Source organism: Streptosporangium fragile (genome assembly GCF_039534445.1).
Classification (GTDB): Bacteria; Actinomycetota; Actinomycetes; order Streptosporangiales; family Streptosporangiaceae; genus Streptosporangium; species Streptosporangium fragile.
Map to the genome: position 1 here is coordinate 1 of NZ_BAAAVI010000064.1, position 51,454 is coordinate 51,454.

A 51,454-nucleotide genomic window follows, 5' to 3' on the forward strand; every position below is an offset into this window, starting at 1 on the left:
CGGCGTCCTTGCAGGCACGGGCGACACGGACGGCGATCTCCCCGCGGTTGGCGATGAGCACCTTGCGCAGCGTGTGCGGATTGGTCACTGAAGCCCTCCAAGCTTCCACCTTGATTCACGCCAGCCGCCGGTGAGGGGCGGGCGGAGCGCGTGGCGGTACGCGCCCCAGCCACGGCGGCGGCCGGGTACGGGGGTGGGAACGGCGGCGCCCGCCGTTCGGACGGTGAGCGCCGCGACGAGCGCGGCCAGCTCCTCGGGTGAGGGAGCGCCTTTGATCACCCGGAGGGCCGGTGCCGCGCCACCCACGGCGGGTCCCACCTCTTCCGCGGCCGGTCCGGTCGCGCTCACAGCGGGATGTTCCCGTGCTTCTTGGGCGGCAGCGCCTCGCGCTTGTCGCGGAGCAGCCGCAGGGCGCGGGCGACCTCCCGCCGGGTCTCGCGCGGCGGGATCACCGCGTCGACGTAGCCGCGTTCGGCCGCCTGGTAGGGGTTGGCCAGCGTGTCCTCGTACTCCGCGACCAGCTTGGCCCGCAGGCTCTCCGGGTCGTCGGAGGCGGCCAGCTCCTTGCGGTAGAGGATGTTGACCGCCCCCTGGGCGCCCATCACCGCGATCTGCGCGGTGGGCCAGGCGATGTTGTAGTCCGCGCCGAGGTGTTTCGACCCCATGACGTCGTAGGCGCCGCCGTAGGCCTTGCGGGTGATCACGGTGATGAGCGGCACGGTGGCCTCGGCGTAGGCGTACAGGAGCTTGGCGCCGCGGCGGATGATGCCGTTCCATTCCTGGTCCGTGCCGGGCAGGAAGCCGGGGACGTCGACCAGCGTGAGCACCGGGATGTTGAAGGCGTCGCAGGTGCGCACGAACCGCGCGGCCTTCTCCGAGGCGTCGATGTCGAGGATGCCGGCGAGCTGCATCGGCTGGTTGGCGACCACGCCGACCGCGCGCCCCTCCACCCGCCCGAAGCCCACGATGACGTTGGGCGCGAACAGCGCCTGCACCTCCAGGAACTCGGCGTCGTCGAGGACGGACTCGATGACGACGCGCATGTCGTAGGGCCGGCTCGACGAGTCGGGGATGAGGGTGTCGAGCGCCCGGTCGGCGTCGCCGGGTTCGAGGTCGCCCTCCTCCCCGTCCGCCGGGGGATCCTCCAGGTTGTTCTGCGGGAGGTAGGAGAGCAGGGCCCGGACGTAGTCGAGCGCGTCGTCCTCGCTGTGCGCCAGGTAGTGGGCGTTGCCGCTCCTGGTGTTGTGGGTGCGGGCGCCGCCCAGTTCCTCGAAGGTGACGTCCTCGCCGGTGACCGTCTTGATGACCTCCGGGCCGGTGACGAACATGTGCGAGGAGCCGTCGACCATGACGGTGAAGTCCGTGAGGGCCGGCGAGTAGACGTGGCCACCCGCGCAGGCGCCCATGACCAGCGAGATCTGCGGGATCACCCCGGAGGCGTGCACGTTCCGGCGGAAGATCTCGCCGTACAGGCCCAGCGAGACCACGCCCTCCTGGATGCGGGCCCCGGCGCCCTCGTTGATGCCGATGATCGGCGATCCGGTCTTGAGGGCGAGGTCCATGACCTTGCAGATCTTCTCGCCGTAGACCTCCCCGAGGCTGCCGCCGAAGACGGTGAAGTCCTGGGCGAAGACGCACACTCTCCGGCCGTCGATCGTGCCGTGTCCGGTGATCACGCCGTCGCCGGGGACGCGGTTCCTCTCCAGGCCGAACGCCGTGCTGCGGTGCACGGCCAGCGCGTCCAGCTCGACGAACGAGCCGTCGTCCAGCAGCCGCTCGATGCGTTCGCGGGCGCTGAGCCGGCCCCTGGCGTGCTGCTTGTCGGCCGCCCGCGCCGCCGCGGCCCGTACGGCGTCGCCGATGCGATGTTCGAGCCGGGCGAGCTTGTCCGCCGTGCTGTGCGGAACCATTGACCACCGCCTTTGAGACTGGGTATCGCCTGAACGATACTCAGTATCAAAACGTCGGACAAGCCTGGAGTCTGGGAGAATGACCCGATGGCCAGACCGCCCATCAGCCAGCGCCTCGCCGCGGCGGCGATAGCGCTTTTCAACGAGAACGGCTACGACGAGACGACCGTCGACGACATCGCGGCCAGAGCGGGCACGAGCCGCAGCACCTTCTTCCGGTACTACCGGTCCAAGGAGGACGTGATCTTCCCCGACCACGACGCGCTGCTCGCGAAGGTGGAGGCACGCCTCACGGCGTCGACCGCCGACACGGCCATCGTCGCCGTGTGCGACGCGGTCCGCCTCGTGCTGACGCACTACGTGGAGGACGCCGAGGTGTCGCTGCGGCGGTACCGCCTGGTCGGGAAGGTCCCCGCGCTGCGCGACCGTGAGATCGTCAGCGTCGCCCGTTACCAGCGGCTGTTCCGGGAGTTCATCGCGGGCTGGCTCTCCGACTCGCCCGACGCGGCCCTGCGCGCCGAACTCATGGCCTCCTCGGTCGTGGCGGCGCACAACCAGGTCCTGCGGGGCTGGCTGCGGGCGGGCGGCCGGCACGACCCCTTCGGCCCCCTGGACCACGCGCTCCAGTACGTCATCACGACGTTCCGCCACCTGGAGAGGCCGCAGGACCGCGCCGAGGACGCCGGTCAGGTCGTCGTCGCGACCTTCAGCCGCGCGGCGTCGCCGGAGGCCGTCATGGACGCCGTCCGGGCGCACCTCGCCACGGCCGGCCACACCGGTCCCCGGGGGCGCCGGCACGAATGACCGGGGCCGCCCCCGGTCACGGCGGCGCCGTACGCCCGCCCGCGGAGGCGACCCCGCGGGCGCGGTACGGCTACAGGCGTTCGATGATCGTGACGTTGGCCTGACCGCCACCCTCGCACATGGTCTGCAGGCCGTACCTGCCGCCGGTGCGCTCCAGCTCGTGCAGGAGCGTCGTCATGAGCCGGGCGCCGGTGGCGCCGAGCGGGTGACCGAGCGCGATCGCGCCGCCGTTGGGGTTGACCCGCGCCGGGTCGGCTCCCGTCTCCTTCAGCCAGGCCAGCACGACCGAGGCGAACGCCTCGTTGATCTCCACCACGTCGATCTCGCCGATCGCCATGCCGGCCTTCTTCAGCGCGTAGGCGGTGGCGGGGATGGGTGCGGACAGCATCCGGATGGGGTCCTCGCCGCGCGCCGACAGGTGGTGGACGCGGGCCCGGGGCCGCAGGCCGTGCGCCCGCACCGCCGCCTCGGAGGCGACCAGGAGGGCCGCCGCGCCGTCGGAGATCTGCGACGACACCGCCGCGGTCAGCCGCCCACCGTCCTGGAGGGCCTTCAGCCCGGCCATCTTCTCCGGCGAGGTGTCGCGGCGCGGCCCCTCGTCCGCCGAGACCCCCGCCAGGGGGGCGATCTCGCGCTCGAACCGGCCCTCGTCGATCGCCCGGATCGCCCGCCGGTGGGACTCGTAGGCGAAGACCTCCATGTCCGCGCGGGAGATGTCCCACTGCTGGGCGATCATCTCCGCGCCGCGGAACTGGGACACCTCCTGCCCGCCGTAGCGGGCGTTCCAGCCGCGCGAGCCCGCGTACGGTCCCTCGGTGAGGCCGAGCGGCTCGACGGCGCCGCGCGAGGCGTAGGCGATGGGGATCTGCGACATGTTCTGCACGCCGCCCGCCACCACGAGATCGGCGGTGCCGGACAGCACCGCCTGCGCCGCGAAGTGCAGCGCCTGCTGGGAGGAGCCGCACTGCCGGTCGACGGTGACGCCCGGCACCTCCTCGGGCAGTCCGGCGGCCAGCCAGCAGGTGCGCGCGATGTCACCGGCCTGCGGGCCGACCGCGTCCACGCACCCGAAGATCACGTCTTCCACCGCCGCCGGGTCGACCCCGGAGCGCGCCATCAGCTCGGTCAGCGCGTGCGCGCCCAGGTCGGCCGGGTGCACCCCGGACAGGCCGCCGCCGCGCCTGCCCACGGGGGTGCGCACCGCCTCGACGATGTAGGCCTCGGCCATCGGAACGGCCATCGGAACTCCTTAGGTCGACAGGATCCCTTCCAGGATCATCACGAGGTACTGCCTGGCGATCTCGTCCGCGGAGAGCGGGCCGTCGCTCCGGTACCAGCTCGCGGCCACCCAGACGGTGTCGCGGATGAACCGGTAGATCAGGCCGGTGTCGAGGTCCGCGCGGAACGCGCCGTCCAGGACGCCGCGGTCCAGGACCGAGAGCCACATCTCCCGGAACCGCCGCTGGGAGTCGAGCAGGTACGAGAAACGCGGATTTGTCACGAGATGCTTTGACTCGTTCTGATAAATCACAACTGCTGGGCGATACTGATCGATTGTCCGGAACGACTCGGTGATCAGTGCCTGGAAGGTCTCCCGCGCGCCGAGGCCGGAGCCGAGCACCCGGTCGTAGGCCGCCCACATGTCAGTGAGGAACGTCGACAGGATCTCGTCGATCATCGACTCCTTGGAGTCGAAGTGGTAGTAAAGGCTGCCGCCGAGCATGCCCGCCGCGTCGGCCACCTCCCGGACCGTGGTGGCGGCGTACCCGCGTGAGGCGAAGATCTCCGCCGCGGTGGCGAGCAGCTCGGCCCGCCGCTCGGCCCGCGCGGCGGCGGTGCCTTCGGAGTCTCGGCGCCGTGGACTCATCGAACGTACGACCTCTCAGGGGTGCTGGCTGGAGACGGAGACGACCTCCCCGGTCATGTAGGAGGAGTAGTCGCTCGCGAGGAAGACGATAACGTTGGCGACCTCCCACGGCTCCGCGTACCGGCCGAGCGCCTCCTTCGCGGTGAGTTCCGCCAGCAGTTCCTCAGTGGTCACCTTGGCCAGGTGCGGGTGCATGGCCAGCGAGGGCGAGACCGCGTTGACCCGCACGCCGTACGGCGCCGCCTCGATCGCGGCGCACCGGGTCAGCGCCATGACGCCCGCCTTGGCCGCCGCGTAGTGAGCCTGGCCCTCCTGCGCCCGCCAGCCGATCACCGAGGCGTTGTTCACGATCACGCCGCGCCCCCTCGGCTGCATCCGGGCCAGCGCGGCCCGGGTGCAGCGCATGGTGCCGTTCAGCGTCACGTCCAGCACCCGGCCCCACTGCTCGTCGGTCATCTCGACGAGCCTGGCCGTACCGCCGAGGCCCGCGTTGTTGACCGCCACGTCGACCGGCCCGAAGCGCTCCTCGGCGACCGCGAACAGGTTCCGGACCTGCTCCTCCGAGGTCACGTCGCACGGCACCGCCGTCACCGCGCCGGCCCCGAACTCCTTCTCCAGCGTTGCCAGGCTCTCCGCGAGCCGCCGCCCGTGGGCATCGCTGATCACCACGCGGGCGCCCTCCTCCAGCATGCGGCGGGCGCAGGCGCCGCCGATGCCGGTGCCGGCGGCGTCGGTCACCACCGCCACCCGGTCGCATAACAGGCCGTGGCCCGGAACATAGGACGGCTTCACGCCCGTACCTCCGCTTCCTCGCGGGCCACCGGCGGGCCCGGCCCGGCGGGCCGGCCCCTCGCCGGACCCCGCATGGTTTACTCTACCAAACAGTTGTTAGAAAAAATGTGGGGACCCGATGGAGGCGGCCGCTGATGGATCTTGACCTGTCGCCCGCGGAACCGTTCCGCGCCGAGGTGCGGGAGTGGCTGCGCGCCAACGTCCCCGCCGCTCCCCTGCCCTCGCTGGAGACCGAGGAAGGCTTCGCCGCCCATCGGGCGTGGGAGCGGCGCCTGGCGGAAGCCCGGCTCTCCGTCGTCTCCTGGCCCGCCCGGTACGGCGGCCGGGACGCCACCCCGCTGGAGTGGCTGGTCTTCGAGGAGGAGTACTACGCCGCGGGGGCACCCGGCCGGGTCAGCCAGAACGGCGTCAACCTGCTGGCGCCGACCCTGTTCCGGCACGGCACCCCCGAACAGCTCGACCGCGTCCTGCCGCGGATGGCCTCCGGCGAGGTGATCTGGGCGCAGGCCTGGTCCGAGCCCGGCGCCGGCAGCGACCTGGCCGCGCTGCGCGCCACCGCCACCCGCGTCGACGGCGGCTGGCTGCTGAACGGCCAGAAGACGTGGAGCTCGCGCGCCGCCTTCGCCGACCGGGGTTTCGGCCCGTTCCGCTCCGATCTCGCGGCCGGGCGGCACCGCGGCCTGACCTACCTGATGTTCCCGCTGGACGCCGAGGGGGTCACCCGGCGCCCGATCGGCCGCATCGACGGCAAGCCCGCCTTCGCCGAGCTCTTCTTCGACGACGTGTTCGTGCCCGACCGCGACGTCATCGGCACGCCGGGCGAGGGCTGGCGGGTCGCGATGAGCACCACGGGCAACGAGCGCGGGCTCACGCTGCGCAGCCCCGGCCGTTTCCTGGCCGCCGCCGACCGGCTGGTGGCCCTCTGGCACGAGCGCGCCGACCCCGCCGACACCGCGCTGCGCGACCGGGTGGCCGACGCGTGGATCAAGGCCCGCGCCTACCGGCTGAAGGGTTTCGAGACCATCTCCCGCGCCGAGGACGTCGGCGCCGAGTCCAGCGTCAACAAGGTCTTCTGGTCCGAGCTCGATCTGGCGCTGCACGAGACCGCGCTCGACCTGCTGGGCCCGGAGGGCGAGCTCGACGGCGACTGGCTGGAGGGCTACGTCTTCTCCCTCGCCGGCCCGATCTACGCCGGCACCAACGAGATCCAGCGGAACGTGATCGCCGAACGCGTGCTCGGGCTTCCCAGAGCGGCGAGGTGACGAGTGGGCGCGGTGGACGTGACATGGTGGGGACGCCCGGGAGGCAGCGGTGAAGTTCGTCCTTGACGCCGAGCAGCGGATGTTCGGCGAGGCCCTGCACAAACTGCTGGCCGAGGCGGGCACCCCGGCCGTGGTCCGCGCCTGGGCGGCCGGGTCGCCGGCCCCCGGCCGGGCCCTGTGGCGCTCGCTCGCCGACGCCGGGGTCTTCGCGCTGGCCGTGCCCGAGTCGGCGGGCGGCGTGGGGCCGCTCCCGGTCGAGCTGGTGACCGCGTTCCACGAGATCGGCAGGCACGCGGCGCCCGGACCGATCGTCGAGACGGTCGCCGCCGCGACGTTGCTCGGCCGGCTCGGTGACGAGGCGCCCGCCGCGACGTGGCTGCCGGGGATCGCCGCGGGCGAGGCCGTCGTCTCGCTCGCACTGCCCCCGGCCGTGCCGTACGCCTTGGACGCGGACGTCGCCGACGTCGTCCTGGCGGTGGACGGCGAGGAGGTGCGCGGCGCGGCCGCGGGCCCGGTCCGGGCCTCGCTGGACCCGGCCCGCCGGCTGTTCCCGGTCGTCCCGGGCGCCGTGCTGGCCGCCGGACCGGCGGTGCGCGCGGCGGCGCTGGAGGCGTACGACATGGGTGTGCTGGTCTGCGCCGCCCAGCTGGTCGGGGTGGGACGGCGGCTCCTGGAGGTCACGGTCGAGTACGCCGTGACGCGCCGGCAGTTCGGGCGGCCGATCGGCGAGTTCCAGGCGGTCAGGCACCACCTCGCGAACGTGCTCGTCGGCCTGGAGTACGCCCGCCCGCTGGTCCACGGGGCGGCGCTGGCCGCCGGCTCTCCGGAGTTCGCGCGCGACGTGTCCGCCGCCAAGGTCGCGGCCGGGGAGGCCGCCTACGCGGCGGCCAGGGTCGCCCTGCAGGTGCACGGCGCCATCGGCTACACCGACGAGTACGACCCGAGCCTGTGGATCCGCAAGGCCCGCGCCCTGTACACGGCCTGGGGCTCGCCCGCCGAGCACCGCGCCCGCGTGATGGCCGCGCTGGCGCGGGGCTGACCCGCCGGCGGGCCACCGCCGACCGGACGGGGCCGGAGCGTGCCCGGCCGGTGTGATCGGGCCGCGCCGCTCCGGACGGGACGGCCGCGCCGGGCCGGACGAGGACGGCCGTACCCGGTCAGGCCCGGTCGCCCGGTCAGGTCGGGTCCGGCCGGGCGCGGTCGGCCAGGTTCGCCCCGAGGCCGCGCAGGACGTCGGCGGCCCGGGTGACGACGGTGTCGATCAGTTCCTCGCAGGAGGGCAGGTCGTCGATGAGCGCGACCGCCTGCCCGGAGGCCATCACCCCGAGGTCCGGCCGGCCGTCCACCATCGCCGCCTTGAGGAGCATGGGCGTGTTGGCCGCCATGAGGATCTGGGACCAGGTGAGCTCCTTGCCGTGCCGCATGGCCAGCCCGTCGCGGATCATGGCCGGCCAGGACATGCCCGAGACGCGGCGGAACCCGGCGGCGTTGCGCACGGCGCGGGCCAGCCTGGACAGGCCGCCCGTCCGCTCCAGCGCGTCGACCAGCGGGGTGCGCAGCACCCGGTGCGGCATGCCGTCCACCTGGCGGGTGACCACGGTCTCCGACATGCCGAGGTAGAGCCGTTTGACCGCGTCGGGGACCGGGCTGTCGGAGGTGAGCAGGAACCGGGTGCCCATGGCCACCCCGGCCGCGCCGTACGCCAGCGCCGCGGCCAGGCCCCGCCCGTCGAAGAACCCCCCGGCGGCGATCACCGGGATGCCGACGGCGTCGACGACCTGGGGGAGCAGCAGCGTGGTGGCGACGGCCCCGGTGTGGCCGCCGCCCTCGCCGCCCTGGACCAGCACCGCGTCGGCGCCCCACGCCGCGACCTTCTCCGCGTGGCGCCGGGCGCCGACCGACGGGATCACCACGGCTCCGGCGTCCTTCAGCCGGGCGATCAACTCCTGGCGGGGGGCCAGGGCGAACGAGGCGACCCGTACCCGGTTCCTGATCATCAGGTCGACGCGGTCGGCCGCGTCCGCGGCGTCCGCGCGCAGGTTGACCCCGAAGGGCGCGTCGGTGCGCGAGCGGACCTCCTCGAGGGCGGCGGCCAGCTGATCGAGGGTCATGGTGGCGGAGGCGAGGATGCCCAGCCCGCCGGCGTTCGCCACCGCGGCGACCAGCCGGGGGCCCGCCACCCAGCCCATGCCGGTCTGCACGACCGGGTGGCGGACCCCGGCGAGCCGGGTCAGCGGCGTGTCCAGCACCTGCTCGATCACGTCCGGACCTCCCTGTCCCGCAGGGATCCGGGGTCGAGCACCTCGCGGATCAGCCGCAGTTCCTCGTCCGACGGCGGCCGGGTCTCCGGCACGTCGCCGTCGGTCGCGAGCTCGAAACCGGTGGCGGCCACGACCTGCTCGACGTCGACGCCGGGGTGGACCGAGACCAGCCGCATCGCCCCGTCCGGCGTGCCGAAGTCGAACACGGCCAGGTCGGTCACGACCCGGCGCAGGTCGTGGAACCGGGACGCCCGCGCCCCCAGTCCCGCCGCCCGGCCGGTGCCGACGCCGCTGACCACGTCCACCTCCGGCACGAACACGCGGGTGGACTGCCGGGGGATCCAGTAGCTGGTCGGGTTGCAGACCGTGTTGCCGGGGGCGCCGCGCACGCCCAGCAGCTGCGACGCCGGCCGCGCCCAGTCGCCGATGGCGGAGATGTTGGTGTTGCCGTACCTGTCGATCTGCGAGGCGCCCATCATCACGTGCCGCCGGCCGTTCTGCACCAGCCACAGGTGGTCGCGGAACGGCAGCCAGCCTTCGACCGGGCCGGCGGGCGCGCCGAGCGGCACCGGCTCGACGGTGAGCAGCGCGCCGCCGTCGGTGGTCAGCAGGCCCGGCTCGAAGGTGAGCCGGGCCAGCCGGGCGCCCAGGACGGAGCAGGTGCCCATCGCCGCGGCCAGGATCTCGCCGTCCCCGCGCCACGCCTCGGCGCAGGCCACCACGCAGGTCTCCGCGCGGGTCGCGCTCATCGTGCCTCCTCCTCGTGCCAGCGCCGCACCGCCTCCCGGTAGGCGGCCTCGCCCCCGGCCAGGAACCGGTCCGCGAACGCCGCCCACGTCTCGGGGTGGGCCGCCGCGCTCGCGTAGTGCCGCTGGAACGCCTCGTCGCGGCCGCGGTCCGGACCGCAGTCGGTGAAGTGGCCGCCGTCCGGCGTCTCCACCACCCCGGTGACGTGCATGCGGCTGATCAGCAGGGTCTGCGGCGGGCCGTCCAGCTTGCCGGGGTCCACCAGGCGCTCACAGCTCACGTAGCAGCGGGCGGCGGCCTTGGCGAACAGGTCGTCCAGGTACGGGTCGGGGCCGAGGTACCGGCCGTTGCCCCGGGTGTCGGCCCGGTCCATGTGCACCAGCGCGGCGTCGAGCGTCAGCGCGGGCACGGCGACCAGTTCCTCCTCGTCGTCGTAGGGCGAGCGGACCGTGCGCAGTCCGGGGTTGACCCGCATGACGTCGGAGCCCAGCCCCGCCCGGGTCGGCAGGAACGGCAGCCGGTGCGCCGCGGCGAGCAGGCCGAACATGAACATGCCCTCGTCGTACTCGGTGAACTCGATCGACCCGCGCTGCCGGGCGGCCCGGAAGTGCGGTTCGAGGGGGACCGAGTCGAGCGTCACGAACGGGGCGACGACCCTGCGCACCTTCCCCGCGGCGCACAGCAGGCCCACGTCGGCCCCGCCGTACGACACGATCGTCAGATCCGTCAGGGAGGAGCGGTAGATCGCCCGGACCAGGGCCATCGGCTTGCGCCGTGAGCCCCAGCCGCCGATCCCGATCGTCATGCCGCTCTCCAGCGACCCGACGACCTCCTCGATCGACATGACCTTGTTCACGGCGCCCCCTCGGAGACGAAGGCGTCGCGGTGCCGGTCGCCGGCGCCCATGAGGTTGAGCTCGAAGGTGAAGCCCTGCTCGAAGCGGTAGCTGCGCCGGACGTCGACCGGGTCGATGCCGTTCAGCGCCTCCTTGGCCCGGCGGATGACGTAGGGGTCCTTGCCGGCGATCTGGGCGGCGACCGCGAGGGCGGCGGCGGGAAGCCGGTCGCGGGGCACCACCTCCAGCACCGAGCCGAAGGCGTGCAGTTCGGCGGCGGTGACGGTACGGCATGTGTAGACCATCGCCCGCATCAGGTGCTGCGGGACCAGCCGGGCCAGGTGCGTGGCCGCGCCGAGCGCGCCCCGGTCGACCTCGGGAAGGCCGAAGTAGGCGTCCTCGGCGGCCACCACGATGTCGGCGTTGCCCACCAGGCCGACGCCGCCGCCGAGGCAGAACCCGTGCACGGCGGCGATCACCGGCACCTCGCACTCGTACACCGCCGCGAACGCCTCGGAGCAGCCCCGGTTGGCGCCGACCAGCGCCTCGAACCCGGAGGTGGCCTGCATCTCCTTGATGTCCACCCCGGCGTTGAAGCCCCGGCCCTCCGCGCGCAGCACCACGGCGCGGGTCTCCCGGTCGCGCCCGGCCGCTCGCACGGCGTCGGCCAGGTCGAACCAGCCCTGCACGGGCAGCGCGTTGACCGGGGGGACGTCCATGACGATCTCGGCGACGCCGTCCCCGTGGTTCCTGGTGGAGATTCCCATGAGTCACCTTTCCACCAAACATTTGTTAGAAAGTACGGTAGCAGAGGGAGCCGAACCACCAGCGAGGAGAGCCGAGAATGAACATGACGGCGGACTTCCACGGCCGGGCGGTGCTGGTCACCGGGGGGACCAAGGGCATCGGGTTCGTGATCGCGGAGAGGTTCCTGGCCGCGGGTGCCGAGGTGGTCGTCGGCGGGCGTGCCGAACCCCGCGTCCTGCCGAGCGCCGGCGGCAGGACGGCCCGCTTCGTCCCGGCGGACATCCGGGACGCCGCGGCCGCGGCCGGGCTGGTGGAGAGCGCGGCCGGCCATCTCGGCCGGCTCGACGTGCTCGTCAACAACGCCGGCGGATCACCGGCGGCGGACGCGGCGACCGTCTCCCCGCGGTTCGTGGAGAAGGTCGTCGGCCTGAACCTGCTCGCGCCGTTCTACGTGGCGCAGCCGGCCAACCAGGTCATGCAGGGGCAGGAGACCGGCGGCTCGATCATCAACATCGGCAGCGTCTCCGCCCACGACCCGCAGCCCGGGACCGCGGCCTACTCCGCCGCCAAGGCGGGGCTGCTGGTGCTCACCCGGGCGCTGGCGCTCGAATGGTCTCCCAGGGTGCGGGTCAACCACATCACCACCGGCCTTGTCCGGACCGAGGCTGCGTCCTCCGTGTACGGCGAGGACGGGGGCGCCGCGGTGGCCGGGCTGATCCCGATGGGACGGATGGCGGTGCCCGCCGACGTGGCGAACGCCTGCCTCTACCTGGCCGGCGACCTCGCCTCCTACGTCACCGGCGCGGACATCGCCGTCCACGGCGGGGGGGAGATCCCGGCCCGCTACGTCGTGACGCGGAGGTGAGCCCGCTCCCCCGGCCCGCGGCACCGGCCGGGACGGGAGGGGGGTGCGCGGCGCGCGGATCGGGCGGGGGCGTCACGCGAAGGGGACGATGTGGTCGCCGGCGTCCACGTTGTGGCCGTCGAACTCGGCGAGCGCCTCCGGCAGGGTGTCGCGCACCTGCAGCACCGCGCCCAGGCCCGTGATCGCCAGGGTGCGGCGCAGCGACGGCGGCGGGGCGACCAGCACCAGGCGCACGCCCCGGCTCAGGCACCCCCGGGAAACAGCGATCATCGTGCCCAGGCCCATCGAGTCGCAGAACGTCATCGGGGCCAGGTCCAGCAGCAGGCACCCGCCGGACAGGAAGTCCCACAGGTGCTCGACCATGGTGGTCAGCACCGGCGCGCTGTTCCAGTCGAGCTCGCCGCGCACGTGCACCACCGCCCACCTGCCGGGCTCGCCCAGGTCGACGGTGAAGGCCAGATCGTCGGACCGCGCAGCCATCCATTCCTCCTCCGGCACGGCCTGCCCCGCCGGCCTGCACGCTCCATTATGAGAACGTTCCATGGGGGGAACAACGTGGAAGGCCGGCGTGCCATGGCGAAGACGCCGGCCGTCAGCGGCGTTCCCTGCGGCGCAGGCCGTGGATCCGTTCACAGAACGGACGCGAAAGGCTGGAATCTTCTTCATCTTTTATGGCAATAAATCCCGCCCCATCCACTACTTTGTGATCACCGATTGACGCACCGAGGGTGGGATGGACATGAAAGACGTGCCGCTGGGGATCGATCCGGCGATTCCGAGCGTCGCCCGGATCTACGACTATCTTCTCGGCGGCAAGGACAACTTCGCCTCCGACCGGGCGGCGGCGGAGAAACTCATCGAGCTCACGCCCAACGTCAAGGACGGGGTCAGGGCCAACCGGCGCTTCCTCCGCCGGGCCGTGCGCTTCCTGGCCTCCACGGGGATCCGCCAGTTCCTCGACATCGGCGCGGGACTGCCCACGCAGGAGAACGTGCACCAGGTGGCGTTGGGGGTGGCTCCCGAGTCCCGCGTCGTCTACGTCGACAACGACCCCATCGTGCTCGCCCACGGGCGCGCGCTGCTGGCGGACAACGGGCAGACCATCGTGGTCAACGGCGACCTGCGGGAGCCCGAGGCCATCCTCGACGACCCGGAGGTCAGCGGGCACATCGACTTCAAGCAGCCGGTGGGCCTGCTCCTGCTGGCCGTCCTGCACTTCATCCCCGAGGACGACACCGCCGAGCGGATCGTCACGACCCTGCGCGACCGGCTCGCCCCGGGCAGCGGCCTGGTGATCAGCCACCTCTCCTTCGGCGACCTGGACGAGGAGAAGATACGCGAGGGCCGGGAGCTCTACACCCGGACCTCCGCGGGCTCGGCGACCCCCCGGTCCCACGCGCAGATCCTGCGTTTCTTCGACGGGTTCGAGATCGTGGAGCCCGGTCTGGTGTCCACCGAGGACTGGCGCCCGGAACCGGACCAGCCCCGGCTCCCCGAGCTGCCCGGTGTGGAGGGTTACAGCGGGGTCGGGCTGCTGCGCTGACGGCGGCGGCCCGGCCGGGCCGCCGGTCCCGTCCGGGAGGCGGCCCGCCGGGGACGCCCGCACGGCCCCGGCCCTCATCGGCCGGGGGCCGGGCCGCCCGGAGGGTCGCGCCCGGCCGGGCAGCCCGGTCGGCGGTCCCCGGTCAGCGGTGTCCGGCCGCACCCTCCGGAGGGGCCACGACCAGGGGGCAGGCGGCGTGGTGGAGCAGGGAGTGACTCACCGACCCCAGGATCAGCCCGGACAGCTCACCGCGCCCGCGCGAGCCCACGACCAGCAGCTCGGCCTGGGCCGAGGCGTCCTTCAGCACCTGGACCGGGTGCCCGCGCTCGACCTGCTCGGTGACCTTGACGTCCGGGTGGCGCTCGCCCCAGCCGGCCAGGGCCTCGGCCAGCAGGCGCCGCTCCGTCTCGGCCTTCTCCCGCGCGGCCTGCTCGGGGAAGGGCTCGCCCCCCATGACGGGTCCGTCCCAGGTGTGGATCGCCCGCAGGCCGGTGCCGCGCAGCGACGCCTCGGCGAAGGCGAATCCGACGGCGGCCGCGCCGGCCGGGGAGCCGTCGACCCCGACGACCACCTCGCCGCCCGGCCGGACGGGCAGGTCGCGGATCACGGCCACCGGGCAGGCAGCGTGCCCGGACACGCCCAGCGCGACCGAGCCGACCAGCATGCCCCGGAAACCGCCCGTCCCATGGCTCCCGACCACCAGCAGCTCGGCCTCCCGGGCGGCCCCGATCAGGGTGTCACGGGGATCACCGGGCAGCAGCCGCGTCTCCACGTCGACCCGGGGGCCCTCCCGGCGGGCCCGCTCCAGCGCGTCCGCCAGCATGGACTCCGCTCCCTCGCGCATCCACCGGGCCACGTAGGCGTAGCGGGCGTCCTCGGGCGTCTCCAGGGGCCAGGCCGGCATGGCGTGCACCACGCGCAGCGCGGTGCCGCGCAGCCCCGCCTCCCGCACCGCCCAGCTCACGGCCGCCAGACCGGCCTGCGAACCGTCAACTCCGACTACGATCATGCTGTCCTCCAGGTGTTCATGTCTTCATCAGATCGTCCGGCGGGCCGGTGGGCACACCGATAAAGGTCCCATACCCGCGGGACTTCCGGTCATCGTGGCGCGGGGACCTTCCCGGGGGCGGGGCCGCGGTCGCCGGGGCGGCGGGCGAGGTCGCAGAGGAACGGCGTGAGCACGGCCGCGGTCAGGGCCATCGCCCATCCGGCCGCGGGCAGCGGCACCAGGGCCAGCGGGGCGCCGAGCGGCGGCACGAGGGTGACGAGCGTCTGGAGCAGGGCGGTGGCGGCGACCGCGACGAGGAGCGTGCGACCGTGCCACCAGCCCCGTTCGAAGGTCCACCGGCGGGCCCGCACGACGTAGGCGAGCGTCAGCCGGGCCAGGACCAGCGCGAGAACCGCCTGGGTGCGGACCTGCTCCTCGCTCCAGCCCATCCTCCGGGCGGCCTCCACGGCGGCGATCACGAGCAGGCCGACGATCAGCGACCGCACCGCGACCCGGCCGAGCACGGCGCCCGAGAGCAGGCCGTCCCGCCGCGGCCGGAGCGCCAGCGGATCTCCCGCGGGCCGGTCGACGCCGAGCGCGATGGCGGGGATGCCATCGAGCACCAGGTTGATCCAGAGCAGGTGGACGGGGAGCAGCGGGATGATCATATCCGGCCAGAGGACGAGGCCGGCGAGGACCAGGAAGATCTCCGCCAGGTTCCCGGTCAGCAGATAGCCGATCATCGAGGCGACGTTGTGGTGGAGGCGCCGTCCCTCACGGATCCCGGTGACGATGGTGCCGAGCTCGCCGTTGGTGACGACGACGGCGGCCGCCTCGCGGGCGACGTCGGTCCCCTCCTCGCCTGCCATCGCCACGCCGACGTCCGCGTGGCGGAGCGCGGGCGCGTCGTTGACGCCGTCACCGGTCATGGTGACCACCTCGCCGTGCTCGCGCAGCGTGCGGACCAGGTCGAGCTTGGTGGCCGGGTCCACGCGGGCCAGCACGCTCGCCTCGCGCAACTGCACCGCCCTGCCGTCCCCGTCGCCGTCGAGGGACGCGCCGGTGACCACGGGGCCGGGCTCGATGCCGACCTCCTCGGCCACGGCCCGGGCGGTGTCGCCGTGGTCTCCGGTGACCATCATGACCCGGATGCCGGCCGCCCGGCAGTCGGCGACCGCCTGCAGCGCCGACGGCCTGACCTCGTCGCGGAGCCCCACCAGGCCGAGCGGGCGCAGGCTCCCGGCGTCCAGGTCCGCGGTGTCCTTCTCGGCCAGCGCGAGCACGCGCAGCCCCCGCCGGGCGAGGTCGCCCACGGCGTCGGCCAGCCGTCGCCTCTCCGCGTCGGCCTCGCACCGGGCCAGCACGACCTCCGGCGCCCCCTTCACGGTGAGGAGCGGCCCCTCCGTCACCACGGCCATGGACCGGGTCTCGGCGTCGAAGGGCCTGCCGGCCAGGCGCGCCTCGCCGGCGCCGAGCCGTACGCCGTTCCGCTCGGCCGCCGCGCGTAACGCCACGTCCACGGCGTCGCCGAGCCCGTCGCGGGCGTCGTTGCAGCGCAACGCCGCCCGCCACAGGTCCGCGCCGGGGACCGCGACCTGGTCGACGACGGTGAGCCGCCCGGTGGTCAGCGTCCCGGTCTTGTCGGAGGCGATGACGGTGGTGGCGCCGAGGGCCTCGATCGCCGAGAGCCGGCGGACGATCACGCCCAGCTTGGCCATCCGCTGGGAGCCCAGGGCCAGGGCGGTGGTGACCGCGGCGGCGAGGCTCTCCGGGACGGCGGCGATGGCCAGCGCGACCCCGGCCAGCACGATGTCGAGCAGCGCGACCTCTCCCCGGGCGACCCGGGTCAGGCCCATCAGGACCATGACGGCCCCGGCGACCAGCGCGAGCAGGCCGATCCGCCGGGACGCCTGGGCCAGGTCCGCCTCCAGCGGCCCCTTCGTCCGTCCTTCCAGGGCGCCGGCGATGCGGCCCATCTCGGTCGCGGCACCGGTCCGCTCCACCCGGGCCGTCCCCGAACCGCGGACGACGAGGGTGCCGGAGAACAGCTCCCCGTCGCGGTCACCGAGCGGCGTACCGGGTCCGGCCGCGCCGCCGGCCCGCTTCTCGGCCGACTGCGACTCCCCCGTCAGCACGGCCTCGTCGACGGCCAGGGCGCTCGCCTGGAGCAGGCGGGCGTCGGCGGGCACCCGGTCACCGGCCGCGACCTCGATCACGTCGCCGGGGACGATTTCGGCGGCCGGGACGCGCCGGGTGACGCCGTCGCGCCGGACCTTGGCCATGGGCGCGGTGAGCGAGCGCAGCGCGCGGACCGCCTGGTCGGCCTTGACCTCCTGGCTGACGCCGATGACGACGTTCACCAGCAGGATGGCCAGGATCGCCACGCCCTCGGGCACCTCGGCCAGGATCACCAGCGTCACGAACCCGGCGATCAGCAACAGGATCGAGAGCGGGTCGGCCAGCTGCCGCGCCGCGCGGGCGAGCAGGGTGGGCGGCCTGGACCGCGGCAGTTCGTTGGGCCCGTGCCCCTCCAGCAGCCGGGCGGCCTCGACCTCACTCAGCCCCGGCATGACGTGCGCGTCGGTGTGCATACGCCCAGCAGATCATCGTGACGGCGGCCGGATCGCGAGGCGAAGGCCATCGGGATCAGGGACCTTCGGCCCGCGCGGCCCGCGCCCGGCCCGGACGGCCTTGCCCAGCGTGTCGGCGACGACGGCGGGAACGGCCAGGGCGGCCGGCAGCCACCCGGCGGGCGGGGAAGGGTACCGGCCCGGCGGCCGCCCAGAGCATCAGCGCGAAAAGTCGCCGCCGGGAGGGACGTCCGGCTCCTCCGTCCCCCCGGGCCCGGAGACGTGTGGCGAGCTCACGGGCCGGCTCCGTCAGCGTTCCTCCAGCATCTCGTCGACCGGCCGCCGGACCCCCTCGCTCCGGTCGAACGTCACGCCCAAGCGCATGATCATCTGGGGGTACTCCTCGGAGCACACCTCCTGCCGCAGGAACTCCCGCAGGTGGAACATCTCCAGCGCCTGGGTGTGGAAGGCCGCGCTGACGCCGTACGCGGAGGCGTGCAGCAGGACGCGCTGCAGCGCCTGACCGGCCGTGATCCAGTCCCGGCGGGAGTCCGTCACCGTGGTCAGGACCGTCACGAGGCCGGTGGAGGCGGAGAAGAACTGGTCGGCGCCGCTGCCCCACGGGTGGCCGTGCGCGTAGTCGCGCTGGGCGAAGTGCGGGTGGGTGCGCCGGGGCTCGCGCGGGTAGCCCTGCGCCGGGACCCCGTCCCCGCGGTGGCTCCCCGGCGGCTGGGCCCAGCGGACCACCTCCAGGGTGAGCAGCCGGTCCTGGGACTGCACGTCCTGGGCGGCGCAGGTGAGCGCGGCGAGCACCCGGACGGCGGCCGCGGAGCGGACGGGCGTCAGCCGCGCCCCCTCGGCGCTCGCCTGCGCGACGAGTTCCTCGACGAGGCGGTCGGGCACCGGCAGGTCGGTGAACCCGGCCCGGTGGGTGCGGCGGTGCTCGATCTCCGCGTACAGCAGCCCGGTGTGCTCGTCGGCGACGATGGCGGGCCCCATCCGCACCGTCGCCAGCAGGGCGGCGCGGTCGGGGTCGGGCAGGACACGCACCTGCGGTTCGTAGCCCAGTTTGCGCAACGCGAGCCGCAGGTTGAACAGGGCCGCGCCGCAGCTGATCAGGAGCTCCCGGCCCGCCGCGTCGCCGATCCGCAGCTTCCGCTCACTGTCGGCGCGCAGCGCGATCTCGTCGCCGTCGACGACGAAGGACCAGGGCTGGGTGTTGTGCACCGACGGTGCCCATCTGGCGGCCTGCACCGCCGTGCGGATCGCCGCGGCGATCTCCGGGGTCGTGCGGGCGCTCATGGCTCCACCTCCGTCACGGACGTCACAGATAGAGGGGCGGGATATGGACAAGGTCGTCGGACCGGTACGTCAGGTGGTTCTCGACGCCGAGGACGCCGTCGACCCCGCGGACCGCCGCGGCCAGGTGCAGGCTCTGCGAGTGGAGACCCACCCGGCCGGTCAGGGTGAGCATGCCCGCCTCGATGCCGATGGTCACCTCTCCCCGCTCGATGTGGAGGCGGTCGCAGATCTCGGCGATCTCGCGGTCGATCTCCTCGGCGGGACGGGTGAAGACCTTGAGCAGGTCGCTCTGGTGGACGGTTCCGGTGATGCGTCCGGTGATCGCGTCGACCACGGGCAGTTGCTTGACCCGGTGCCGGTGCATCAGCCGGGCCGCGTCCCGGACGGAGGTGTCCTTCGTGACGGTGATCGCCGGGGCGGTCATGATCTCCCCCGCGGTGATGCCCGAGGCCCTCCTGTGGTCCTCCCGCTTCCTGCGGCCGGCGAAGACGACGCCCGCGTGCTCGTGGAGGCCGGCCTCCTTGAGCAGCAGGTCGTCCTCGGAGACCACCCCGATGGGGCGGTTCTCGACGTCGATGACGGTGACCGCGCCGACCTTGAAGCGTCGCAGGGCGTCGACGACCTCGGTGAACGACGTCTCCGGCCGGACCGCGACCGCCGTGGCGCCCATGACATCCTTGACCTTCATGATGGACCTCCTCATTACGAGGATCCCCGGGCGGTGCCGAGGACGTCAGCGGCGAAAGTCCCGGATGGGGAGGGCCCATGGTCTGCTCCGCGCGAGCACTCCGGCGGGGCCCCGGTCACGACCGGACCACCGCCGCGCGGCGGTGGTCCGGCGTCGCCTCTCCTACGTCCGGTACGTCTGGGGGAGCACCGGGACCAGGCGGAACATCCCCGTCATCAGCTCCGGTGGTTTCTCCTGCCCGGCGACCTGGCCCGCCACCGCGCGGATCACGTCGGTGGCGGTGACCATCCCCACCAGCCTGCCCGACTCCCCCAGCACCGGGATCGCGTCCACTCCGGCGCCGAGCATGGCGGCCGCGGCCTCGGCGAGGGACGCGTCGAGCCCGGTGTGCGGGCAGCGGTGGTCGCCCAGCAGCGCGTCGACCCGCACACGCGCCTGGTCGAACGGGCCCCCGGCCCAGCGGGCGGTGACGTCCTCGCGGGTGAGGACGCCCCGCAGGCGGCCGTGGCCGTCCACGACCGGCAGGTGGTGGACGTCCGCGCGGCGCATGATCTCCCAGGCCAGCAGCGGGGACTCGTCCGGCGCGACGGCGACGAGCGTCCGGCTCATCACCTGCGCCACGGTGAGTTCGCGCACGTCCGTCATGTCTTTCTCTCCGGCACGCGCGTCCATCACGCCTCCTCCCCGGCCCGCACCACGGCGACGGGGCAGTGGGCGTGGTGCAGGACCCCGTGGCTGGTCGAGCCCAGCACGGCCGAGCCGAGCCGGCCCAGCCCCCGGGAGCCGACGACGACCAGGTCGGCGTCGGCCGAGGCCTCGCAGATGACCGCGGCGGGATGCCCGCAGACCACGGTCTCCTCGACCTTGACCGCGGGGAATCTCTCCCGCCAGGGGGCGAGCGCCTCGACGGCGACGTGCCGCTCCGCCTCGAAGACGTCCTCGGTGAGCGGCGGGTAGGCGGGGGCGTACGGGCCCATGACGGGCATCTGCCAGGTGTGGACGGCGTGCAGCCGGGCGCCGCGCCGGGCGGCCTCCCCGAAGGCGTACGCCAGCGCCGCCGTCGAATGGGCCGAGCCGTCGAACCCGACGACGACCTCGCCGCGCACCCCCTCCCGCGCACCGCGCACCACCACCACCGGCACGGCCACATGCCCGGCCAGCGCCAGCGACACCGACCCGAGCAGCAGCCCGGTGAACCCGCCCAGCCCCCGGCTGCCCACCACGACCTGCACGGCGTCCGCGGCCTCCCGGCGCAGGACCTCGGCCGGGCGGCCCTCCTCCAGCGCGCTCTCCACCGCCACGCCCGGGGCCCGCCCGCGCGCCAGCTCGACCGCGCCGTCCAGCACCTCCCGGCAGTGCTCCGACAGCGAGTCGCGAAACCCCGGCGGGGTCTGCAGCGGAATGTCATAGGCCCCCGCCTCACACGCGTGGACGATCCGCAGCGCGCACCCGCGCCGCGCGGCGTCCTCGGCGGCCCACTCGACCGCCTGCCGCGCCGACGGCGAGCCGTCCGCCCCCACCACCACATGCGCTGTCATCTCGACCTCCTCGGTTTCTCCCTCCATCCGACCGCGCGCCGGCGTGCTTCGCAGCGGCCGAAAGACCCGATCGCCGGGGACTTCGGGCCCTCGGCCACGCCTGCCCCGGAGAAACACCGGCAGACGCGGTGAATACCGGCAGACGACGGGAACACGGACAGGCCTGGGGAACGCCGGCGGAAAGGAGGCCCGCGCCGGGGACCAGGAAACGTGGCGTGGGTCTTTGGCCCGCCGTCATGGGACCAAAGACCCTGCTGCCGGCGGGTGCCGCCGCAAAAAGCTGGGGACTCCGCGGCGAACGCGTTCCACAGGAGGGATCAGCACACGATGACCGTTGGACAGGCCATTCCGACAACGGCCCGAGGCGGCCGGACGACCGCGCTGGTGCTCGCGACGACGGCGTTCGCGGTGAACTTCTGGGCCTGGGCGCTGCTGAGCCCGCTGGGCCCGGTCTACAAGGAGCTGCTCGGGCTGAGCCCGCTGGAGGTGTCGATCCTGGTGGCCGTGCCGGTCATCGTCGGGTCTCTCGGGCGGATCGTGCTCGGCGGCCTGACCGACCGCTACGGCGGCCGCGCGGTGTTCGCCGCGGCGAGCCTGCTGGGCGTGGTCCCCGTGGTGTTCCTCGCCTTCGCCGGGAACTACCCGGCGCTGCTGGCCGGCGGGTTCCTGCTGGGCATGACCGGCGCGACCTTCGCCATCGGCATCCCGTACGTGAACGCCTGGTTCCCGCCGGAGCGTCGCGGCCTGGCGCTGGGCATCTTCGGCATGGGCAACATCGGCACCGCGGTCTCCGGTTTCGCCACCCCCTGGCTGGCGGCCGAGTTCGGGCAGCGGACGCCGTTCTTCACGGTCGCCGCCGCCCTCGTCCTGGTCGGCCTGGCCTTCCTCGTGGCGGGCCGCGACGCGCCGGGCGCCGGAAGGTCCACCGAGCCGTTCCTGGTCCGGTTCCGCGCCGCGGCGCGGCTGCGGATCACCCGGGAACTGGCGGCGATGTACGCCCTGACCTTCGGCGGGTTCGTCGCCTTCGGCGTCTACCTGCCGCTGTATCTCAAGGCCGTCTACGGCCTGACCACCGCCGACGCGGCGGCCCGGGCCGCCGGGTTCGTGCTGCTGGCCACGCTCACCCGCCCGGTCGGCGGCTGGCTGGCCGACCGCGTGGGGGGCCGGCCGGTGCTGAGCGGGGCGTTGGCGGCCGTGTGCGTGTGCGCGGTCGTCGTGGCCTTCGCCCCGGTGATGCCGCTGGCGACGGTCGGCTTCCTGACCATGGCCGCCGCGCTCGGCCTGGGCAACGGCGCGGTGTTCGCACTGCTGGGGCGGGCGGTGCCCGCGCAGGCGGTGGGCAGCGCGACCGGGGTGGTCGGCGCGGCCGGTGGTCTCGGCGGGTTCCTGCCGCCGATCGTGATGGGGCTGATCTACCAGGCCACCGGCTCCTACGCCATCGGGCTGATGTTGCTGGCCGCGGTCGCCTCGGCCGCGTTCGTCTACTGCTGGTTCGTCCTGCGGGTGGGCGAGGAGTCCTGACCGGGAACGCACGGGAGACATGAGGTTTGTCGTAGAAATGAGAGAAACGCATATGGCCGGTATGGATGGGCCGATCGACGAGGCCCTGCTCCGGCTGGGCCGGCACCTGCGTCCGGGCTCGGTCTCCGGGGACCTGCGGACGCTGCACCGGATCGGCGGACGCCAGGGGGACGCCTTCTACCGGGACCGGTGGAGCCACGACAAGGTGGTGCGCTCCACCCACGGGGTGAACTGCACCGGGTCGTGCTCGTGGAAGGTCTACGTCAAGGACGGGATCATCACCTGGGAGTCCCAGCAGACCGACTACCCCAGCGTCGGGCCCGACCGGCCCGAGTACGAGCCGCGCGGCTGCCCCCGGGGCGCGGCCTTCTCCTGGTACACCTACTCCCCCACCCGGGTCCGCTTCCCCTACGCGCGCGGCGTGCTGGTGGAGATGTACCGGGAGGCCAGGGCGCGGCTGGGCGACCCGGTGGCGGCGTGGGCCGACGTCACCTCCGACCCGGTGCGGCGCCGGCGCTACCAGTCGGCCCGCGGCAAGGGCGGGCTGGTCCGGATCACCTGGGACGAGGCGACGGAGATGATCGCCGCCGCCCACGTCCACACCATCAAGACCTACGGCCCGGACCGGGTCGCCGGGTTCTCCCCGATCCCGGCCATGTCGATGGTCTCGCACGCCTCGGGCGCCAGGTTCGTCTCGCTCGTCGGCGGCACCATGCTGTCGTTCTACGACTGGTACGCCGACCTGCCGGTGGCCTCCCCGCAGGTGTTCGGCGACCAGACCGACGTGCCGGAGTCGGCCGACTGGTGGGACGCGGCCTACCTGATGCTGTGGGGCTCCAACGTGCCGGTCACCCGCACGCCGGACGCCCACTACATGGCGGAGGCCCGCTACCGCGGGCAGAAGGTCGTCGTGGTCTCCCCCGACTACAGCGACGCGACCAAGTTCGCCGACGAGTGGCTCGCCCCGCATCCGGGCACCGACGGCGCGCTGGCCATGGCGATGGGGCATGTGATCCTCCGGGAGTTCTTCGTCGACCGGCAGGTGCCGTACTTCACCGACTACGTCAAGCGCCACAGCGATCTGCCGTTCCTGGTGACCCTCGCCGAGCGCGACGGCGGTCACGTGCCCGCCACGTTCCTGTCGGCCGCCGACCTCGGGGAGGACGGGGCGGAGGCGGCGTTCAAGACGGTGCTGATCGACCGGGAGACCGGCGAGCCCACGGTGCCCAACGGCTCGCTCGGTTTCAGGTACTCCACCGCGGGCGAGGGGCGGTGGAACCTGGACCTGGGCCGGATCGATCCGCTCCTCACGCTCGACGGCTCCGACGGGGCGGAGACCGTGACGGTCCTGCTCCCCCGGTTCGACCGGCCGGAGGGCGACGGGGTGCTGCGGCGCGGCGTGCCCGCCCGGCGGATCGGGGGCCGCCTCGTCACGACGGTCTTCGACCTCGTCCTGGCCCAGTACGGCGTCGCCCGTCCCGGACTCCCCGGGCGGTGGCCGGGCTCCTACGAGGACGTGTCCGAGCCGTACACCCCGGCCTGGCAGGAGGCGGTCACCGGTGTGCCGGCGGCGAGAGCGGCGAAGATCGCCCGCGAGTTCGCCCGGACGGCCGAGGAGTCCGGCGGCCGATCCATGATCATCATGGGTGCGGGGACCAACCACTGGTTCCACTCCGACACGATCTACCGCTCGTTCCTGGCGCTCACCACGCTGACCGGCTGTCAGGGCGTCAACGGCGGCGGCTGGGCGCACTACGTCGGGCAGGAGAAGTGCCGGCCGGTCACCGGCTGGGCGCAGCTGGCGTTCGGGCTGGACTGGTCGCGCCCGCCCCGGCAGATGATCGGCACCGCCTACTGGTACCTGCACACCGACCAGTGGCGCTACGACACCTACACCGCCGACACGGTCTCCTCACCGCTCGCCGGCGGCGCGTTCACCGGGAAGGCCACCGCGGACCTGCTGTCGCAGTCGGCCCGGCTGGGCTGGATGCCGTCCTATCCGACGTTCGACCGCAACCCCCTCGACCTGGCCGAGGAGGCCGCCGCGGCGGGCCGGGAGGTGGGGCCGTACATCGCCGGGCAGGTCCACGCGGGGAGGCTCGGCTTCGCCTGCGAGGACCCCGACGCCCCGGGCAACTGGCCGCGGGTCCTGACGGTGTGGCGGGCCAACCTGCTGGGCTCCTCCGCCAAGGGCAACGAGTACTTCCTGCGTCACCTGCTCGGGACCGACTCCTCGGTACGGGCCGAGGAGGCCACCCCGGGGCAGCGGCCGGACGACGTCCGCTGGCACGAGGAGGCGCCGCGGGGCAAGCTCGACCTGCTGCTCTCCCTCGACTTCCGCATGACGTCCACGACGTTGTTCTCCGACATCGTGCTCCCGGCCGCGACCTGGTACGAGAAACACGACCTGTCCTCCACCGACATGCACCCGTTCGTCCACGCCTTCTCCCCGGCGATCGACCCACCCTGGCAGACCCGCACCGACTTCGCCGCCTTCCAGGCGATCGCCCGGTCGTTCAGCGCGCTGGCCCGCACGCATCTGGGGGTGCGCAGGGACGTGGTCGCGGTGCCGCTGCTGCACGACACGCCCGACGAGCTGGCCACCCCGCACGGCCGGGTGCGTGACTGGCGGCGGACCGGTGAGGAGCCCGTCCCCGGCCGGGACTTCCCGAAGATCGTGACGGTCGAGCGGGACTACGGCGCCGTCGCGGAGAAGATGGCCGCGCTCGGCCCGCTCCTGGACCGGCTCGGCGCCACGACCAAGGGCATCACGTACGAGGTCGCGGGCGAGATCGACCGGCTGCGCCACCTGAACGGCGCCGTCCGCGGCGGCGTGGCCGACGGCCGGCCGTCCCTGGCCCGCGACACCGACATGTGCGAGGCCATCCTCGCGCTGTCGGGCACGACCAACGGCCACCTGGCCGCCCAGGGGTTCGCCACGCTGGCCCGCCGGACCGGCACCGGCTTCGACGGCCTGGCCGACGAGCACAAGAAGATCACCTTCGCCGACACCCAGGCCCGCCCCGTACCGGTGATCACGTCGCCGGAGTGGTCGGGCAGCGAGACCGGCGGGCGGCGGTACTCGGCCTTCACCGTCAACGTCGAGCACCGCAAACCCTGGCACACCCTCACCGGCCGCCAGCACTTCTTCCTGGACCACGACTGGATGCACGAGGCGGGCGAGGCACTGCCGATCTACCGGCCGCCGCTGAACATGACGGCTCTCTTCGGCGAGCCGGGCATCGGGGAGGGCGGCGAGCAGGGCGTCACCGTGCGCTATCTCACCCCGCACTCCAAGTGGTCCATCCACTCCGAGTACCAGGACAACCTGCTGATGCTGACCCTGTCCCGGGGCGGCCCGACCATCTGGATGAGCCCCGCCGACGCGGCGAGGGCCGGGATCCGCGACAACGACTGGGTCGAGGCGCTCAACCGCAACGGCGTCGTGGTGGCGCGCGCGGTCGTCTCGCACCGCATGCCCACCGGAACCGTGTACATGTACCACGCCCAGGAGCGGGTCGTGGACGTGCCGAAGAGCGAGACCTCCGGCCGGCGCGGCGGCATCCACAACTCCCTGACCCGGCTGATGATCAAACCCACCCATCTCATCGGCGGTTACGCCCAGCTGTCGTTCGCCTTCAACTACCTCGGTCCCACCGGCAACCAGCGCGACGAGGTCACCGTGGTCCGCCGCCGATCCCAGGAGGTCGACTACTGATGAGTGAGATCGTCCGCGAGACGAACGAGAGCTTCGCGACAGGTGAGGACCACGAGACGAGTGAGAAGGTGAGCGAGCAGTGACCCGCGTCATGGCCCAGCTCGCCATGGTGATGAACCTCGACAAGTGCATCGGATGCCATACCTGCTCGGTCACGTGCAAGCAGGCGTGGACCAACCGGCCGGGCACCGAGTACGTCTGGTTCAACAACGTCGAGACCCGGCCCGGACAGGGTTATCCCCGCACCTACCAGGACCAGGAGCGGTGGAAGGGCGGCTGGGAGCTGAACCGGCGGGGCCGGCTCCGGCTGAAGGCCGGGGGGCGGCTGAAGAAGCTGCTGTCGATCTTCGCCAACCCGCTGATGCCGTCGATCCAGGACTACTACGAGCCCTGGACCTACGACTACGACCGGCTCTTCTCCGCCCCGGCGCAGGACGACACCCCGGTCGCCCGGCCCAAGTCGCTCATCACCGGCGAGGACACCAAGATCAGCTGGAGTGCCAACTGGGACGACAACCTGGCCGGCGGGCCGGAGCTCGCCCCCGCCGACCCGGTCCTCGCGAAGGTGTCGGACCAGGTGAAGCTGGAGTTCGAGCGGGCCTTCATGTTCTACCTGCCGCGCATCTGCGAGCACTGCCTCAACCCCTCGTGCGTCGCCTCCTGCCCGTCCGGGGCGATGTACAAGCGCTCCGAGGACGGCATCGTCCTGGTCGACCAGGACCGCTGCCGGGGCTGGCGGATGTGCGTCACCGGCTGCCCGTACAAGAAGGTGTACTTCAACCACCGGACCGGTAAGGCCGAGAAGTGCACCTTCTGCTACCCGCGGGTCGAGGTGGGCATCCCCACCGTCTGCTCGGAGACCTGCGTGGGCCGGCTGCGCTACATCGGGCTGGTCCTCTACGACGCCGACCGGGTGCTGGAGGCCGCCTCCGTACCCGACGAGAAGGCCCTGTACGAGGCGCAGAAGAGCGTGCTGCTCGACCCGCGCGATCCCGAGGTGATCGCCGCGGCCCGAGCCGGCGGCATTCCCGAGGACTGGCTGGAGGCCGCCCGGCGCTCCCCCGTCCACAAGCTGATCTTCGAGTACGGCGTCGCCCTGCCGTTGCACCCGGAGTACCGCACCATGCCGATGGTCTGGTACATCCCGCCGCTCTCGCCCGTGGTCGACGTGCTCGCCGGGACCGGGCACGACGGCGAGGACGCCGGCAACCTGTTCGGCGCGATCGACGCCCTGCGCATCCCGATCGGTTACCTGGCCGAGCTGTTCAGCGCGGGCGACCCCGAGCCGGTCCGGGGCGTCCTGCGGCGGCTCGCCGCCATGAGGTCCTACATGCGCCGCGTCAACCTCGGGCAGGACCGGGACGAGTCGATCGCGGCGGCGGTCGGCATGACCGGCGGCCAGGTCGAGGAGATGTACCGGCTGCTGGCCATCGCCGCCTACGGGGAGCGCTACGTCATCCCCAAGGCCCACGCCGAGCAGGGCGCGCGCCTGGAGGAGCTGGGCGGCGGCTGCAGCCTCGACTACGAGGGCGGTCCCGGCATGGGCGGGCCGTTCGGCGAAGCCTCGGGGCTGCCCGCCCCGGTCGCGGTGGAGACCTTCCACGCGCTGAAGGACCGGCAGACCACCGGGGCCCTGGTCGATCCCGAGGACCGCCGGGGCCGGATCAACCTTCTCAACTGGGACGGCAAAGGCATGCCGGAGGGTCTCTTCCCGAAAAGGAACGGTGACAAGGAATCATGACGGCTCTCAGCGACAGTGAGGTGCGGACCGCCCACCTGGTGGCGTCGGTGCTGCTCGGCTACCCCGACGGGCGGCTGCACGAGGCGCGTCCCCTGCTGATGAAGTCGGTGGCCGTGCTCCCCGCCGGGGAGGTCCGGGCCAGGCTGGCGGCCTTCCTCGTCCACGTGGCCGCCACCGGGCGCGGTGACCTGGAGGCCCACTACGTGGCGACGTTCGACCTCAAACGGCGCTGCTGCCCCTACCTGACCTACTACACGTACGGCGACACCCGTAAGCGCGGCGCGGCCCTGCTCCGGTTCAAGCACGCCTTCAGCGCCGCGGGGTTCGAGCTCACCAGCGAGGAACTGCCCGACCACCTGGCCGTGGTGTGCGAGCTGTCGGCCCGCGGGGCCGTCGGGCCCGCCACCCGGCTGCTGCGCGAGCACCGCGCGGGCCTGGAGCTGCTGCGGCGGTCTCTGGAGGCGGAGAGGTCCCCGTACGCCGAGGTCGTGGCCGCGGTCGAGGCCACCCTGCCGCCGGCCGGCCCGCGCGAACGGGCGGCCGCGCTGCGCCTGGCGGCCGAGGGGCCGCCGGCCGAGCAGGTCGGGCTGGAGCCCTTCGGCGTGACGGGGGAACACCGGTGAACGCTCTCGATGTCACGCTGTGGGTGGTGGCGCCCTATCTGGCCCTCGCCGTGTTCGTGCTCGGCCACATATGGCGGTACCGCTACGACAAGTTCGGCTGGACCACCCGGTCGTCGCAGATGTACGAGTCGCGGCTGCTGCGCATCGGCAGCCCGCTGTTCCACTTCGGCATCCTGGTCGTCCTCCTCGGCCACATCGGCGGGCTGGTGATCCCCAAGAGCTGGACCGAGGCGGCCGGGGTGAGCGAGGAGGCCTACCACGTCACGGCCGTCGTGCTGGGCACCGTCGCGGGCGTGGCCACCCTGGGCGGCCTGGCGATCCTGATCTACCGCCGCCGCACCGTCGGGCCGGTGTTCACCGCCACCACCCGCAACGACAAGCTCATGTACGCCGTCCTCACGCTGGTCATCGTGCTGGGCCTGGCCGCCACCGTCGCGGCCAACGTCGTCGGCGGCGGCTACGACTACCGCACCACCATCTCCCCCTGGTTCCGCTCGATCTTCCTGCTCCGGCCCGAGGGCGAGCTGATGGCCGGCGCCCCGCCGCTCTTCCAGTTGCACGCGCTCAGCGCGCTGCTGCTCTTCGCCATCTGGCCCTTCACCCGGCTGGTGCACATGCTCACCGCGCCGATCGGGTACCTCACCCGGCCCTACATCGTCTACCGCAGCCGCGACGACCGGTCCGGTCTGCGGGCCCCGCGGCGCGGGTGGGAGACGACGCGCTGAGTCTCCCGGCCGGGAGGTGGGCGCCGGTCACCGGGCCGGCGGACGCGCTCCCGGCCGGGTGACCGCCCGGCCGCGGCGGACCGGCATGATCGGCTTGCGTTACGGTTTCCGTGACGGGCCACCCCGGGGAGGTGCCTTCGCCGGCGGCGGACCCGCGCGGCCGGGACGGAGGACGCCTCGCCTCCCGGGCGCGAGGAAGAAAAACGATCATGGCCAAGCTGCGCGTGAACCGCCTCTCCCGCCGGTTGCTGCCCGGGGCCGCCCTCCTGGCCGGGTACGACCGCGTCCGGCTGCGCGGGGATCTGCTCGCCGGGATCACGGTGGCGGCCTACCTGGTTCCCCAGGTCATGGCGTACGCCACCGTGGCCGGGCTGCCGCCCGTGGCCGGGCTGTGGGCGGCCCTGGCCCCGCTGGCGCTGTACGCGCTGTTCGGGTCGTCCCGGCAGCTGTCGGCCGGCCCCGAGTCCACGACCGCGCTCATGACGGCCGTCGCCGTGGGACCGCTCGCCGCCGGCGACCCGGGCCGGTACGCGTCGCTCGCGGCCACCCTGGCGGTCCTCGTCGGCCTGCTCTGCCTGGCGTGCTGGGTGCTGCGGCTCGGGTTCGTCGCCGACCTGCTGTCCAGGCCGATCCTGGTGGGCTACATGACCGGGGTGGCGCTGATCATGATCGTGAGTCAGCTGGGCAAGCTCACCGGGGTCCCGGTGCGCGGGGAGAGCTTCTTCGCGCAGCTGGCCTCCTTCGTGGACGGCCTGCCCCGCGTCCACGTCCCCACGGTGCTGCTGGCCGGGGTGATGCTCGCGTTCCTGTTCGCCGCGCAGTGGCGCTTCCCCCGGGCCCCCGCCCCGCTGCTCGCCGTGCTCCTGGCGACCGCCGGCGTCGCGGCGTTCGGGCTGGAGCGGTACGGCGTCCGGGTGGTCGGCACGATCCCGTCGGGATTTCCCGCACCGTCACCGCCGGCCACCGGCGACCTGTTGACCCTGCTGCTGCCCGCCGTCGGCCTGCTGCTGGTGGGTTACACCGACAACATCCTCACCGCCCGTTCCTTCGCCTCCCGGCACGGCTACGAGATCGACGCCGACCAGGAGCTGCTCGCCCTGGGCGCGGCCAACATCGGCACGGGCCTCCTGCACGGCTTCCCGGTCAGCAGCAGCGGGAGCCGCACCGCCCTGGGCGACGCCGCCGGCGGCCGGACCCAGCTGTTCTCCCTCGTCGCGCTGGCGTCGGTGGTCGCGGTCCTGCTCGTCGCGGGGCCGCTGCTGGCGACCTTCCCCTCCGCCGCGCTCGGTGCCATCGTGGTCTACGCCGCCCTGCGGCTGATCGACGTCGCCGGGTTCCGGCGCCTGGCGGCGTTCCGGCGCAGCGAACTCGTGCTCGCGCTCTGCGCGCTCGCCGGCGTGCTCGTCTTCGACATCCTGTACGGCGTGCTGGCCGCGGTCGCCCTGTCGGTCGCCGAGATGCTCTCCCGCATAGCCCGGCCGCACGACGCGATCCTCGGCATCGTCCCTGGGCTGGCCGGCATGCACGACGTCGACGACTACCCCGAGGCCCGCACGCTGCCGGGGCTGGTCGTCTACCGCTACGACTCGCCGCTGTTCTTCGCCAACGCCGAGGACTTCCGGCGCCGCGCGCTGGCCGCGGTCGACCAGCACGACGGCCCCGTCGCCTGGTTCGTGCTCAACGTCGAGTCCAACGTCGAGGTCGACATCACCGCCCTGGACGCCGTCGAGTCCCTCCGCCGCGAACTGGGGCGCCGGGGTGTCGTCTTCGCCCTGGCCCGGGTCAAGCAGGACCTGCTCACCGCCCTGGACGCCTTCGGGCTGACCGCGGACGTCGGCCCCGACCGCATCTTCCCGACCCTGCCCACCGCGGTCGTCGCCTACGAGCGGTGGCGGCGGTCCGCGGAGGCCGGGGACGCCCCGCCCTGACCACCGGCCGTCCGGCCTTCCCTCGCCTCGTGGGACCTTCGCCCCTACCCGGCAGGAGGGGGGACGGGGAGCATGGAGACCCCGGACGGAGAAGACGGCACACGGCCTCCCGCGGTCTCGGACCCGGCCGCCGCGAGCGGAGCGGCGGCGCGGCGGAGGCGGATTCGAGGTGGTGACCATGGCAGCACCCGTCGTCGTCGGTGTCGACGGCTCGGCGTCCTCGTTCCAGGCCGTGGCCTGGGCCGCGGAGGAGGCGGCGCTGCGGGGTGCGCCGCTGCGCGTCGTGCACGCCGCCCTCCGCTGGGCCTACGACGTTCCTCTCGTGCCACAGCCCGCTCACTGGGGGGCGGACGCGGAGGCCTCCGTACGGGAACTGCTCCGCCAGGCCACCGAGCGGGCGCACGCCGCCGCCCCGGGCCTGGAAGTGACCACCGAGGTCGTCGACGGCGCCGCCGCCGGGGCGCTCGCCGCCGCGGCCGGGACCGCGCAGCTGGCCGTCGTCGGCAGCCGGGGGCGGGGCGGGTTCACCGGGCTGCTGCTCGGCTCGGTCGGCCGTGATCTCGCCGCCGAGGCTCCCTGCCCGGTGGTGGTCGTACGGCACCCGCCCGCCCGCGACGGCGCGGAGATCGTCGCCGGGGTCACCGGACGCCCGGACCAGGAGCCCGTCCTGCGGTTCGCCTTCGAGGAGGCCGCCCTGCGCGGGCTCCCGCTCCGGGCTCTGCACGCGTGGACCCACCCGGCCACCAGGGCGCCCGGTGACATGCAGCCGCTCGTCTACGACGTCGAAGGCGTCGGCCAGGAGGAGGCGCGGCTGCTGGCCGAGTCGCTCGGCGGCTGGCGGGAGAAGTTCCCCGACGTGCCCCTCGTCGAGCACGTCGTGCACGAGCATCCCGGCAAGGCGCTCGTCGACGCCTCCGAGACCGCCGAGCTGGTCGTGGTGGGCCCCCGCAGCCGGGGGAAGGTTCTCGGATCGACCGTGTACGCGCTGCTCCACCACGCCCACGCGCCCGTCGCCGTCGTCCGCCACCTCGCCCCGCACGCCCACCGGCCCTGAGCCCCGGGGCCTTCCCACCGTCCGGGAAGGGACCTGCCGGGCTCGTCCGGTCAGGCACCGGCTCAGGCACCGTCCGCGACGGGGACGATGACGAGGGGGCAGTCGACCCGCCGGAGCAGTGAGCAGCTCACCGAGCCCAGGAACAGCCCGGCGACGGCACCGCGCCCGCGCGACCCCACCACCAGCAGGCCCGCACCGGCGGAGACCCTCCTGAGCACCTCCACCGGGTGCCCCCGCTCGACGTGCTCCACGATCTTGACACCGGGGTGGCGCTCACTCCGGCCCGCGACCGCCTCCGCCGGCAGGGCCCGTTCCGCGCCGGTTCTCCCGGACGACGCGGCCCGCCCGGCGCCGGCGGCGGGCCGGTCCCAGGCGTGGACGGCGAGCAGATCCGCGCCGCGCAGGTCGGCCTCGGCGAAGGCGAACTCGATCGCGGCGGTCCCGCCCGGTGAGCCGTCGACGCCGACGACCACCTCGTCACGCGGGCACCGGGGCATCTGGTGGACGACGACCACGGGACAGTTGGCCTGGCCGGACACGCCCAGCGCGACCGAGCCGATCAGCAGCTCCTGGAAGCCGCCCAGCCCGCGACTGCCGATCACCAGGAGCTCCGCGTCCTTCGAGGCCCTGATCAGGCCGACCTGGGGGTCGTCGCGGAGCAGCTCGAACTCCGCCTCGGCCCGGGACACCCCGGACGCCCGCCGCCGGGCGTCCGCCAGCACGGACGCGGCGTTCTCGCGCATGCAACGGCCCACGTAGGCGTGGGGGCGGTCCTCGGGCGTCTCGTAGGCCCAGGCCGGCACGACGGTGACGACGCGCACCCCGGTCCCGCGCAGGCCGGCCTCGCGCATCGCCCAGTCCACGGCCTCCAGGCCGGCCCACGAACCGTCGACCCCGACGACGATCATGATGCCCGCCCCGCCGCCGGCTCCGCCCCGGTGCGGACGCCGGAGACGCGCCGGCGGCCGTCCCGGGACGACGTCGCCCGCCGGTGCGGCACGGCCCCGGCGGGCCCGCCGCTCACGGCCGGACCACGGCCACCGGGCAGTGCGCGTGGTGCAGCACGCCGCGGCTGACCGAGCCGAGCAGCGCCGATCCGATCACCCCCATGCCCCGCGAGCCCACGACGACAAGGTCGGCCCGGGTCGAGGCGTCGGTGAGGGCGTCGACGGGGTGCGCGCCGCGGACGTCGTCCACCACCGTCACCTCGGGGAACTTCTCACGCCACGCGCCGAGCCGCTCTCTGACCACCTCGTGCTGGGCGCGGCGGACCTCGTCCATGTCGTAGACGGCCTCGGGCGCGAAGGCGTGCACGGGGAGCTGCCAGGCATGGACGACGCGGAGCACGGCGCCGCGCAGCCTGGCCTGCTCGAAGGCGTAGGCCAGGGCGGGCTCGGAGCGCGGGGAGTCGTCGACGCCGACGACGACCTCACGGCGCACCTCTTCGGCACCGGGCCGGACGACGACCACCGGGCCGTGGGCGTGCCCGGCGACGTGCGTGCTGACCGAGCCGAGCAGAGCTCCGGCGAAGCCGCCCCGGCCCCTGCTGCCGAGCACGATCTCGGCGGCGCCCTCGGCCTGCCCGCGCAGGATCCCGGTGAGGGACCCCTCGATCAGTTCGGTGCTCACGTCGATCGACGGCTGGCGTGCCCGGACGAGGCGCTCGGCCGCCAGCAGTACCTCACGCCCGTACCTGACCAGTGTCCTGGGCCAGTCGGGGGCGGCGAAGCGGGGGGTGTCGTAAGGCCCGTGCTCGACGACGTGCACGATCCGCAGCGGCAGGCGCCGCCGGAAGGCGTCGTCGGCGGCCCATTTCACCGCCCGGTCCGCGTCGGGCGAGCCGTCCGTCCCGACGACGATCGGCAGGGAGCCGTCAGGCGCGTCCGGAGCCGACCGGCCGGTGTCTGTGGGAGACATCTCTTCCTCCTCGTATCCGTCCGTCGGTTCCAAGGGTCCGGAGCGGGCCCCGGGGATCCCAGGGGCGCTGGACCCCCCGCCGCAAGGACTTTCGCCCCGTTTCTCCGCCGGCCTCGCCGGAGGCCCTCCACGCGCACGGCGGGACGACGCACACGGCGGGGAAAGCGCACGGCGGGGAGAGCGCACGGGGCGGGACGGCGCACGGGGCAGGTACGGAAGTCCTCCTCTCTCGGGGCCTTCTTCCCTATGCGCGCGGAACGCCACGAAACAGATTCGAAGAACGGAGCACCGATCGCTCAGGGGGAGGTCCCTTCGATGGAAGCCAAGCAGTGGACCGTGCAGATTCACATCACCGAAGAGGGCGACGCCACCTTCGCCCGGGCCGTGCTGACCACCAGGGACGGCACCCGCCTGACCGGGACCGGCCGCGCGCACCGCAACCCGTCCGACGAGCCGGTGCCCGAGATCGGCGACGAACTCGCCGCCGCCCGCGCGCTGACCGACCTGGCGAACCGGCTGTTCACCGCCGCCTCGCAGGACATCGCCCAGTTCACCGGGCCCACGTCATGGTGAGGGCGTCATGGTGAGGGCCCCTGGCGCGGCGCCACCGGGATCAGCATGACCGGGACGTCCGCGTCGGCCACGATCCTGCGGACGGTCCGCGCCCTCCCCTCCTCGACGCGCTGGGACCATCCCAGAACGATGAGGTCCACGTGCTCCGCGGCCGCCACGTCCACCACCTGCTCTCCCGCGCCGCCGCGGCGCAGCTCCATCCGTACCCCGGGCTGCGCGCAGTGACGGGCCAGGAACTCCTGGGCCCACGCCTGCCGGGCGTGAGCGGCCTGGTCCCAGAAGCGGGGCACGGTCGCCTCGTCGAAGACATGCAGAACCACCAGGTCGACGCCGGTGCGGGCGAACAACCCCGCGGCCCCGGTGACGGCGGCCGCGGCCTCGGGTGAGCCGTCCAGCGGCAGGAGCACCCGGGAGATGGCGGCGTGCGGCGCCACCGCCGTCCGCGGCGGGGCGGGCACCAGGATGACCGGCGTGGCGGAGTGCCGCGCGACGTGCCAGGGGCCCGCGGGAGACACGGCGGCGCCGGCGAGGACCCCGGCGAGCGTGCCCGGCCGTTCGAGCTCGCGGAGCACCGCCGCCGAGGCGTCCCCCGTCTCCGCCCCGGCGGGGAGGTGAACCTCCCGGACGTCCGCCTGCAGGGCCTCCGCCGCCGCCTCGGCCGTACCGGTCACGGCCGCGGCGGTGACCGGTACGGCCGCGTCGTCGACGACGGCCAGCACGTGCCTCATGGGCGCCCCTCTCTCGTCGGCCCATCTCTCGTCGGCCCTTGTCGGCCTCCCTCTCATCGGCTCTGTCGCGGCAGGTGTGCCGGGCCGGTCACGTGCCGCAGGTCCCCGGCGTCCAGCCGGACCCGCAGCGGTCCGTCGGTCCGCACGTCGACCGCCTCACGGGTGATGTCCAGCCGCACCCGGCGCCCCAGGCAGCGGAAGCGCAAGCCCAGGCCCTCCCACGCGGTGGGCAGCCGCGGATCGAGGAGGAGCGTCCCGTCTCTCACCCGCGCCCCCGCGAAACCGGCGAGCAGCGCCTGCCACACACCGCCGAACGTGGCCAGGTGGAGCCCGGCGGCGGTGGTCCCGGTCAGATCCTCGAGGTCGAGGGCCAGCGCGACGCGGAGCAGCTTCAGCGCCTCGTCGGGACGGCCCGCCCGGGCCAGCAGGCAGGCCGTGATCGCCGGCGAGAGCGAGGAGCCGTGCGCGGTGCGGGGGCCGTAGAAGTCGAGGTTGGCCTCCAGCGAACCGGCTCCGGTCTCCTCCGGTACCAGGTGGTGGAGCATGAGGACGTCGGGCTGTTTGATGATCTGTGTGGCGGCGACCCGCTCGCGGCCGAGCAGCAGGTCCGCGGCCACCGGCGGTGCGGCGACCTCGGCCATGGTCAGCGGTTCCCGCCGGAAGTAGCCCGCGAACTGCTCGTACCTGCCCGAGACGGGGTCGTAGCCGTCCACCAGGCGGTCCGCGAGCGCGCGCCACCGGCGCCCCTCCGCGCAGCCGGGGTCGAGAAGCCCGGCCGCCCGTCGCAGGTTCCACCGGGCCATCACGTTGGTGAAGGCGTTGTCCGCCACCGCCTCGTGATACTCGTCCGGCCCGATCACGCCGTCGATATGGGCCCTTCCGCCGTCGTCCACCCGGCAGCGCGACGCCCAGTAGCGGGCGGTCTCGACCAGCAGCGGGCGGGCCGGTCCCGCCAGGAAGGCACGGTCGCCGCTCCAGCGCGCGTAGTGGACCGCCGCCCAGGCGACGTCGGCGGTGATGTGCTCCTCCAGCTGCCCGGTGCGGACGGGGACGGCCTCGCCGCCCAGATGCCCGGAGACGGGGGTGACGTCCTCGCCGGTGGCCGCGGACTCCCAGGGGAAGCGCGCGCCCGCGCGGCCCGACGCGGCGGCGCGCGCCCGCGCCGCCGTCAGGCGGTGCAGCCGGTAGGCGACCATGGCCCTGGCCGCGGCGGGGTCCATGCTCACCACGGCGGGGAGCACGAACACGTCGGCGTCCCAGAAGACGTGCCCGGCGTAGGCGCCGCCGGACAGCCCGCGTGCGCCGACCGCCGCCTCGTCGTACCGGCCGACGTTGTTCCAGAGCTGGAACAACGCGAACCGCACGGCGAGCTGCGCGGCGGGATCGCCGGGGATGCGGATGTCCACGGCCCGCCAGCGCGCGGCCCACGCGGCCCGCTGCTCGGCGAGCAGCCGGTCGAACCCGAGCCGCTCGGCCGCCTCCAGCGCGGCGAGCGCGTCGCGCGGCACCGGCGGCCGGGCGGGACCGGCCGTGTACGCGGCGATCCGTTCCAGGGTCCGCACCCCGCCGTCACGGCCGACGCGCTGCGCCGCCACCGCGGCGATGCCCGCGTGGCCGTCGGTGACGCGTGTCCAGCGGTGACCGCTGAGCCGGCCCGTGGTGGATCGCCCGTCCGCGGGAGGTTGCAGGGGCGGTCCCGCGCGCAGCCGCCCCACCCCGGCCTCGGCGCGCATCGCCACCACGCCGGGGCGGGTGACGCAGGCCAGCCGCACCGTCCGTACGGGAGAATCGTGGCCGCGCTCCTCCCGGGCCAGCACGCCGGTACGCAGGTCGAGCATCCGCAGGTCTTCCCCGGCGGGCGGGCGCAGGGCGAACCCGGTCCACCGGGGGCCCGGCAGCAGACGTTGTCCGGCGCCGCTCCCGGTGTAGACCCCCGAGACGAGCACCATCGGGACCGACTTCGCGACGGGCTCCTCCACCGATCCGCGGGTCGCCAACCCCCCTGAGCCGAGGGTGAGCAGCGCCTCGGCCACCCGGTGCCGTGACGGGTCCGCACCCGTCTCGCGAATCGTCCACGCCGGGTCGTCGTCCACCGCGGGAATCCGGAGGTGCCGCCTGCGCCGCACCTGGTGGTCGAGCACGCGGAGCAGCTCGGCCGGCCCGCCGCCCAGATGGAGCAGGTTCGGCGCGACCCCACCGGGCTCCGGCCCGACCGACACGGCCGTCGCCCGGCCGGCTTCGGGGATCAGCGGGATCTCGCCGTGCGCGACGGCCCCGCCGGGCGGCCCGAAGCGGTCGGCCACGATCAGCACCAGTCCCGCGCCGATCCCGCGCCCGGCCAGATACGCGAAGACCGCCCGCATGGAGCCGGCCCCGTCGACCGGCCCGATCCCGGCGTACCGGCCGTCAGGGGAGAAGTCGTCCCCCGATCCCGCGATCGGCCACCCCGGCCGGGGACCGTCCCCGCGGACCTCGTACAGCTCCGTGCCGCCGCTCGCGCCCAGCCACAGGCGTCCGGGGCCGCGCGGCCGGACGTGCAACCGCCCGTCGACCGCGCCGACGTCCTCGCCGCTCATCACGGCGACGTCGACACCGGCGGCGCAGAGCGCCTCCACGCGGCGGCGGACCGGTACGGCGGAGGCGCCTCGCGGCACCCCGGTGGCATACCAGCCGATCACCACCGCCTCGAACGTGCGATCACGCAGCCGGCCGTCCGGCTCGCCCATCGGTCCTCACCGCCCGGCCGGTCACGGTGCGTACCCGGTCAGCTCGTACTCCGATCCGCCCCGGGAGACGTACCGCACGCCGCTGATCCCGAGGAGCCACAGCAGCCGGTCGGACAGCCCGGTCAGCAGCAGCACGCCCTCCGAGGCGCGGGCGTCCTCAGCGCAATGTTGCAGCGCCCGCAGGCCCGACATGTCGCAGAAGGTGACGCCGGACAGATCGAGCACCGCACGCGGGCCGCTGCGCTCCAGGACGGTGCCGACGAGTTCGCAGAGCGGCTCCGCCGTCGCCAGGTCCAGCTCGCCCCGTACCGAGATCACGGTCATGCCGTCGGGCCGCACCCGCGTGGTCGCGCGGAGCGGTCCCGGAAGCGGGAACGGGTCCCCGTTCCCGCCCGCGGGCCGGCCACTGCACCCGCGCTCGCCCGTCTTCATGAGGACCCCCGTGATGAGAACCACCATCTAATGGAATGGTGACGAGCGCCCGCCCCGTCCCGTAGGGCCGAAGGTCCCAAACATCACCTAAAACGACAAATGGGACAAATATCGTCACCACTCCCGGCGGGAGGCGTGTCCAAGGTCCGGCGCCCGGGGGACGGAAGTCCCTGTGCCACGAACCACACCCGGCGAAGGCTGGAATGCAGAGCGCTCTCCACGGGAGGTGGGCCCGAATGAACCGGCGACACACGTCCATCGCCCTTGACCCCGGCGACGTGCAGGTGGAGGCACACGGCGCGATCGCGGCCGCGGCGGCCGACGACGCCCGCAGGATGGTGGCGGGACTGACCTCGACCGCCCACGAGCCCGTGCTGCACGCCCGGGTGAAGCTCGGCGCCTCGGCCGACCCGGCCGTGGCGCGCCCCTGCACCGCGCAGGCCAACATCGACGTCAACGGGCGGATCGTGCGCGCCCAGGCGTCCGCCGAGTCCATGCACCGGGCGGTCCGCCTGCTCGGCGACCGGCTCCAGATCCGGTTGCGCCGTACCGCGCGTGACTGGGAGAGCCTGCGCGGACGGTACTCCGCGGACGCCGATCATGAGTGGCGGCGTTCCAGCCCTCCCCGCCCTCCCCTGCCCTACTTCCCCCGGCCCGCCGGGGAACGCCGGATCGTCCGGCACAAGGCCTACGAGCTGGCCCGCGCCACCGTCGAGGAGGCGGCCTTCGACCTGGAGCAGCTCGACTACGACTTCCACCTGTTCACCGAGGCGCTGACCGGTCAGGACAGCGTCATCTGCCGCAGCGACGACGGCTACCGGCTGGCACAGCTCGACCCCCAGCCCCACCGGCTGGGCCCGACGTCCGTACCGCTCACGGTCAGCGCCATGCCGGCGCCCGTCCTCGACGCGGCGGAGGCGGCGGAACGGCTTGAGATCACCGGGCTGCCCTTCGTCTTCTTCACCGACGCCGCCACCGGACGGGGCAACGTCGTCTACCACCGCTACGACGGCCACTACGGGCTCATCACGCCCAGCGCCTGACCTTCCTCCCGGCGGGCACCGGTTCCGGGACCGGACCCGCGCCACCCGGGATCTCCACGATCCGAGGAGAAGCGATGATGCAGAACCGGAACGGCACCGTGACGATCGCCTGGCGCGGCGGTGACCGCTTCGACATCCAGATCCGCCGCCACGCCGTCCGCGTCGACCAGCCCAGGGACTTCGGCGGCGGCGACACCGGCCCCGACCCGGTCGAGCTGTTCGTCGGGACCCTCGCGGCCTGCGTCGCCCACCGCGCCGAACGCTATCTCCACCGATGCGAGATGCCCGCCGGCGTCACCGTGACCGCCCACTACGACCTGGACATCCGCCCGGCGCGGGTGGGCCGGATCGAACTGGTCGTCGACGCCCCCGGGGTTCCCGCAGGGTTGCGGGACTCCTTCGCCACAGTCGTCGAGCACAGCGCCGTGCACAACTCCCTGCGGCTGCCACCGGAGATCACCGTGCGGATCCAGGCCGGCGAGGCGGAGCCGCAGCCGACCGGACGTCTCCCCTCTCCGACGTTCACCTCCCGGCGAAGCCGGGAAAAGGACGAAATATCCACTGAATCCACAAAAGGGACAGAATCGCCATGAAAGCAGAGGTCGGGGACCGCTTGATCGTTGAAAGCGCCCACTTGGGAGAACCGCGCCGCATAGGCATCATCACCGCGCTGCACCACGCCGACGGCTCGCCGCCGTACGACGTCCGCTGGCTCGACCAGCAGCACGACGTCATGGTCTTCCCCGGGCCCGACGCCCATATCGAACACCCGCAGGCGACTCCCGGAACGCCCTGACCGGGCCACCGGCACGGAACCGTCAGGCGGTGGCGGCGTCCGGGGGTCCAGCGGCGCGGTCACCGCTTGCTCATCCCGCAGCACCCTGCCGACGGCGTCACCGTCGGCGGTCTCCTGCCCGACCAGGATCGCGTACTCGACCGGGATCCCGGCGAGCCGGTCGAAGGGCGCCGCGGTGGGCGCGCCGGACCGGATCCGGCGCGCCCGGCACGGGCACGGCTCCCGCACCTCCCGCCGCCCGCGGCCGGGCGGCGCTAGTGACCCATCACGGGCCTCGCCCCCGCGGCCCGGACCGGCAGGTGTTCGCGGATGAGCAACCCGCTGGCGGCCAGCACCCACAGGGCCGTCAGCACGCCGGGCAGGTACCCCACCAGCAGGCCGTCGGGTGCCAGTACGCCCTCCCTGATCCCCACCGTGAACGCGGCCAGCACGTTGAGCACGGCGACGAGCAGGGCGAACCAGGCCATCCACCGCGGGAACACACGCGTGCGCATGATCGCCACGGCCGAGGCCCCGAAGGGCACGGCCACCGCGATCCCGGCGATCGTGCCCATCACCGCCAGGACGGTGTACGGACCGGCGGCGATCGCCAGCAGGGCCGGGTTGGCGGTGAAAGCGGTGGCCATTCCGGCCAGCACGGATATCGCCACGAACCCGATCCCCGCGATGAGGACATACCCCGCGAGCACCATCGCGGGCGCGTCACCGGCCTCGTCCGCGCGCCGGAAGGCGGTGGCCAGCGCGACGCCGAACCACAGGAGCAGGACCGTCGAGACGGCGTAGAGCAGCGCCCCCGCCAGGATCTGGGTCCGATACTCCAGCAGGTAACCGGAGATCGTCGTCGCGGGGTCCGCGATCCTCGGCGTGCCCCCCATCACCAGCCGCCCGACGATCGCGAACACCAGCGCGCCGACGCCGGCCAACCCTCCCCAGCGGAACTCGTGGCTTTCCTTCATGTGAATCACCCCTGATTCAACAGTCAGTCACGATATTTGCTGCTTTTAGGGTCTAAAGTCCCTTCTGTTGGCGTAGTAGTCCTGTGCCGGGACCCGATGTCCCACGGATTCCGGCGGGTGAGAGCCGGGCGTGCCCGGTCACCCGTAGGCCGGGCGCGTCATCTCGAAGGGCGAGCCGATCGCGGCGTACGCGTCCGAGGGGGGCGGGCTCTCCACCCGGCCGACCTGTCCCGGCGCCACCACGACCGTCGGGCACGCCGCCCGGGCGAGGCAGGACCGCAGGGTCGCACCCGTGTAGCCCCGGGCGTCGTCCACCGGCCGGCGACATCCCAGGACCAGGAGATCGGCCGTCCCGGAATGGCGGAGCAACGCCCGCTCGGCCCGTTCCCGGCAGATCACCGAACGTACCGGCACCTCCGGACACCCGTCGCGGACCGCCGCGACCGCCGCGGCGACGACGGCCTCGGCGGCCGCCCGCTGCGCGGTCTCCTCCGCGGGCGCCGGCGGGGGCGCGTACGGCGCGCGACATCCCGGCAGCTCGCCCCACGCGTGCAGGACGACCAGCTCCGCGCCTGTGCGGCGGGCCTGCTGCGCGGCCCACCCCAGTGCCGCCCACGCGGCGGCCGAGTCATCGACGCCGACGACGATGCGGAAGTACGGCCCTGGATACGTCATGACAAGCTCCTCGATCCGTCCGATGGGTTCCAACAGCGGGGCTGCGCGGCCACCGGCCCCTGCGCAGGGGACATGGCCGCCAGCTCGGCGGCTATCTCGTCGGCCCAGGCGCGGATCCTCTCGGGGTCGCGGTAGTCGCCCGCGGCGCTCTCGGCGACCCTGGAGGCGATGAATCCCCGGGCGTCCCGGGCCAGGCGCCCGCCGAAGGTCCGGTGCTCCCGCGCGTCCACGGCGGCGCAGGCCCTGACCACGTGCGCGACGGGCGGGAGATCCGCGTCGTCGGCGGACCGGTCCAGCGGGCCGCTGCTGAACAACCAGACCGGCCTGTCGCGCAGCGCCCGGGCGTGGCGGCGGACGAAGCGGCGCGCGTCCCTGTGCCAGCGCCCCGCGTACAACGCCCCGCCGAGGACCACCGCGTCGTAGGGGGTGACGTCCCCGACCGAACCGGCCGCCCTGACCTCGGCGTCGCAACCGTCCCGCCTGAGACGGTCGCCGATCCATCCGGCGATCTCGGCCGTGGAGCCCCGCTCGGACCCGTGGACCACCAGTACGCGCGTCATCCGATCCACCTCCCCTTTTTCCCTCCCTTGGCCTTCGCCTCCAGCCTCGGTCGACGGGCCCCGCGGTGGGCAGGGGCGCAGGGCCCGCCGGAGCGGGACCTTCGGCACCACCGCGACTACGGACACCTCCGGCAGGACCGTCGGACAGGAAATGTCAAGGCACAGTGACGCACCTGTCAGGGACTTTGGTCCCTAGCGAGGGGTGCCTCCGGGCGTGACAGAGTAAAGCTCGTGGAATGGGGCGGGACGGGATGAGCGAGCGAGTACTGCACGAGATTCCCCGAGAGGAGTCGCTCCGCCTGCTCGCCGGCGCGGCGATGGGGCGGGTGGTGTTCACCCTGCACGCGCTCCCGGCGATCCGGCCGGTCAACCACATCGTCGACGACGGGGACATCATCATCCGCACCCACATGGGTGCCGCCATCACCGCGGCGGTCAACGGCCACGAGACGGTGGTCGCGTACGAGGCGGACGTGATCGACCCGGAGGACCACATCGGCTGGAGCGTGGTCGTGGTCGGTCCGGCCCGCGTGGTCCACGACGAGACGGAGATCTCCCGGTACCGGCGGCTGCTGCGCCCGTGGGTGTCCGGGAACATGGACCACGTGATCCGCATCAGGCCCCAGCTCGTCACCGGGTTCCGGCTGGTGACCTTCGGCGAGGCGGCGGAGCCGAAGGACCTCTGACGCGGCACCGGGCGCCCGGGAAGTCTTGCAGCATGTCGAGCCCTGACGGATGCGACACGCTGCCGCGCGACGGAGGGATCGCCCACGTCAGACCCCGGGGTGACGCACGGCACCCGCAGGACCGGGATTCGGTTCCTCGGATGCGGGATCAGTCCCGGGACCGGTTCCGCCTCGGGCCCGGGATCAGTTCTGCCTCGGCCTGCGCCACCGCTGGTCGGCCAGGCGCCAGGCCCTCTCCCACTCGGCCTCGCGGCGCCGGTTCAGCAGGAACCGGACGCCGGCCAGGCAGAGCAGCAGGATCATCCCGCCCCAGACGGCCACTCCGATCACGGTGAGCACGGTGACCATGACCGTCCTCAGGTGGCTCTGCGGGAAGTCCGTGGGCCTGCCGGCGGCGTCGAGCCAGATCTGGGTGCGGGAACCGACCGGCACGATCGCCGGGAGCACCACCTGCCCCGTTCGCGGGGTCCCGTCCGGGGCCGTCCACCGCACCGTGCGCGTCCGGCCCGCGGCGGTGTAGCCGGGGGTCTGCGGCGCGCCCACGACCTCGGCGACGACCGGCCGCCGGTGCGGAGAGCCGGTGATCTCGGCCCGGAGGCCGTCGGCGTACGTCTGCCGCCCGAGCACCGCCACCGGCCACATCCCGACGACGAAGACCAGCACGGTCACCAGCACGGCGACCGTCTCCAGCCGGTCCGAGCGCCTGCGCAGGGGATTGCGATCGAAACGATGCAGGCGCAGGCAGCGTACGAGCCAGGAGTTCGAGGAATTCATCGGGTCACCTCCCACCGGCCGACGCATGCCTCCACGGTCCGGCCTCGCGCCGGCGCGTGCCAGGGCCCTTGGTTCGTCGTGCTCAGAGCCGAAAGTCCATCCCTCTCCGACTCTGTCGGCCGATTCGGCCTCGATCCTCACGACCCGCGCGTCCGGCGTCCGACGACGGCACCCGGCGTCGACCGACGGGAATCGGCCGGCAGAGCCATCTTCAGGAGAGATTCCCCTGATCAGGGCCTGTGAACGCGCCGGAGACCGGCGAGGCGCCGGCCTCCCGTCCGATCACGGGGACGACGTCCCGCGCTGCTCCAGCGGGACGCTCCACGTCAGGCGGGTGCCTCCCCGCGCCGGCGCCTCCGCCGTGAACGATCCGCCCAGGCGCTCGGCCCGGTCCTGCAGGTTCCGCAGACCGCTGCGCCGGCCCCCTTCCGGGAGCCCGACCCCGTCGTCCTGCACCACCAGGGTCAGCCGGCCCTCGTGCGCCCGGGCCAGCACCTCGACCTTGGAGGCCCGGGCGTGCCGCACCACGTTCGACAGCGCCTCGCGCAGCACCGCCGGCACGTGGTCGGCCACCCGCTGGGGCACCGCGCTGTCCAACCGGCCCTCCATGCTCAACCCCGGCATGAAGCCCAGATGGCCGCGCGCCTCCTCCACCAGGGCGACGAGCTGCACCCGCAACCCGGTCTCGCCCCGCTGCGCGGGCGTCTGCAGCGCGAAAATCGTCGAGCGGATCTGCCGGATCGTGCCGTCCAGCTCGCCGATCGCGCTCTGCACCCGCGCCACCGCCTCCGGCCGCTCCACCAGCGGCACCGTGCTCATCAACGTCATGGCGACGGCGAACAACCGCTGGATCACCACGTCATGCAGGTCCTTGGCGATCCGGTCGCGCTCCTCCAGCAGCCCCAGCCGCTCGGCGTCCATCCGGCTCTCGGCCAGCTCCAGCGCCACCGCGGCCTGCCCGGCGAACGACTGCAACATGCTCACCTCGGCCCGGTTGAACGGGATCCGCCCCGACCGCTTGCCCAGCCACAACACCCCCCGTACCGCGCCGGAGGCCCCCATCGGCACCGCCGCCGCCGGCCCCCGCGACGTCTGCCCGGCCGCCCGCGCCGGCAGCCACCCCCCGCCCGGATCGGCCACCGTCACCGGTTCGCCTCCGGCGAAGGCCCGCCCCGCCGGCGACTCCTGCGTCACCGTCCGCCCCGGTTCGGGTGCCAGGCCCTCTTCGGCCGCCCCGTCGACGAGGACCACCCGCAACACCCGTCCCGCCCACACCGGCGGCACCCGCCCGATCTCCGGCTGCGCCCTCTCCGCCTCGGGTTCCGGCGCCCGGCCGGTCTCCCCCGGCTCCGCCCGATCCGCCTGCCCGGTCTCCTCCGGCAGGAGCACCGCCACGGCATCGGCCCCGGCCATCTCCCGCGCCCGCCGCGCGATCACCGTCAGCACCTCCTGCGGCGCCGCGCCCGACAGCAGGCTCGTCGTCACCTCCGACGAGGCCCGCAGCCACATCTCCCGCCGCCGCGTCTCCTCGTACAGCCACGCGTTCTCGATCGCCACCCCCGCCGCGGCGGCCAGCGCGGCCACGATTGCCTCGTCGTCCTCGTCGAACTCGCCGCCGCCGCGTTTCTCCGTCAGGTAGAGGTTCCCGAACACCTCCTCCCGCACCCGTACCGGCACGCCCAGGAACGACCCCATCGGCGGGTGTCCCGGCGGGAAGCCGAACGACTCCGGGTGGTCGGCGATACGCGCCAGGCGCAACGAGCGCGGCTGCTTGATCAGCAAGCCCAGCAGCCCCAGCCCGTGCGGCCAGTGCTCGATCCGCGCGATCTCCTCCTCGCTCAGCCCCACCGGCACGAACTGCACCAGCGTGCTGGCCTCCCCGATCACGCCCAGGGCCCCGTAGGTGGCGTCCACCAGCGTGGCCGCGGTCTCCACGATCCGGCGCAGCACCGTCTCCAGATCCAGATCGCTGCCCACCGACACCACCGCGTTCAGCAACGCGCGCACCCGATCCCGGGTGTTCAGCACCGTCTCCAGCCGCACACGCAACTCCGCCGGCAGTTCGTCCAGGTGCATGTGCGGCATCACGGTTCGTGGCATCCCCCTTGCCATACGTCAAGTCTGACATCCACGCGCGTCAGGCCCCAACCGCCGGCGCCGGTGGCGCACCCACCGCGCCCGGGGCCCGCCCGGTCCGCCGCGGTGGTCGAAAGGCCCCGGCATCGAGGACCTCTGGCCTCTGCCCCGCCGCCCGGCGCGGCGGTGTGATGGAGACCCGGGGAGCGCGGCGGGAGACAGACGTGTCCCCCGGTACCGAGCTCCGGGACGGGAACCGGCGGCGGATCCGCCCCGCCGGACCGGGCCCGCAGACACGCACCGGCAGGAGGTTCAGCGATGCAGGTGAAGGTCAAGGACGTCATGACCAGGCAGGTGGCGTCGGTCAACGGCGCCACCCCGTTCAAGGATGTCGCCGAAGTGCTCATCGCCCACGGTGTGAGCGCGGTCCCCGTCGTGGACGGCGAGGGACATGTCATCGGGGTCGTCTCCGAAGCGGACCTGCTGCACAAGGAGGAGTTCCGGGAGCGCTACTACCGGGAGGGCTACCAGCCGCCGCTGCGCGCCCGGATGCGCCACCACCTGGGCCAGGAGGGCGACCACGGCAGGGAGAAGGCCCAGGGCGACACCGCCGCGGAGCTGATGACCGCTCCCGCGGTCACGGTCCAGCCGTACGCCTCCATCGTGACCGCGATGCGGCTCATGGAGGAGTACGGGGTCAAGAGACTGCCCGTGGTGGACGGCGAGGGGATCCTGGTGGGCATCGTCAGCCGTCGTGACCTGCTGAAGGTCTTCGTCCGCACCGACGCCGACGTCGCCGGCGAGGTGCGTGAGGAGATCCTCGGGCACTCCCTGTGGGTCGAGCCCAACGACGCCGCCGTCACCGTCGCGAACGGGATCGTCACGCTGACCGGCCGCATGCACCGGCGCAGCGACGCCCAGCTCGTGGCGCGGATGACCCGCCGGGTGAACGGGGTCGTCGACGTGATCGACCGGCTGGAGTGGGACGTGGACGACGCCCCCTCCTGGGGAGGACGGTAGGGATGCTGGTCCGCGAGGTCATGAGCAGCCCGGTGATCACCGTCCACCCCGCCGACACGGTACGGCGGGCCGTCAGGGTCCTGCACGCGCACGACATCACCGCGGTCCCGGTGCTGGACGGGGCCGGGCACCTGGTCGGGATCGTCAGCGAGATGGACCTGCTGCGCGGCGAGTTCGCCCCGGATCCGCGTGCGAGCCTGAGACCGGTCGCCGGGCACGACGCGCCCCCGCCCCGCCGCGTCGAGGAGGTCATGACCCGGCAGGTCGTCACCGTCACCGAGGCCACCGACGCGGCCACGCTCATCGATCTCCTGGTGAGCAGGCGCATCAAGAGCCTGCCGGTGGTCGCGGGCGACCGCGTCGTGGGCATGGTCAGCCGCCGGGACCTGATCGCCGTGCTGGCCCGACCGGACGAGGAGCTGCGTGCCGACGTGATCGCCGCGCTGCGCGAGCAGTATCCCTCCGGCCCCCGGTGGGACGTCGTCGTCCGCGACGGGGTGGCGGAGGTGCGCGCGGACGCCGACGAGTCCGGTGCGTCCGGGGAGCACACCCGGATCGCCGAGCTGATCGCCCGTACGGTCCCCGGCGTCGTCCGGGTCGGGCATCCCGGGTGAGCCGGGCATCCAGGTGAGGTGACGGACGCCGGACGCGCACCGGGGTCTCAGGTCTCCGGCAGATCACATCGGACGGCCGGACGGTCACCAGGTCGTCACGGTCGTAGTCGGCCTCGACGTGCAGGCCGACGACTCCCCCGGCGCCGCGGGCGGCCCCGGCGAGCCGGACGAGCGGCGGCGGAAGAGCGATGAGGGACTTTCGTCCTGGCCGGCGTGCCCGTTGGGCACTCACCCGGCGCCCGTCCCCGTCCCCAGGCTGGGAGGGAACGCGTGACGCGCCCGGCGCCGCCCGGCGCGCGGGTCCGTGACCGAGGATCGGGAGGGGAACATGAAGGCTCTGGTGTACGAGGGCTCCGGCCGCAAAGCCTGGACCGAGGTTCCCGACCCGGTGATCCGCGATCCCCGTGACGCGATCATCCAGGTCGACACGGTGACGATATGCGGCACGGACCTGCACATCCTCGGCGGCGACGTCCCCGAGGTGGAGCCGGGGCGGATCCTCGGCCACGAGGCGGTCGGCACCGTGGTCGACGTGGGCGACGCCGTCGTCGGGCTGCAGCCGGGCGACCGGGTCCTCGCCTCGTGCATCTCCGCCTGCGGCCTGTGCTCCTACTGCCGGCAGGCGCGGTACGGGCAGTGCCTGGGCGGGGGCGGCTGGATCCTCGGCCACCTCGTCGACGGCGTCCAGGCGGAGTACGCGCGGCTGCCGTTCGCCGACCTGTCCACCCACAAGCTCACGCCCCGCGTCAGCGACGAGGCGGCCGTGATGCTCGCCGACATCCTGCCCACCTCCTACGAGGTGGGGGTGCTCAACGGCGGGGTCCGGCCGGGCGACACGGTGGTCATCGTCGGGATGGGCCCGATCGGGCTGGCCGCGATCCTGACCTCGCGCCTGTACTCCCCCTCCCACATCATCGCGGTCGACAAGGCCGACAGCCGGCTCCAGGCCGCCAAGCGGCTCGGCGCCGACATCGCCGTCAAGCCCGGTGACGACCCGCTGGAGGTGATCCGCTCGATGACCGGCGGCCTGGGCGCCGACGTGGCGATGGAGGCCGTGGGTGTGCCGGAGACCTTCGAGCTGTGCACCACGCTGATCCGGCCCGGCGGCCGGGTGGCCAACATCGGCGTCCACGGGCGCTCCGCCACGCTCCACCTGGAGGACCTGTGGAGCCGTGACGTCACCATCACCACCGGGCTGGTCGACACCTTCTCCACCTCGAACCTGCTCACCATGCTGGGCAACGGGCAGCTCGACGTCGGCCACATGGTCACCCATCGCTTCCCGCTGGACGACTTCGTGAAGGCGTACGAGGTGTTCGCCGATCCCGTGCGGAGCGGTGCCCTGAAGGTCGCGCTGACGCGTGCCTGAGCGCCGCGCCACCCCCGTCCGGGCGCTCGCGACGGCCGCCGACGCCGACGCCTCAGCCCGCGCCGGGCCCGGCCGGGTAGCGCAGGATCCGGTCGTCGCCGTCGCGCACGTCACCGCGCCCGTCGGTGTTGGACGTGGTCAGCCAGAGCGCCCCGTCCGGGGCCACGGCGACCGTGCGCAGCCGGCCGTACCGGTCGGCCAGCTCGGCGCGGGGCTCGCCGGTCCGGCCGTCGCGCAGCGGCACCGTCCACAGCCGCTCCCCCCGTAGCGCCGCCACGTACAGCGTGTCACCGGCGATGGCGGCGCCGGACGGGGACGCCTCGCTCGTGGACCACGTCACGAGCGGGTTGGTGAACCGCCCGCCGCGTGTGTCGCCGGTGCCCTCCACCTCCGGCCAGCCGTAGTTGCGGCCCGGCTCGATGAGGTTGACCTCGTCGAGGCGGTTCTGCCCGAACTCGGTCGCGAACAGCCGCCCCCGCCCGTCCCAGGCCAGTCCCTGGACGTTGCGGTGGCCGAGGCTGTAGACCGGCGAGCCCGGCGTCGGGTTGCCCGGCGCGGGGTCGCCCTCCGGGGTCAGCCGCAGGATCTTGCCGTTCGGCCCGTCGGGGTCCTGCGACGAGTCGCCCTCCCCGGCGTCGCCGGTGCCGGCGTACAGCATCCCGTCCGGTCCGAACGCGATGCGGCCGCCGTTGTGGAAGGAGGCGTTGGCGATGCCGTCGAACAGTACCTCCGGGGTGTCGTCGTCGAGCCGGAAGCGCACGATCCGGTTGTCGGACTCGGTGGTGAGGTAGGCGTACACGTACCGGTCGGTGGCGTAGTCCGGTGACACGGCGAGCCCGAGAAGGCCGCCCTCGCCGCCGGCGGCGACGTCCGGCACCCGGTAGACCTCGCGTGCCCGCCCGCCGCGTGCCGGCACCTGGAGCACCCGGCCGCTGTCGCGCTCGGCGACGAGCGCGTCGCCGTCCGGCAGGAACGCCAGCCCCCAGGGCACCTCGATCCCGCGGGCCACCTCCTCTCCGGCGCCGAGGTCGGGAACCCCGCCCGGAGTGCTGGTGGCACGCGAGGTGGGCGGCGGCGCGGCGGCGCTCGGGGAGGCCGCGACCTCGGCGTTCGGGTCGCCGGTGCAGGCGGCCAGCACGAGGGCCAGGCCGGCGGCCGCCGCGAGCCGGCTCGCGTTCTTTCTCATGGTCACTCCTTCTCCGGTCGGGGCTCCGATGCCGGGGCTCCTGTCCCCTCAACCGTTCCCCTCCCCGCGACGGTTCCCCGGCCCGGCGTGCCCGCGCGGCGCGGGCACGCCGGGCAAGGAGGGCTGAACGCGGAAGAGGACGGGACCTTCGTCCCTTAGCACGGCCTCGGGTGATCGGTGAGTCTTGAGGACATGAAAGTCGATTCAGCGGGCCTGGACGTGCTCTCCCGCGAGGAGTGTCTCGAACTGCTGTCCTCGACGCCGATCGGGCGGATCGTCTTCACCGACCGTGCCCTTCCCGCGGTGCAGCCAGTCATCTTCTGCCTGGACGGTGAGGACATCGTCATCCGCACCGGTGCGGAATCCAAGCTGGCCGCCGCCACCCGCGACACCGTGGCGGCCTTCGAGAGCGACGACTTCGACCCGCGGACGCACGCCGGCTGGTCGGTCACCGCCGTCGGACGCACGCGTGCCGCCCATGACCCCGCGGAGATCGCCCGGCTGTCGGCGCTGCCGCTGGCGGCGTGGATGCCGGGGAAGCGGGACCATTTCATCGTGCTCAGCACCGAGCGGCTCTCCGGCCGCCGCATCCGGTCCCAGTCTGTTCCCCGTTGAGATCATGGAGCGGTCCGGCGGCGGCGGATCCAGATCAGGGCGCCCCGTAAGCGGAGGCCGGCGAGGTGACCGGTCGGCCGCCTGTTCGGCCTTCCCCGGGAAGGAGATCCGCATGTCGTCCTCCCGGAACGACGGCAGATCCACGGTCGGCGGGCAGCGGCAGCCGAAGCCCGGTTCAACCGGCGGCGCACGTCCTTGACCGGCGGGCCGGGAGGATCGGCATGTATGTCGTGGAGATCGGAACAGCCGCTCCGATGACGACGCCGCAGGCCTTCCAATGATCTACAAGCCGTTTCCCAGTGCCGCCCCCTAGCCTTCCCTGCACACCTGGCCGGCCGACGCCACCCGCTGCCGCCGCGCGAAGATGCCCGGCCGGGCCGCCTTCGCCACAGACCGGGCCGCCCCGTGCGGGCCGGCACGGGCACACCGGAACACGCATCCGCCCTTTCGAAAGAGCCCGCATGACTGACAAGACCGCCCTGGGTGACCGCATCAAGGGCTACGAGCGGCCGACCCGCATGGTGCTGCCGCGCCGCACCTTCTCCGTGGTCCGCGTGGACGGCCGCGCCTTCCACCGTTTCCTACGGCACGCCGACAGACCGTACGACTTCGCCGTGGTGAACGCCATGAACGCCGTCGCCGAAGCCCTGTGCGCGGAGATGTCCGGCGCCGTGTTCGC

General features: G+C 73.6%; 50 protein-coding genes. 22 read left to right on the plus strand and 28 right to left on the minus strand.

From position 1 onward, the window contains the following. From ABD841_RS40955 to ABD841_RS31550, 3 genes are all read right to left on the minus strand, one after another. The coding region (locus ABD841_RS40955; RefSeq protein WP_425582074.1) for a biotin carboxylase N-terminal domain-containing protein at positions 1–70 on the minus strand (70 nt) is incomplete at its 3' end. 14 nt (positions 71–84) lie between these two features. Next, positions 85–348 (minus strand): acyl-CoA carboxylase subunit epsilon, encoded by a 264-nt coding sequence (locus ABD841_RS31545; protein WP_344979406.1) that lies wholly within the window; start codon positions 346–348, stop codon positions 85–87. Continuing rightward, positions 345–1,910: an acyl-CoA carboxylase subunit beta gene (locus ABD841_RS31550; protein WP_344979408.1), complete on the minus strand. Its 1,566-nt coding sequence runs from the start codon at positions 1,908–1,910 to the stop codon at positions 345–347. Before ABD841_RS31550 ends, ABD841_RS31545 begins: the two co-directional genes overlap by 4 nt. A gap of 87 nt (positions 1,911–1,997) precedes the next feature. Between ABD841_RS31550 and ABD841_RS31555 the strand changes: the two genes are divergently transcribed. After that, positions 1,998–2,714, plus strand: coding sequence for a TetR family transcriptional regulator (locus ABD841_RS31555; protein WP_344979410.1), 717 nt, complete (start codon positions 1,998–2,000; stop codon positions 2,712–2,714). 70 nt (positions 2,715–2,784) lie between these two features. Here the strand turns inward: ABD841_RS31555 and ABD841_RS31560 are convergent, their stop codons facing one another. Genes ABD841_RS31560 through ABD841_RS31570 form a run of 3 tightly spaced genes read right to left on the minus strand, consistent with a single transcriptional unit; the run spans position 2,785 to position 5,373 of the window. Further along, positions 2,785–3,942: an acetyl-CoA C-acetyltransferase gene (locus ABD841_RS31560; protein ID WP_344979497.1), complete on the minus strand. Its 1,158-nt coding sequence runs from the start codon at positions 3,940–3,942 to the stop codon at positions 2,785–2,787. Positions 3,943–3,963: 21 nt separating this feature from the next. Continuing rightward, positions 3,964–4,581 (minus strand): TetR/AcrR family transcriptional regulator, encoded by a 618-nt coding sequence (locus tag ABD841_RS31565; RefSeq protein WP_344979412.1) that lies wholly within the window; start codon positions 4,579–4,581, stop codon positions 3,964–3,966. 15 nt (positions 4,582–4,596) lie between these two features. Continuing rightward, the gene (locus tag ABD841_RS31570) at positions 4,597–5,373 is read right to left on the minus strand and encodes an SDR family oxidoreductase (protein WP_344979414.1); all 777 of its coding nucleotides are present in this window, start codon (positions 5,371–5,373) and stop codon (positions 4,597–4,599) included. A gap of 134 nt (positions 5,374–5,507) precedes the next feature. On the opposite strand from ABD841_RS31570, the gene ABD841_RS31575 reads away from it, so the two are divergent. After that, the gene (locus tag ABD841_RS31575) at positions 5,508–6,635 is read left to right on the plus strand and encodes an acyl-CoA dehydrogenase family protein (protein ID WP_344979416.1); all 1,128 of its coding nucleotides are present in this window, start codon (positions 5,508–5,510) and stop codon (positions 6,633–6,635) included. Between the two features lie 49 nt (positions 6,636–6,684). Further along, positions 6,685–7,674, plus strand: coding sequence for an acyl-CoA dehydrogenase family protein (locus ABD841_RS31580; RefSeq protein ID WP_344979418.1), 990 nt, complete (start codon positions 6,685–6,687; stop codon positions 7,672–7,674). A 136-nt stretch (positions 7,675–7,810) separates the two neighbouring features. Here ABD841_RS31580 and ABD841_RS31585 read toward each other — a convergent pair whose 3' ends face one another. Genes ABD841_RS31585 through ABD841_RS31600 form a run of 4 tightly spaced genes read right to left on the minus strand, consistent with a single transcriptional unit; the run spans position 7,811 to position 11,245 of the window. After that, positions 7,811–8,893: an NAD(P)H-dependent flavin oxidoreductase gene (locus ABD841_RS31585; protein ID WP_344979498.1), complete on the minus strand. Its 1,083-nt coding sequence runs from the start codon at positions 8,891–8,893 to the stop codon at positions 7,811–7,813. Then, the gene (locus tag ABD841_RS31590; RefSeq protein WP_344979421.1) at positions 8,893–9,645 is read right to left on the minus strand and encodes a CoA-transferase subunit beta; all 753 of its coding nucleotides are present in this window, start codon (positions 9,643–9,645) and stop codon (positions 8,893–8,895) included. Before ABD841_RS31590 ends, ABD841_RS31585 begins: the two co-directional genes overlap by 1 nt. Beyond that, positions 9,642–10,487: a CoA transferase subunit A gene (locus ABD841_RS31595; protein WP_344979500.1), complete on the minus strand. Its 846-nt coding sequence runs from the start codon at positions 10,485–10,487 to the stop codon at positions 9,642–9,644. Before ABD841_RS31595 ends, ABD841_RS31590 begins: the two co-directional genes overlap by 4 nt. An 8-nt stretch (positions 10,488–10,495) precedes the next feature. Further along, complete coding sequence (locus ABD841_RS31600; protein ID WP_344979423.1) at positions 10,496–11,245, minus strand: enoyl-CoA hydratase family protein; 750 nt, start codon at positions 11,243–11,245, stop codon at positions 10,496–10,498. 77 nt (positions 11,246–11,322) lie between these two features. On the opposite strand from ABD841_RS31600, the gene ABD841_RS31605 reads away from it, so the two are divergent. Continuing rightward, positions 11,323–12,090, plus strand: a complete 768-nt coding sequence (locus ABD841_RS31605; protein WP_344979425.1) for an SDR family oxidoreductase — start codon at positions 11,323–11,325, stop codon at positions 12,088–12,090. Between the two features lie 72 nt (positions 12,091–12,162). Here ABD841_RS31605 and ABD841_RS31610 read toward each other — a convergent pair whose 3' ends face one another. Next, on the minus strand, positions 12,163–12,570 hold the full coding sequence (locus tag ABD841_RS31610; protein ID WP_344979427.1) for an STAS domain-containing protein: 408 nt from the start codon (positions 12,568–12,570) through the stop codon (positions 12,163–12,165). Positions 12,571–12,823: 253 nt separating this feature from the next. Between ABD841_RS31610 and ABD841_RS31615 the strand changes: the two genes are divergently transcribed. After that, entirely contained in the window at positions 12,824–13,633 is an 810-nt protein-coding gene (locus tag ABD841_RS31615; RefSeq protein WP_344979429.1) for an SAM-dependent methyltransferase, read from the plus strand. Positions 13,634–13,775: 142 nt separating this feature from the next. On the opposite strand, the gene ABD841_RS31620 is transcribed toward ABD841_RS31615, so the two are convergent. The 6 genes from ABD841_RS31620 to ABD841_RS31645 all read right to left on the minus strand — a co-directional run bounded on the left by ABD841_RS31620 (position 13,776) and on the right by ABD841_RS31645 (position 20,719). After that, positions 13,776–14,642 (minus strand): universal stress protein, encoded by an 867-nt coding sequence (locus ABD841_RS31620; RefSeq protein WP_344979431.1) that lies wholly within the window; start codon positions 14,640–14,642, stop codon positions 13,776–13,778. A gap of 89 nt (positions 14,643–14,731) precedes the next feature. Further along, a complete protein-coding gene (locus ABD841_RS31625; protein ID WP_344979433.1) occupies positions 14,732–17,212 on the minus strand; it encodes a cation-translocating P-type ATPase in 2,481 nt (826 codons plus the stop codon). A gap of 288 nt (positions 17,213–17,500) precedes the next feature. Continuing rightward, a complete protein-coding gene (locus ABD841_RS31630; RefSeq protein ID WP_344979435.1) occupies positions 17,501–18,493 on the minus strand; it encodes an Acg family FMN-binding oxidoreductase in 993 nt (330 codons plus the stop codon). A 22-nt stretch (positions 18,494–18,515) separates the two neighbouring features. Continuing rightward, a complete protein-coding gene (locus tag ABD841_RS31635) occupies positions 18,516–19,181 on the minus strand; it encodes a CBS domain-containing protein (RefSeq protein ID WP_344979437.1) in 666 nt (221 codons plus the stop codon). Between the two features lie 162 nt (positions 19,182–19,343). After that, a complete protein-coding gene (locus ABD841_RS31640) occupies positions 19,344–19,853 on the minus strand; it encodes a CBS domain-containing protein (protein ID WP_344979439.1) in 510 nt (169 codons plus the stop codon). After that, positions 19,853–20,719 (minus strand): universal stress protein, encoded by an 867-nt coding sequence (locus ABD841_RS31645; protein WP_344979442.1) that lies wholly within the window; start codon positions 20,717–20,719, stop codon positions 19,853–19,855. Before ABD841_RS31645 ends, ABD841_RS31640 begins: the two co-directional genes overlap by 1 nt. A 327-nt stretch (positions 20,720–21,046) precedes the next feature. On the opposite strand from ABD841_RS31645, the gene ABD841_RS31650 reads away from it, so the two are divergent. The 7 genes from ABD841_RS31650 to ABD841_RS31680 all read left to right on the plus strand — a co-directional run bounded on the left by ABD841_RS31650 (position 21,047) and on the right by ABD841_RS31680 (position 32,029). Continuing rightward, positions 21,047–22,240, plus strand: a complete 1,194-nt coding sequence (locus ABD841_RS31650) for an MFS transporter (protein WP_344979444.1) — start codon at positions 21,047–21,049, stop codon at positions 22,238–22,240. 52 nt (positions 22,241–22,292) lie between these two features. Beyond that, the gene (locus ABD841_RS31655; RefSeq protein ID WP_344979446.1) at positions 22,293–25,958 is read left to right on the plus strand and encodes a nitrate reductase subunit alpha; all 3,666 of its coding nucleotides are present in this window, start codon (positions 22,293–22,295) and stop codon (positions 25,956–25,958) included. A gap of 91 nt (positions 25,959–26,049) precedes the next feature. Then, positions 26,050–27,699 carry a nitrate reductase subunit beta gene (gene narH / locus ABD841_RS31660; protein ID WP_344979502.1) on the plus strand — a complete coding sequence of 550 codons (1,650 nt, stop codon included), beginning with the start codon at positions 26,050–26,052 and terminating at the stop codon, positions 27,697–27,699. Then, positions 27,696–28,322 (plus strand): nitrate reductase molybdenum cofactor assembly chaperone, encoded by a 627-nt coding sequence (narJ, locus tag ABD841_RS31665; RefSeq protein ID WP_344979448.1) that lies wholly within the window; start codon positions 27,696–27,698, stop codon positions 28,320–28,322. Before narH ends, narJ begins: the two co-directional genes overlap by 4 nt. Next, positions 28,319–29,047, plus strand: a complete 729-nt coding sequence (gene narI, locus ABD841_RS31670; protein ID WP_344979450.1) for a respiratory nitrate reductase subunit gamma — start codon at positions 28,319–28,321, stop codon at positions 29,045–29,047. The genes narJ and narI overlap by 4 nt, the downstream gene beginning before the upstream one ends. A gap of 209 nt (positions 29,048–29,256) precedes the next feature. Beyond that, positions 29,257–30,975 carry a sulfate permease gene (gene sulP, locus ABD841_RS31675; protein WP_344979452.1) on the plus strand — a complete coding sequence of 573 codons (1,719 nt, stop codon included), beginning with the start codon at positions 29,257–29,259 and terminating at the stop codon, positions 30,973–30,975. Positions 30,976–31,153: 178 nt separating this feature from the next. Next, the gene (locus ABD841_RS31680) at positions 31,154–32,029 is read left to right on the plus strand and encodes a universal stress protein (RefSeq protein WP_344979454.1); all 876 of its coding nucleotides are present in this window, start codon (positions 31,154–31,156) and stop codon (positions 32,027–32,029) included. A gap of 62 nt (positions 32,030–32,091) precedes the next feature. Here the strand turns inward: ABD841_RS31680 and ABD841_RS31685 are convergent, their stop codons facing one another. Both ABD841_RS31685 and ABD841_RS31690 read right to left on the minus strand, forming a co-directional pair. Then, complete coding sequence (locus ABD841_RS31685; RefSeq protein ID WP_344979456.1) at positions 32,092–32,937, minus strand: universal stress protein; 846 nt, start codon at positions 32,935–32,937, stop codon at positions 32,092–32,094. A 112-nt stretch (positions 32,938–33,049) separates the two neighbouring features. Further along, the gene (locus tag ABD841_RS31690; protein ID WP_344979458.1) at positions 33,050–33,946 is read right to left on the minus strand and encodes a universal stress protein; all 897 of its coding nucleotides are present in this window, start codon (positions 33,944–33,946) and stop codon (positions 33,050–33,052) included. Positions 33,947–34,261: 315 nt separating this feature from the next. Here ABD841_RS31690 and ABD841_RS31695 point away from each other — a divergent pair, with 315 nt between their 5' ends. Further along, positions 34,262–34,519, plus strand: a complete 258-nt coding sequence (locus ABD841_RS31695; protein ID WP_344979460.1) for a DUF1876 domain-containing protein — start codon at positions 34,262–34,264, stop codon at positions 34,517–34,519. 5 nt (positions 34,520–34,524) lie between these two features. On the opposite strand, the gene ABD841_RS31700 is transcribed toward ABD841_RS31695, so the two are convergent. The 3 genes from ABD841_RS31700 to ABD841_RS31710 are packed head-to-tail and all read right to left on the minus strand — an operon-like array spanning position 34,525 to position 38,432. Further along, positions 34,525–35,247 carry a universal stress protein gene (locus ABD841_RS31700; RefSeq protein WP_344979462.1) on the minus strand — a complete coding sequence of 241 codons (723 nt, stop codon included), beginning with the start codon at positions 35,245–35,247 and terminating at the stop codon, positions 34,525–34,527. A 53-nt stretch (positions 35,248–35,300) separates the two neighbouring features. After that, positions 35,301–37,973 (minus strand): glycosyl hydrolase family 65 domain-containing protein, encoded by a 2,673-nt coding sequence (locus tag ABD841_RS31705; RefSeq protein WP_344979464.1) that lies wholly within the window; start codon positions 37,971–37,973, stop codon positions 35,301–35,303. A gap of 21 nt (positions 37,974–37,994) precedes the next feature. Then, positions 37,995–38,432 carry an STAS domain-containing protein gene (locus ABD841_RS31710; protein ID WP_344979466.1) on the minus strand — a complete coding sequence of 146 codons (438 nt, stop codon included), beginning with the start codon at positions 38,430–38,432 and terminating at the stop codon, positions 37,995–37,997. A 209-nt stretch (positions 38,433–38,641) separates the two neighbouring features. On the opposite strand from ABD841_RS31710, the gene ABD841_RS31715 reads away from it, so the two are divergent. The 3 genes from ABD841_RS31715 to ABD841_RS31725 all read left to right on the plus strand — a co-directional run bounded on the left by ABD841_RS31715 (position 38,642) and on the right by ABD841_RS31725 (position 40,244). Next, entirely contained in the window at positions 38,642–39,448 is an 807-nt protein-coding gene (locus tag ABD841_RS31715) for a sigma 54 modulation/S30EA ribosomal C-terminal domain-containing protein (RefSeq protein WP_344979468.1), read from the plus strand. Between the two features lie 74 nt (positions 39,449–39,522). Next, a complete protein-coding gene (locus ABD841_RS31720) occupies positions 39,523–40,041 on the plus strand; it encodes an OsmC family protein (protein ID WP_344979470.1) in 519 nt (172 codons plus the stop codon). Continuing rightward, a complete protein-coding gene (locus ABD841_RS31725; RefSeq protein WP_425582073.1) occupies positions 40,038–40,244 on the plus strand; it encodes a DUF1918 domain-containing protein in 207 nt (68 codons plus the stop codon). The genes ABD841_RS31720 and ABD841_RS31725 overlap by 4 nt, the downstream gene beginning before the upstream one ends. A 254-nt stretch (positions 40,245–40,498) precedes the next feature. Here the strand turns inward: ABD841_RS31725 and ABD841_RS31730 are convergent, their stop codons facing one another. The 3 genes from ABD841_RS31730 to ABD841_RS31740 all read right to left on the minus strand — a co-directional run bounded on the left by ABD841_RS31730 (position 40,499) and on the right by ABD841_RS31740 (position 42,435). Beyond that, positions 40,499–41,200, minus strand: coding sequence for a hypothetical protein (locus ABD841_RS31730; RefSeq protein WP_344979474.1), 702 nt, complete (start codon positions 41,198–41,200; stop codon positions 40,499–40,501). A 138-nt stretch (positions 41,201–41,338) separates the two neighbouring features. Next, the gene (locus ABD841_RS31735; RefSeq protein WP_344979476.1) at positions 41,339–41,875 is read right to left on the minus strand and encodes a universal stress protein; all 537 of its coding nucleotides are present in this window, start codon (positions 41,873–41,875) and stop codon (positions 41,339–41,341) included. Beyond that, on the minus strand, positions 41,872–42,435 hold the full coding sequence (locus ABD841_RS31740; protein ID WP_344979478.1) for a flavodoxin domain-containing protein: 564 nt from the start codon (positions 42,433–42,435) through the stop codon (positions 41,872–41,874). Before ABD841_RS31740 ends, ABD841_RS31735 begins: the two co-directional genes overlap by 4 nt. 251 nt (positions 42,436–42,686) lie before the next feature. Between ABD841_RS31740 and ABD841_RS31745 the strand changes: the two genes are divergently transcribed. After that, the gene (locus ABD841_RS31745) at positions 42,687–43,121 is read left to right on the plus strand and encodes a pyridoxamine 5'-phosphate oxidase family protein (RefSeq protein WP_344979480.1); all 435 of its coding nucleotides are present in this window, start codon (positions 42,687–42,689) and stop codon (positions 43,119–43,121) included. A 183-nt stretch (positions 43,122–43,304) separates the two neighbouring features. Here ABD841_RS31745 and ABD841_RS31750 read toward each other — a convergent pair whose 3' ends face one another. Next, a complete protein-coding gene (locus ABD841_RS31750; protein WP_344979482.1) occupies positions 43,305–43,895 on the minus strand; it encodes an Rv1733c family protein in 591 nt (196 codons plus the stop codon). A gap of 282 nt (positions 43,896–44,177) precedes the next feature. Then, positions 44,178–45,995, minus strand: coding sequence for a GAF domain-containing sensor histidine kinase (locus ABD841_RS31755; RefSeq protein ID WP_344979484.1), 1,818 nt, complete (start codon positions 45,993–45,995; stop codon positions 44,178–44,180). A 294-nt stretch (positions 45,996–46,289) separates the two neighbouring features. On the opposite strand from ABD841_RS31755, the gene ABD841_RS31760 reads away from it, so the two are divergent. From ABD841_RS31760 to ABD841_RS31770, 3 genes are all read left to right on the plus strand, one after another. Next, positions 46,290–46,991: a CBS domain-containing protein gene (locus ABD841_RS31760; protein ID WP_344979486.1), complete on the plus strand. Its 702-nt coding sequence runs from the start codon at positions 46,290–46,292 to the stop codon at positions 46,989–46,991. Positions 46,992–46,993: 2 nt separating this feature from the next. Then, positions 46,994–47,605, plus strand: a complete 612-nt coding sequence (locus ABD841_RS31765) for a CBS domain-containing protein (protein WP_344979488.1) — start codon at positions 46,994–46,996, stop codon at positions 47,603–47,605. Positions 47,606–47,933: 328 nt separating this feature from the next. Then, positions 47,934–48,974 (plus strand): alcohol dehydrogenase catalytic domain-containing protein, encoded by a 1,041-nt coding sequence (locus tag ABD841_RS31770; RefSeq protein WP_344979489.1) that lies wholly within the window; start codon positions 47,934–47,936, stop codon positions 48,972–48,974. A 52-nt stretch (positions 48,975–49,026) separates the two neighbouring features. Here ABD841_RS31770 and ABD841_RS31775 read toward each other — a convergent pair whose 3' ends face one another. Continuing rightward, the gene (locus ABD841_RS31775) at positions 49,027–50,160 is read right to left on the minus strand and encodes a PQQ-dependent sugar dehydrogenase (protein WP_344979491.1); all 1,134 of its coding nucleotides are present in this window, start codon (positions 50,158–50,160) and stop codon (positions 49,027–49,029) included. A gap of 192 nt (positions 50,161–50,352) precedes the next feature. Here ABD841_RS31775 and ABD841_RS31780 point away from each other — a divergent pair, with 192 nt between their 5' ends. Continuing rightward, complete coding sequence (locus ABD841_RS31780) at positions 50,353–50,775, plus strand: pyridoxamine 5'-phosphate oxidase family protein (protein WP_344979493.1); 423 nt, start codon at positions 50,353–50,355, stop codon at positions 50,773–50,775. 461 nt (positions 50,776–51,236) lie between these two features. Then, positions 51,237–51,454, plus strand: a 218-nt coding sequence (locus tag ABD841_RS31785) for a tRNA(His) guanylyltransferase Thg1 family protein (RefSeq protein WP_344979495.1), incomplete at its 3' end; no start/stop codon positions are given.

What these genes read in the sequence shown, in the direction of transcription:
- ABD841_RS31610 (WP_344979427.1), bottom strand. Translation starts at nt 12,570, where the DNA reads ATGGCTGCGCGGTCCGACGATCTGGCCTTCACCGTCGACCTGGGCGAG.
- ABD841_RS31770 (WP_344979489.1), top strand. Translation starts at nt 47,934, where the DNA reads ATGAAGGCTCTGGTGTACGAGGGCTCCGGCCGCAAAGCCTGGACCGAG.
- ABD841_RS31685 (WP_344979456.1), bottom strand. Translation starts at nt 32,937, where the DNA reads ATGATCGTCGTCGGGGTCGACGGTTCGTGGGCCGGCCTGGAGGCCGTG.
- ABD841_RS31740 (WP_344979478.1), bottom strand. Translation starts at nt 42,435, where the DNA reads ATGACGCGCGTACTGGTGGTCCACGGGTCCGAGCGGGGCTCCACGGCC.
- ABD841_RS31645 (WP_344979442.1), bottom strand. Translation starts at nt 20,719, where the DNA reads ATGACAGCGCATGTGGTGGTGGGGGCGGACGGCTCGCCGTCGGCGCGG.
- ABD841_RS31765 (WP_344979488.1), top strand. Translation starts at nt 46,994, where the DNA reads ATGCTGGTCCGCGAGGTCATGAGCAGCCCGGTGATCACCGTCCACCCC.
- ABD841_RS31725 (WP_425582073.1), top strand. Translation starts at nt 40,038, where the DNA reads ATGAAAGCAGAGGTCGGGGACCGCTTGATCGTTGAAAGCGCCCACTTG.
- ABD841_RS31755 (WP_344979484.1), bottom strand. Translation starts at nt 45,995, where the DNA reads ATGCCACGAACCGTGATGCCGCACATGCACCTGGACGAACTGCCGGCG.
- ABD841_RS31715 (WP_344979468.1), top strand. Translation starts at nt 38,642, where the DNA reads ATGAACCGGCGACACACGTCCATCGCCCTTGACCCCGGCGACGTGCAG.
- ABD841_RS31745 (WP_344979480.1), top strand. Translation starts at nt 42,687, where the DNA reads ATGAGCGAGCGAGTACTGCACGAGATTCCCCGAGAGGAGTCGCTCCGC.
- ABD841_RS31605 (WP_344979425.1), top strand. Translation starts at nt 11,323, where the DNA reads ATGAACATGACGGCGGACTTCCACGGCCGGGCGGTGCTGGTCACCGGG.
- ABD841_RS31780 (WP_344979493.1), top strand. Translation starts at nt 50,353, where the DNA reads ATGAAAGTCGATTCAGCGGGCCTGGACGTGCTCTCCCGCGAGGAGTGT.
- ABD841_RS31695 (WP_344979460.1), top strand. Translation starts at nt 34,262, where the DNA reads ATGGAAGCCAAGCAGTGGACCGTGCAGATTCACATCACCGAAGAGGGC.
- narJ (WP_344979448.1), top strand. Translation starts at nt 27,696, where the DNA reads ATGACGGCTCTCAGCGACAGTGAGGTGCGGACCGCCCACCTGGTGGCG.
- ABD841_RS31600 (WP_344979423.1), bottom strand. Translation starts at nt 11,245, where the DNA reads ATGGGAATCTCCACCAGGAACCACGGGGACGGCGTCGCCGAGATCGTC.
- ABD841_RS31595 (WP_344979500.1), bottom strand. Translation starts at nt 10,487, where the DNA reads ATGTCGATCGAGGAGGTCGTCGGGTCGCTGGAGAGCGGCATGACGATC.
- ABD841_RS31735 (WP_344979476.1), bottom strand. Translation starts at nt 41,875, where the DNA reads ATGACGTATCCAGGGCCGTACTTCCGCATCGTCGTCGGCGTCGATGAC.
- ABD841_RS31700 (WP_344979462.1), bottom strand. Translation starts at nt 35,247, where the DNA reads ATGAGGCACGTGCTGGCCGTCGTCGACGACGCGGCCGTACCGGTCACC.
- ABD841_RS31615 (WP_344979429.1), top strand. Translation starts at nt 12,824, where the DNA reads ATGGACATGAAAGACGTGCCGCTGGGGATCGATCCGGCGATTCCGAGC.
- ABD841_RS31620 (WP_344979431.1), bottom strand. Translation starts at nt 14,642, where the DNA reads ATGATCGTAGTCGGAGTTGACGGTTCGCAGGCCGGTCTGGCGGCCGTG.
- ABD841_RS31590 (WP_344979421.1), bottom strand. Translation starts at nt 9,645, where the DNA reads ATGAGCGCGACCCGCGCGGAGACCTGCGTGGTGGCCTGCGCCGAGGCG.
- ABD841_RS31555 (WP_344979410.1), top strand. Translation starts at nt 1,998, where the DNA reads ATGGCCAGACCGCCCATCAGCCAGCGCCTCGCCGCGGCGGCGATAGCG.
- sulP (WP_344979452.1), top strand. Translation starts at nt 29,257, where the DNA reads ATGGCCAAGCTGCGCGTGAACCGCCTCTCCCGCCGGTTGCTGCCCGGG.
- ABD841_RS31680 (WP_344979454.1), top strand. Translation starts at nt 31,154, where the DNA reads ATGGCAGCACCCGTCGTCGTCGGTGTCGACGGCTCGGCGTCCTCGTTC.
- ABD841_RS31690 (WP_344979458.1), bottom strand. Translation starts at nt 33,946, where the DNA reads ATGTCTCCCACAGACACCGGCCGGTCGGCTCCGGACGCGCCTGACGGC.
- ABD841_RS31640 (WP_344979439.1), bottom strand. Translation starts at nt 19,853, where the DNA reads ATGGACGCGCGTGCCGGAGAGAAAGACATGACGGACGTGCGCGAACTC.
- ABD841_RS31635 (WP_344979437.1), bottom strand. Translation starts at nt 19,181, where the DNA reads ATGAAGGTCAAGGATGTCATGGGCGCCACGGCGGTCGCGGTCCGGCCG.
- ABD841_RS31705 (WP_344979464.1), bottom strand. Translation starts at nt 37,973, where the DNA reads ATGGGCGAGCCGGACGGCCGGCTGCGTGATCGCACGTTCGAGGCGGTG.
- ABD841_RS31560 (WP_344979497.1), bottom strand. Translation starts at nt 3,942, where the DNA reads ATGGCCGAGGCCTACATCGTCGAGGCGGTGCGCACCCCCGTGGGCAGG.
- ABD841_RS31575 (WP_344979416.1), top strand. Translation starts at nt 5,508, where the DNA reads ATGGATCTTGACCTGTCGCCCGCGGAACCGTTCCGCGCCGAGGTGCGG.
- ABD841_RS31655 (WP_344979446.1), top strand. Translation starts at nt 22,293, where the DNA reads ATGGCCGGTATGGATGGGCCGATCGACGAGGCCCTGCTCCGGCTGGGC.
- ABD841_RS31710 (WP_344979466.1), bottom strand. Translation starts at nt 38,432, where the DNA reads ATGGTGGTTCTCATCACGGGGGTCCTCATGAAGACGGGCGAGCGCGGG.
- ABD841_RS31630 (WP_344979435.1), bottom strand. Translation starts at nt 18,493, where the DNA reads ATGAGCGCCCGCACGACCCCGGAGATCGCCGCGGCGATCCGCACGGCG.
- ABD841_RS31550 (WP_344979408.1), bottom strand. Translation starts at nt 1,910, where the DNA reads ATGGTTCCGCACAGCACGGCGGACAAGCTCGCCCGGCTCGAACATCGC.
- ABD841_RS31565 (WP_344979412.1), bottom strand. Translation starts at nt 4,581, where the DNA reads ATGAGTCCACGGCGCCGAGACTCCGAAGGCACCGCCGCCGCGCGGGCC.
- narH (WP_344979502.1), top strand. Translation starts at nt 26,050, where the DNA reads ATGGCCCAGCTCGCCATGGTGATGAACCTCGACAAGTGCATCGGATGC.
- ABD841_RS31750 (WP_344979482.1), bottom strand. Translation starts at nt 43,895, where the DNA reads ATGAATTCCTCGAACTCCTGGCTCGTACGCTGCCTGCGCCTGCATCGT.
- ABD841_RS31760 (WP_344979486.1), top strand. Translation starts at nt 46,290, where the DNA reads ATGCAGGTGAAGGTCAAGGACGTCATGACCAGGCAGGTGGCGTCGGTC.
- ABD841_RS31720 (WP_344979470.1), top strand. Translation starts at nt 39,523, where the DNA reads ATGATGCAGAACCGGAACGGCACCGTGACGATCGCCTGGCGCGGCGGT.
- ABD841_RS31730 (WP_344979474.1), bottom strand. Translation starts at nt 41,200, where the DNA reads ATGAAGGAAAGCCACGAGTTCCGCTGGGGAGGGTTGGCCGGCGTCGGC.
- ABD841_RS31775 (WP_344979491.1), bottom strand. Translation starts at nt 50,160, where the DNA reads ATGAGAAAGAACGCGAGCCGGCTCGCGGCGGCCGCCGGCCTGGCCCTC.
- ABD841_RS31625 (WP_344979433.1), bottom strand. Translation starts at nt 17,212, where the DNA reads ATGCACACCGACGCGCACGTCATGCCGGGGCTGAGTGAGGTCGAGGCC.
- ABD841_RS31650 (WP_344979444.1), top strand. Translation starts at nt 21,047, where the DNA reads ATGACCGTTGGACAGGCCATTCCGACAACGGCCCGAGGCGGCCGGACG.